Annotated in this window: 46 protein-coding genes and 2 tRNA genes (1 of these 48 only partly in view); 34 read left to right on the forward strand and 14 right to left on the reverse strand. The window is 71.3% G+C overall.

Going from position 1 to position 57,671, the window contains the following annotated elements; all coding sequences use genetic code 11:
- Window positions 1-35 precede the first annotated feature (35 nt).
- The gene (locus tag ACFWJO_RS03580; RefSeq protein ID WP_386863318.1) at window positions 36-1,154 is read left to right on the forward strand and encodes a serine hydrolase domain-containing protein; all 1,119 of its coding nucleotides are present in this window, start codon (window positions 36-38) and stop codon (window positions 1,152-1,154) included.
- A gap of 16 nt (window positions 1,155-1,170) precedes the next feature.
- On the opposite strand, the gene ACFWJO_RS03585 is transcribed toward ACFWJO_RS03580, so the two are convergent.
- The gene (locus tag ACFWJO_RS03585) at window positions 1,171-2,004 is read right to left on the reverse strand and encodes a hypothetical protein (protein WP_386863189.1); all 834 of its coding nucleotides are present in this window, start codon (window positions 2,002-2,004) and stop codon (window positions 1,171-1,173) included.
- Window positions 2,005-2,242: 238 nt separating this feature from the next.
- Window positions 2,243-4,804, reverse strand: coding sequence for an aminopeptidase N (pepN, locus tag ACFWJO_RS03590; protein WP_386863190.1), 2,562 nt, complete (start codon window positions 4,802-4,804; stop codon window positions 2,243-2,245).
- Window positions 4,805-4,970: 166 nt separating this feature from the next.
- Between pepN and ACFWJO_RS03595 the strand changes: the two genes are divergently transcribed.
- The gene (locus ACFWJO_RS03595; protein ID WP_384421490.1) at window positions 4,971-5,606 is read left to right on the forward strand and encodes a DsbA family protein; all 636 of its coding nucleotides are present in this window, start codon (window positions 4,971-4,973) and stop codon (window positions 5,604-5,606) included.
- Between the two features lie 121 nt (window positions 5,607-5,727).
- On the opposite strand, the gene ACFWJO_RS03600 is transcribed toward ACFWJO_RS03595, so the two are convergent.
- Window positions 5,728-6,372, reverse strand: a complete 645-nt coding sequence (locus ACFWJO_RS03600) for a superoxide dismutase (protein WP_386863191.1) — start codon at window positions 6,370-6,372, stop codon at window positions 5,728-5,730.
- Window positions 6,373-6,635: 263 nt separating this feature from the next.
- Between ACFWJO_RS03600 and ACFWJO_RS03605 the strand changes: the two genes are divergently transcribed.
- On the forward strand, window positions 6,636-8,072 hold the full coding sequence (locus tag ACFWJO_RS03605) for a CAP domain-containing protein (protein ID WP_386863192.1): 1,437 nt from the start codon (window positions 6,636-6,638) through the stop codon (window positions 8,070-8,072).
- 6 nt (window positions 8,073-8,078) lie between these two features.
- On the opposite strand, the gene ACFWJO_RS03610 is transcribed toward ACFWJO_RS03605, so the two are convergent.
- Entirely contained in the window at window positions 8,079-9,521 is a 1,443-nt protein-coding gene (locus ACFWJO_RS03610; RefSeq protein WP_386863193.1) for an amino acid permease, read from the reverse strand.
- Between the two features lie 115 nt (window positions 9,522-9,636).
- A complete protein-coding gene (locus ACFWJO_RS03615) occupies window positions 9,637-11,040 on the reverse strand; it encodes an amino acid permease (RefSeq protein ID WP_386863194.1) in 1,404 nt (467 codons plus the stop codon).
- 252 nt (window positions 11,041-11,292) lie between these two features.
- Here ACFWJO_RS03615 and ACFWJO_RS03620 point away from each other — a divergent pair, with 252 nt between their 5' ends.
- Complete coding sequence (locus ACFWJO_RS03620; protein WP_384421682.1) at window positions 11,293-11,886, forward strand: biotin transporter BioY; 594 nt, start codon at window positions 11,293-11,295, stop codon at window positions 11,884-11,886.
- 84 nt (window positions 11,887-11,970) lie between these two features.
- Here ACFWJO_RS03620 and ACFWJO_RS03625 read toward each other — a convergent pair whose 3' ends face one another.
- Window positions 11,971-13,254 carry an FAD-dependent oxidoreductase gene (locus tag ACFWJO_RS03625; RefSeq protein WP_386863195.1) on the reverse strand — a complete coding sequence of 428 codons (1,284 nt, stop codon included), beginning with the start codon at window positions 13,252-13,254 and terminating at the stop codon, window positions 11,971-11,973.
- Window positions 13,255-13,334: 80 nt separating this feature from the next.
- Window positions 13,335-14,795, reverse strand: coding sequence for an amino acid permease (locus tag ACFWJO_RS03630; RefSeq protein WP_386863196.1), 1,461 nt, complete (start codon window positions 14,793-14,795; stop codon window positions 13,335-13,337).
- Between the two features lie 205 nt (window positions 14,796-15,000).
- Here ACFWJO_RS03630 and ACFWJO_RS03635 point away from each other — a divergent pair, with 205 nt between their 5' ends.
- Both ACFWJO_RS03635 and ACFWJO_RS03640 read left to right on the forward strand, forming a co-directional pair.
- Complete coding sequence (locus ACFWJO_RS03635; RefSeq protein ID WP_386863197.1) at window positions 15,001-15,495, forward strand: ribose-5-phosphate isomerase; 495 nt, start codon at window positions 15,001-15,003, stop codon at window positions 15,493-15,495.
- Window positions 15,495-16,304 carry an Fpg/Nei family DNA glycosylase gene (locus ACFWJO_RS03640; protein ID WP_386863198.1) on the forward strand — a complete coding sequence of 270 codons (810 nt, stop codon included), beginning with the start codon at window positions 15,495-15,497 and terminating at the stop codon, window positions 16,302-16,304. The genes ACFWJO_RS03635 and ACFWJO_RS03640 overlap by 1 nt, the downstream gene beginning before the upstream one ends.
- Window positions 16,305-16,356: 52 nt before the next feature.
- Here ACFWJO_RS03640 and ACFWJO_RS03645 read toward each other — a convergent pair whose 3' ends face one another.
- On the reverse strand, window positions 16,357-17,586 hold the full coding sequence (locus ACFWJO_RS03645) for a GNAT family N-acetyltransferase (RefSeq protein WP_386863199.1): 1,230 nt from the start codon (window positions 17,584-17,586) through the stop codon (window positions 16,357-16,359).
- 107 nt (window positions 17,587-17,693) lie between these two features.
- On the opposite strand from ACFWJO_RS03645, the gene ACFWJO_RS03650 reads away from it, so the two are divergent.
- From ACFWJO_RS03650 to ACFWJO_RS03660, 3 genes are all read left to right on the forward strand, one after another.
- Entirely contained in the window at window positions 17,694-18,839 is a 1,146-nt protein-coding gene (locus tag ACFWJO_RS03650; protein WP_386863200.1) for a PP2C family protein-serine/threonine phosphatase, read from the forward strand.
- 5 nt (window positions 18,840-18,844) lie between these two features.
- Window positions 18,845-19,342, forward strand: coding sequence for an HD domain-containing protein (locus ACFWJO_RS03655; protein WP_386863201.1), 498 nt, complete (start codon window positions 18,845-18,847; stop codon window positions 19,340-19,342).
- 160 nt (window positions 19,343-19,502) lie between these two features.
- The gene (locus tag ACFWJO_RS03660) at window positions 19,503-19,697 is read left to right on the forward strand and encodes a hypothetical protein (RefSeq protein ID WP_386863202.1); all 195 of its coding nucleotides are present in this window, start codon (window positions 19,503-19,505) and stop codon (window positions 19,695-19,697) included.
- Between the two features lie 15 nt (window positions 19,698-19,712).
- On the opposite strand, the gene ACFWJO_RS03665 is transcribed toward ACFWJO_RS03660, so the two are convergent.
- Window positions 19,713-20,093, reverse strand: coding sequence for an amphi-Trp domain-containing protein (locus tag ACFWJO_RS03665; protein ID WP_386863203.1), 381 nt, complete (start codon window positions 20,091-20,093; stop codon window positions 19,713-19,715).
- A 158-nt stretch (window positions 20,094-20,251) separates the two neighbouring features.
- Window positions 20,252-20,322: transfer RNA gene (locus ACFWJO_RS03670), tRNA-Gly, on the reverse strand.
- A 131-nt stretch (window positions 20,323-20,453) separates the two neighbouring features.
- On the opposite strand from ACFWJO_RS03670, the gene ACFWJO_RS03675 reads away from it, so the two are divergent.
- The 5 genes from ACFWJO_RS03675 (at window position 20,454) to clpX (ending at window position 25,119) form a co-directional block, all read left to right on the forward strand.
- A tRNA-Pro gene (locus ACFWJO_RS03675) sits at window positions 20,454-20,530 on the forward strand.
- Between the two features lie 145 nt (window positions 20,531-20,675).
- Window positions 20,676-22,055: a trigger factor gene (tig, locus tag ACFWJO_RS03680; RefSeq protein WP_386863204.1), complete on the forward strand. Its 1,380-nt coding sequence runs from the start codon at window positions 20,676-20,678 to the stop codon at window positions 22,053-22,055.
- Window positions 22,056-22,337: 282 nt separating this feature from the next.
- Window positions 22,338-22,955: an ATP-dependent Clp protease proteolytic subunit gene (locus ACFWJO_RS03685; protein WP_384421660.1), complete on the forward strand. Its 618-nt coding sequence runs from the start codon at window positions 22,338-22,340 to the stop codon at window positions 22,953-22,955.
- Window positions 22,956-23,016: 61 nt separating this feature from the next.
- On the forward strand, window positions 23,017-23,679 hold the full coding sequence (locus ACFWJO_RS03690) for an ATP-dependent Clp protease proteolytic subunit (protein ID WP_181019059.1): 663 nt from the start codon (window positions 23,017-23,019) through the stop codon (window positions 23,677-23,679).
- Window positions 23,680-23,835: 156 nt separating this feature from the next.
- Window positions 23,836-25,119: an ATP-dependent Clp protease ATP-binding subunit ClpX gene (clpX, locus tag ACFWJO_RS03695; protein WP_030494070.1), complete on the forward strand. Its 1,284-nt coding sequence runs from the start codon at window positions 23,836-23,838 to the stop codon at window positions 25,117-25,119.
- Between the two features lie 75 nt (window positions 25,120-25,194).
- Here clpX and ACFWJO_RS03700 read toward each other — a convergent pair whose 3' ends face one another.
- On the reverse strand, window positions 25,195-26,169 hold the full coding sequence (locus ACFWJO_RS03700) for a hypothetical protein (RefSeq protein ID WP_386863205.1): 975 nt from the start codon (window positions 26,167-26,169) through the stop codon (window positions 25,195-25,197).
- 138 nt (window positions 26,170-26,307) lie between these two features.
- Between ACFWJO_RS03700 and ACFWJO_RS03705 the strand changes: the two genes are divergently transcribed.
- From ACFWJO_RS03705 to ACFWJO_RS03715, 3 genes are all read left to right on the forward strand, one after another.
- Window positions 26,308-28,929, forward strand: coding sequence for a valine--tRNA ligase (locus ACFWJO_RS03705; protein WP_386863206.1), 2,622 nt, complete (start codon window positions 26,308-26,310; stop codon window positions 28,927-28,929).
- Window positions 28,930-29,135: 206 nt separating this feature from the next.
- On the forward strand, window positions 29,136-30,275 hold the full coding sequence (locus ACFWJO_RS03710) for a sensor histidine kinase (protein WP_386863207.1): 1,140 nt from the start codon (window positions 29,136-29,138) through the stop codon (window positions 30,273-30,275).
- A gap of 85 nt (window positions 30,276-30,360) precedes the next feature.
- On the forward strand, window positions 30,361-30,537 hold the full coding sequence (locus ACFWJO_RS03715; RefSeq protein WP_386863208.1) for a hypothetical protein: 177 nt from the start codon (window positions 30,361-30,363) through the stop codon (window positions 30,535-30,537).
- Between the two features lie 130 nt (window positions 30,538-30,667).
- Here ACFWJO_RS03715 and ACFWJO_RS03720 read toward each other — a convergent pair whose 3' ends face one another.
- A complete protein-coding gene (locus ACFWJO_RS03720; RefSeq protein WP_386863209.1) occupies window positions 30,668-31,690 on the reverse strand; it encodes a rod shape-determining protein in 1,023 nt (340 codons plus the stop codon).
- Between the two features lie 175 nt (window positions 31,691-31,865).
- Between ACFWJO_RS03720 and ACFWJO_RS03725 the strand changes: the two genes are divergently transcribed.
- The 17 genes from ACFWJO_RS03725 (at window position 31,866) to obgE (ending at window position 54,200) form a co-directional block, all read left to right on the forward strand.
- A complete protein-coding gene (locus ACFWJO_RS03725) occupies window positions 31,866-33,338 on the forward strand; it encodes a bifunctional folylpolyglutamate synthase/dihydrofolate synthase (RefSeq protein WP_386863319.1) in 1,473 nt (490 codons plus the stop codon).
- A 3-nt stretch (window positions 33,339-33,341) separates the two neighbouring features.
- Window positions 33,342-33,713: a DUF4233 domain-containing protein gene (locus tag ACFWJO_RS03730; RefSeq protein WP_386863210.1), complete on the forward strand. Its 372-nt coding sequence runs from the start codon at window positions 33,342-33,344 to the stop codon at window positions 33,711-33,713.
- A gap of 229 nt (window positions 33,714-33,942) precedes the next feature.
- Entirely contained in the window at window positions 33,943-34,356 is a 414-nt protein-coding gene (ndk, locus tag ACFWJO_RS03735) for a nucleoside-diphosphate kinase (protein ID WP_384421642.1), read from the forward strand.
- Window positions 34,357-34,649: 293 nt separating this feature from the next.
- Window positions 34,650-35,669 carry a rod shape-determining protein gene (locus ACFWJO_RS03740; protein WP_017239313.1) on the forward strand — a complete coding sequence of 340 codons (1,020 nt, stop codon included), beginning with the start codon at window positions 34,650-34,652 and terminating at the stop codon, window positions 35,667-35,669.
- A gap of 78 nt (window positions 35,670-35,747) precedes the next feature.
- On the forward strand, window positions 35,748-36,797 hold the full coding sequence (gene mreC, locus ACFWJO_RS03745) for a rod shape-determining protein MreC (RefSeq protein ID WP_386863211.1): 1,050 nt from the start codon (window positions 35,748-35,750) through the stop codon (window positions 36,795-36,797).
- Window positions 36,794-37,462, forward strand: coding sequence for a rod shape-determining protein MreD (gene mreD / locus ACFWJO_RS03750; protein ID WP_386863212.1), 669 nt, complete (start codon window positions 36,794-36,796; stop codon window positions 37,460-37,462). Before mreC ends, mreD begins: the two co-directional genes overlap by 4 nt.
- A 19-nt stretch (window positions 37,463-37,481) precedes the next feature.
- A complete protein-coding gene (gene mrdA, locus ACFWJO_RS03755; protein WP_386863213.1) occupies window positions 37,482-39,677 on the forward strand; it encodes a penicillin-binding protein 2 in 2,196 nt (731 codons plus the stop codon).
- A gap of 3 nt (window positions 39,678-39,680) precedes the next feature.
- Window positions 39,681-40,880 (forward strand): rod shape-determining protein RodA, encoded by a 1,200-nt coding sequence (gene rodA / locus ACFWJO_RS03760; RefSeq protein WP_386863214.1) that lies wholly within the window; start codon window positions 39,681-39,683, stop codon window positions 40,878-40,880.
- Between the two features lie 44 nt (window positions 40,881-40,924).
- Complete coding sequence (locus tag ACFWJO_RS03765) at window positions 40,925-42,508, forward strand: CHAD domain-containing protein (protein ID WP_386863215.1); 1,584 nt, start codon at window positions 40,925-40,927, stop codon at window positions 42,506-42,508.
- A gap of 52 nt (window positions 42,509-42,560) precedes the next feature.
- Window positions 42,561-44,492, forward strand: a complete 1,932-nt coding sequence (locus ACFWJO_RS03770) for a TIGR03960 family B12-binding radical SAM protein (RefSeq protein WP_386863216.1) — start codon at window positions 42,561-42,563, stop codon at window positions 44,490-44,492.
- A 72-nt stretch (window positions 44,493-44,564) separates the two neighbouring features.
- Complete coding sequence (locus ACFWJO_RS03775) at window positions 44,565-46,103, forward strand: hypothetical protein (protein ID WP_386863217.1); 1,539 nt, start codon at window positions 44,565-44,567, stop codon at window positions 46,101-46,103.
- 125 nt (window positions 46,104-46,228) lie between these two features.
- Window positions 46,229-47,020, forward strand: a complete 792-nt coding sequence (locus ACFWJO_RS03780; protein WP_384416643.1) for a TIGR03936 family radical SAM-associated protein — start codon at window positions 46,229-46,231, stop codon at window positions 47,018-47,020.
- Window positions 47,021-47,255: 235 nt separating this feature from the next.
- Window positions 47,256-50,852 (forward strand): Rne/Rng family ribonuclease, encoded by a 3,597-nt coding sequence (locus ACFWJO_RS03785; protein ID WP_386863218.1) that lies wholly within the window; start codon window positions 47,256-47,258, stop codon window positions 50,850-50,852.
- A gap of 91 nt (window positions 50,853-50,943) precedes the next feature.
- Entirely contained in the window at window positions 50,944-51,873 is a 930-nt protein-coding gene (galU, locus tag ACFWJO_RS03790; protein ID WP_384416648.1) for a UTP--glucose-1-phosphate uridylyltransferase GalU, read from the forward strand.
- A 185-nt stretch (window positions 51,874-52,058) separates the two neighbouring features.
- Window positions 52,059-52,379, forward strand: coding sequence for a 50S ribosomal protein L21 (gene rplU / locus ACFWJO_RS03795; protein WP_265862363.1), 321 nt, complete (start codon window positions 52,059-52,061; stop codon window positions 52,377-52,379).
- Between the two features lie 14 nt (window positions 52,380-52,393).
- Window positions 52,394-52,648, forward strand: a complete 255-nt coding sequence (gene rpmA / locus ACFWJO_RS03800) for a 50S ribosomal protein L27 (protein WP_010476314.1) — start codon at window positions 52,394-52,396, stop codon at window positions 52,646-52,648.
- Between the two features lie 112 nt (window positions 52,649-52,760).
- Complete coding sequence (obgE, locus tag ACFWJO_RS03805; RefSeq protein ID WP_386863219.1) at window positions 52,761-54,200, forward strand: GTPase ObgE; 1,440 nt, start codon at window positions 52,761-52,763, stop codon at window positions 54,198-54,200.
- 142 nt (window positions 54,201-54,342) lie between these two features.
- Here obgE and ACFWJO_RS03810 read toward each other — a convergent pair whose 3' ends face one another.
- Window positions 54,343-55,905, reverse strand: coding sequence for a hypothetical protein (locus ACFWJO_RS03810; RefSeq protein ID WP_386863220.1), 1,563 nt, complete (start codon window positions 55,903-55,905; stop codon window positions 54,343-54,345).
- A 40-nt stretch (window positions 55,906-55,945) separates the two neighbouring features.
- A protein-coding gene (locus ACFWJO_RS03815) for a CDP-glycerol glycerophosphotransferase family protein (RefSeq protein WP_386863221.1) crosses the window boundary here: on the reverse strand, window positions 55,946-57,671 show its 3' portion. 545 nt of this gene lie beyond the right edge of the window; only the last 1,726 of its 2,271 coding nucleotides appear in the window; its start codon lies off the right edge, out of view; its stop codon occupies window positions 55,946-55,948.

Raw genomic sequence — 57,671 nt, forward strand, 5'->3', positions numbered from 1 at the left:
GAGCTCAAACTTCAGCGTCGCGCACTGTTCGTACCATCTTTGCCACTGGCCTGGTGGCCGGCCTCGCCGCGACCGCGCTCGCCGCACCCGCCGTCGCCGCCGCGCCCCCGGCCGCGCCCTCCCACGCCGCCACCCAGCAGGCCCTGGACGCGGCCGTGGCCGCGGGCGTGCCCGGCGCCGTCGCGGCGGCCCGCGACGGAAAGGACCGCTGGACCGGCACCGCGGGCGAGCGCGAGGGCGACGACCGCTACCGGGTCGGCTCCATCACCAAGACCTTCACCGCCACCGTCCTCCTCCAGCTCCAGGCCGAGGGCCGGCTCGACCTCGACGACCCGGTCGAGAAGTGGCTGCCCGGCGTGGTCCGCGGCAACGGCCACGACGGCCGGAAGATCACCGTCCGCCAGCTCCTCAACCACTCCAGCGGCATCTACAGCTACACCGAGGACCCCGCCTTCCAGCAGAAGGTCTTCGGCTCCGGCTTCCTCGAGCACCGCTACGACACCTGGACACAGCGGCAGCTCGTCGACGTCGCCATGGGGCATGCACCCGACTTCGCGCCCGGCACCTCCTGGCGCTACTCCAACACCAACTTCGTCCTCGCCGGCATGGTCATCGAGAAGGTCACCGGACGTCCCTACGGCAAGGCGGTCGAGAACCGGATCATCAAGCCGCTCAAGCTGCGCGCCACCACCGTTCCCGGAACGGACTCCCGCATGCCGGAGCCGAATTCGGGCGCCTACTCGAAGCTCGCCCCCGAGACCGGCGGTCCGACGTACGACGTCACCGACCTCAACCCGAGCATCGCGTCCGCGGCCGGCGAGATGATCTCCGACTCCCGCGACCTCCAGACCTTCTACCGGGCCCTGCTCAAGGGCCGGCTGCTGCCCAGGGCCGAGATGCGCGAGCTGACGACCACGCTTCCGGTCTCCGCCGAGTACCCGGAGTTCCGCTACGGTCTCGGGATCTCCTGGCAGAAGCTGAGCTGCGGCAAGGAGATCTGGGGGCACGGCGGCGGCATCCACGGCTCCGTCTCGGAGGCGTACGCCACCCGCGACGGCGAGCACTCCCTCGCCGGGAACTTCAACGCCGACTGGACGGGTGACACCCAGACCGTGATCGAGGCGGAGTTCTGCGGCACGGCTCCGGAGAAGTAGCCCACGGGGGCGGCGTTCAGCGGGGCAGGACGACGACGTAGGCGGGCGGCTGCCGGTCCGGCGCGGCCATCAGGGCCGTACGGACCACGGTCGCCTGCTGGTCCATCGCCTCGCGCAGCTTGCGCGGGGTCAGGTGGACGACGGTGATGCCGAGCCGCTCCAGGTGCTCGCGCTTGCGCGTGTACTCCGACCAGAGCGCGTCGTCGTCCTGCCGCGGCGCCCGGGTGTCCAGCTCCACCGCGACCGCCTGGTCCGGCCAGTAGGCGTCCACGCCGCCGAGGTGGGGGCCGCCGGGCAGCCGCAGGTCTACGTTCCACAGCGGGTCCGGCAGAGCGAACTCCCGCACCATCGTGTACAGCCGGTCCTCGGCGATCGACCGGCCCTCGGCGAGCAGCGAGTCCACCGCGTCCACCACATGGGGCCGGGTCAGCAGCCGGGCCCGATTCAACTCCCTGACGACGGACCCCGGTTCGCAGTGGCCGGCGCTCACGGCCTCGGTGAGCAGCCGGCGCACCACGCCCGCGTCGGACAGCGCCGAGACGGCGTCGGCGAGCGCCCGGGGCACCGGGGCGACCGGCAGCCCGTCGATCTCCAGCGACTGCGGCGGCTCGGCCGTGCGCACCACCCGGACGAGGCCGGTCGAGCGCAGCCGCCGGGTGCGCGGCACGAGGACGTCGACCCGGTCGATCATGCCGGGCGGGGGAGCGGAGGCGAAGCGGTGCAGGGAGAGGGCGGCGAGCCCGGTGAGCATCGACCCGCCGCCCGCGTGGCGGACGGCCTCGCGGAACCGGTCGGCTCCGGTGTGGGGGAGGGGGGAGAGGGGGGCCTTGGGGGAGGTGTCGTGGTTCATGTCGACGGTCTTCCGTCGTCCGGACCTCAACTAACCGCTGTTACACGCCCGTCGACATTTAGGGACAACCCCGCACTAAAGTACGCGCGTTCGAGTGCCGAGTAGGCGCGGCCCGCCCACCAGGCACGCGGCACGCCACCGGGCCCGCCCGCCCTCCGGGCCCGCCCGTACGCACGGCGGCCCCCGGCGGAGGGTCTCCGCCGGGGGCCGAAGGCGCCCTACGAGGCAGGGCCGGGGATCAGAGCGCGCGCCCGTCGCACTCCTGCGCCCGCAGCGCCCGCGCCAGGTCGTCCCGCGCCTCCAGGACGAGACGGCGCAGCGCCGGGGCGGCGTCGGCGTGCTCGTCCAGCCAGGCGTCGGTCGCGGCCAGCGTCTCCGGCCGGTCCTGGAGCCCCGGGAACAGACCGCGCACCACGTCCATGCCGATCTGGATGGACCGCTCCGCCCAGATCCGCTCGATCACCGCGAAGTACTTCTCCGCGTACGGGGCGATCAGCTCGCGCTGCGAGGGCCGTACGAAGCCCGCGATCGTCGCCTCCACGAGGGCGTTCGACAGCGCGTCCGACTCGACGACCTGCGCCCAGGCCTGTGCCTTGACCGCGGCCGAGGGCCGGGCCGCCAGGCAGCGCACCTGGTGCCGCTTGCCGGTCGCGGTGTCGTCGCGGGACAGCTCCGCGCCGATCCGGGCCTCGTCGGCGCGGCCGTGCGTGGCCAGCGGCTCCAGGAACGCCCAGCGCAGCTCCTGGTCCACGTCGAGCCCGTCGACCGCGGCCGAGCCGTCGAGCAGACCCTCCAGGAGCTGGAGGTCGGCCTCGGAGGACGCGACGGCGGCGAAGAAGCGCGCCCAGGTCAGCTGGTGCTCGCTGCCCGGCTCGGCGAGCCGCAGCTCGCGCAGCCCGCCCTCGGCGAGCAGCCGCCCGCCCTCAGGACGCCAGTCCGGCGCCGCGTAGTGGGTGACGGCCGACTGCGCCCAGGCGTGCACCATCTGCAGGACGCCGATGTCGGTCTCGCGGCCCGCGAAGTCCAGCGCGATCCGTACGAAGTCGCGGGCCGGCATCAGCCCGTCGCGGGTCAGGTTCCACAGCGCCGACCAGCACAGGGCGCGGGCCAGCGGGTCGGTGATGTCGCCGAGGTGGGCGCGCAGGGTGGCGAGCGAGCCCTCGTCGAAGCGGACCTTGCAGTACGTGAGGTCGTCGTCGTTGACCAGGACCAGGTCCGGCTTCTCGGCGCCCGCGAGCTCGGCCACGACCGTGCTCGCACCCGTGATGTCCGCCTCCACGCGCGCGTACCGCACGAGCTCGCCGTCCGTGAGGCGGTAGAGGCCGACGGCGGCGCGGTGCGGGCGCAGCTCGTCGCCGTCCTGGAGGACGGCGAGCTCGGTGATCCGGCCCTCGGCGTCGTACGTGACGACCGGCGTGAGGCTGTTGACGCCGGAGGTCTGCAGCCAGGACTTCGCCCAGGCCTTCATGTCCCGGCCGGAGGTCTCCTCCAGGACCGACAGCAGATCGCCCAGGCGCGTGTTGCCGTACGCGTGGCGCTTGAAGTAGCGGCGCGCGCCCTCGAGGAACGCGTCCCGGCCCGCGTACGCCACGAGCTGCTTCAGGACCGACGCGCCCTTGGCGTAGGTGATGCCGTCGAAGTTGAGCTTGGCGTCCTCCAGGTCACGGATGTCGGCCGTGATCGGGTGGGTGGACGGCAGCTGGTCGGCGCGGTACGCCCAGGCCTTGCGGTTGTTGGCGAAGGTCACCCAGCTGTTGGTGAAGCGGGTCGCCTCGGCGAGCGAGAAGGAGCCCATGAAGTCGGCGAAGGACTCCTTCAGCCACAGGTCGTCCCACCACACCATGGTGACCAGGTCGCCGAACCACATGTGGGCCATCTCGTGCAGGATCACGTTGGCCCGGCGCTCGTACGCCGCCTGCGTCACCTTGCCGCGGTAGATGTACTCCTCGCGGAAGGTGACCATGCCCGGGTTCTCCATGGCGCCGAGGTTGTACTCGGGCACGAAGGCCTGGTCGTACTTCCCGAAGGGGTACGGGAAGTCGAAGTTGTCGTGGAAGAAGTCGAAGCCCTGCTTCGTGATCAGGAAGACGTCGTCCGCGTCGAAGTGCTTCGCGAGGCCCTTGCGGCACATCGCGCCCAGCGGGATCACGAGCTCGGTGCCGTCGTCGGAGACGCGCTTGTAGGTGTCCGTCACGTAGTGGTACGGCCCGGCGACGACGCACGTGATGTACGTGGAGATCGGCGCCGTCTCGGCGAACCGCCAGCGCCCCTCGGCGTCCTGCTCGCCGGCGCCGTTCGACCAGACCGTCCAGCCCTCGGGGGCGTCCACCTCGAAGCGGTACGGGGCCTTGAGGTCGGGCTGCTCGAAGTTGGCGAAGACGCGGCGGGCGTCGGCCGGCTCGTACTGCGTGTAGAGGTAGACCTCGCCGTCCTCCGGGTCGACGAAGCGGTGCATGCCCTCGCCGGTGCGGCTGTAGGCGCACTGGGCGTCGACGACCAGCACGTTCTCGTCGGCGAGGCCGTCGACGGCGATCCGCGAGCCGTCGAAGACGACCGCCGGGTCGAGCGCGCGGCCGTTGAGCGTGACCGCGTTCACCGAGGGGGCGACCAGGTCGACGAAGGTGGCGTCGCCGGTGCCCGTGCGGCGGAAGCGCAGCGTGGTCACCGAGCGGAAGGTGCGCACGCCCTCCCCCGACTCGCCGACCGCCGACCGCAGGTCGAGGTAGACCTCGTACCCGTCGACGGACAGCAGCTCGGCCCGCTCGCGGGCCTCGTCGCGGGACAGATTCTCACCGGGCACGGGGCACTCCTTCGTGACGCCATCGAAACAGCACCGATCCTGCCATGTGCCACTGACGCGGGGTACACGGGAATGCCGCCGCGTTCCCCGGCGTTGCGCCTTTTCGGCGCAACACCTTGCCCAGCACGTTTCCCCGCCCGTACCGAGGCCCTTTCCGAGGAGTCACATGTCCGAGAGCAGGACCACCGCCGAGTTCTTCTTCGACCCGCTGTGCCCGTGGGCCTGGATGACGTCCCGCTGGATGCTGGAGGTCGAGAAGGTGCGCCCGGTCGACGTGCGCTGGAAGGTCATGAGCCTGGCGGTGCTCAACGAGAACCGTCTGGACGAGGTGCCGCCGGAGTACCGGGAGATGCTCGAGACCAAGGCCTGGGGCCCGGTGCGCGTGGTCGTCGCCGCCCAGCAGCTGCACGGTGACGAGGTCGTCGGCAAGCTCTACACGGCGCTCGGCACCCGCTTCCACAACGACGGCGAGGGCCCGACCCGCGAGGCCATCGCCGCCGCGCTCGCCGACGTCGGCCTGCCGGCCGAGCTCGTCGACTACGCGGACAAGGACACGTACGACGCCGAGCTGCGCGCCTCCCACAAGGAGGGCATCGACAAGGTCGGCCAGGACGTCGGCACCCCGGTGATCTCCGTCCCCGGCGCGGACGGCGCCGAGGTCGCCTTCTTCGGCCCGGTCGTCACCCCGACCCCGCGTGGCGAGGCCGCCGCCCGGCTGTGGGACGGCACCCTGCTCGTCGCGTCGACGCCGGGCTTCTACGAGATCAAGCGCACCCGGACGGCGGCGCCGAGCTTCGAGTAGGCCCGGGTCCGCACACGCGGACGGCCCCCGCGGTTCGCCCCCGGAAGGGGGGTGCCGCGGGGGCCGTCCTCTTTTCGCCTGCCCGGTGAAGGTTGAGAAGACGATCACGAGCAGGAGTCCGTCAGATGCCGATCAGCGGGGTGCGTCCCTTCGCGTCGGCGTAGCGCTTCTGCACGTCCTGCCAGTTGACGACCTGCCACATGGCCTCGATGAAGTCGACCTTCTGGTTCTTGTACTGCAGGTAGAAGGCGTGCTCCCAGGCGTCGAAGACGAGGACCGGGACCGAGCCCTGGCCGACGTTGCCCTGGTGGTCGTAGACCTGCTCGACGATCAGCCGGCCGCTGATCGGCTCGTACGCGAGGACACCCCAGCCGGAGCCCTGGGTGGTCGCGGCGGCCTTGGTCAGCTGGGCCTTGAACCGGGCGAAGGAGCCGAAGGACTCGGTGATCGCGTCGGCGAGCTCGCCGACCCCGTCGGCGGCCAGCGGCTCACCGCCGCCTCCGTCCTTCGGGCTGTTCATGTTGTTCCAGTAGATGCTGTGCAGGATGTGCCCGGAGAGGTGGAAGGCCAGGCTCTTCTCCAGCCCGTTGATGCTTCCCCACTCCTCCTTCTCGCGCGCCTCCTCCAGCTGCTCCAGCGTGTCGTTCGCACCCTTCACGTAGGCCGCGTGGTGCTTGTCGTGGTGCAGCTCGATGATCTGCGGGTTGATCACCGGCTCCAGCGCCGCGTAGTCGTACGGCAGCTCCGGAAGTGTGTAGATCGCCATGTGCCGAGCCCTAGCCCTTCGACCGACTGCTTATTGCAACCTATATGCAAGTGCAGGCTATCAGCATGTGCATAGTTGAGTGGTTGATCTTTGGACGGGAAGATCTGCGCTGAATGGGTGACGATGGGCTCATCGTCCGGCGCGCGACGGATCGCGTTCGGGAAGCGGAGTCTCCGCGCCGGTCCGCCTCAGTCCCGTCGGGGTGCCCGATGAAGCCGAATTCCTTCGCCGTAGCGACCGCGGCTGTCTGCGGTCTCGTCCTGATGGGCCCGGTGCCGGCGGCATCGGCCGACACCCGCGCCGGGGCCGGAAGTGCTCCTGCTCTCGCTTCTCTCCCGCGGTCCGCCCTGTGTCCCACACCCGAGGCGCCGCCCGGCACCGGCTCACGGATCAGCCCCGCCGACGCCGACGGCCTCGTCCGCGCGCACAACGAAGCACGCCGGGAGGCCGTGGAGAAGTACCACCCCGGACTTGCCGTCGTCTCGGTCCGCTGGGACCCCAAGCTCGCCTGCGACGCCCAGGCCTGGGCCGACGACCCCGCGTCCAGCGCGGGCGGGACACTGCACCACAGCGGCTTCGAGGCCAGGGGCCGACAGGGGGAGAACCTGCTCAACTCCTACCCGGGCCCGGCGCGACCGCTGATCGCGGTGGATCCGGGCGTGCGCTACAGCTGGATGGCCGAGAAGCCCGCGTTCGACGCCGACGGCAACGCTCCGGTGAACGACACCAACTACCACGTGTGGGGCCACTACTCCCAGATGGTGTGGATGTCCTCCGCCTCACCCACCACTGCCATCGGCTGCGGTGTGAGGGAGGGCGTTCCGGTGTCGGGCAACACCGGCTGGATCCTGGTCTGCCGGTACGCCCCCGCGGGCAACCGGATCGGGGAGCGTGCCATACCGCCCGGAGGCGCGGTCGCACCTCCCGCGAACAGCTGGAACGCACGGGCGCAGGTCGCCACCGACGCGGTCGGGGACCCGGCGACCATGGTGACGCCGAACCAGCAGCACGTCTTCTACCGGAGCGAGGGCGGCACCCTCAAGCACCTGTTCTGGGATGCGGGTCAGAACAGGGTGTTCGCCGACGACTGGAATCAGAAGGCCGGTGCTGCTGCCGATGTTGCCGGGAACCCGGCGACGATGGTGTGGCCGGGGCAGCAGCATGTCTTCTATCGGAGTACGGCTGGGACTGTTCGGCATCTGTTCTGGGATGCGGGTCAGAACAGGGTGTTCGCCGAGGACTGGAGCCGGATGGCGGGTGTGGCGGCGGATGTCGCCGGGGATCCGGCGACGATGGTGACGCCGGGGCAGCAGCATGTCTTTTACCGGAGTACGGCTGGGACTGTTCGGCATCTGTTCTGGGATGCGGGTCAGAACAGGGTGTTCGCCGACGACTGGAATCAGAAGGCCGGTGCTGCTGCCGATGTTGCCGGGAACCCGGCGACGATGGTGTGGCCGGGGCAGCAGCATGTCTTCTATCGGAGTACGGCCGGGACCGTTCGGCATCTGTTCTGGGATGCGGGTCAGAACCGGGTGTACGCCGAGGACTGGAGCCGGATGGGCCGTGTCGCCGCCGACGCCACCGATGATCCGGCCACCTTGGTGTGGCCGAATCAGCAGCACGTCTTCTATCGCAGCGAGGACGGCGCCATCAAGCACCTCTTCTGGGACGCCCCGGCGAACCGGGTGTTCTCCCAGTGAGCGAGGTCAGGCCTCCTCGGGGGCCGGGTCGTTCGTCGGGGTGGACGCCGTCCCGCGGGACTTCTGGAGGGCGAGGCCGACCAGCGCGAGCACCAGCGTCAGGGCGCCCGTCGAGTAGAGCTGGATCCGGGTGCCCTCCTCACGGGCCATCAGGAAGAAGACCGCCGCCATGCCGGCCAGCGCCACCCAGGTCAGGGCCGGGAACAGCCACATCTTCACGACCAGCTTCTCCGGCGCCTCGCGCTCGGTGCGGCGGCGCAGCACCAGCTGGGAGGCCGCGATGAAGAACCAGACGACCAGGATGATCGCGCCGATGGTGTTGAGCAGCCAGATGAAGGCCTTGTCCGGCGACCAGTAGCTCAGCAGCACGCAGCCGAAGCCGACGACCGAGGAGACGAGGACCGCCGTGCGCGGCACGCCGCCGAAGGTGCGGCCGAGCGCCTGCGGGCCCTGGCCGCGGGCGACCAGCGAGCCGGCCATGCGGGAGGCGCCGTAGATGTTGGCGTTCATCGCCGAGAGCAGGGCGACCAGGACCACCACGTTCATGATCTGGCCGGCGGCCGGGATGCCCAGGTGGTCGAGCGTCGCGACGTACGGGCCCTTCTCGACGACCGCCTTGTCGTCCCACGGCACCAGGGTGACGATGACCGCCATCGAGCCGATGTAGAAGAGGGCGATGCGCCACATCGCCGTGCGGACGGCCTTGGCGACGCCCTGCACCGGGTGCTCGGACTCGGCCGCGGCGATGGTGACGGTCTCCAGACCGCCGTACGCGAAGACCGAGGCGAGCAGACCGACGATCAGGCCTTCCGAACCGTGCGGGAAGAAGCCGCCGTCCCCGGAGAGGTTCGCCGCGCCGGGGGCGTCGGTGCCCGGCAGCACGCCGACGATGGCGAGCACGCCGATGCCGAGGAAGAGGACGATCGCGCCGACCTTCAGCGCGGCGAACCAGAACTCGAACTCGCCGAAGTTCTTCACCGCCGCCAGGTTCGTGCCGCAGAACACCACCATGAACAGGGCCACCCAGGCCCACTCCGCGGTCCCGGGGAACCAGCCCGTCATGATCTTCGCGGCGCCGATGCCCTCCAGGCCGACGGCCACGCACAGCAGGAACCAGAAGGCCCAGCCGGCGGTGAAACCGGCCCACGGGCCGAAGGCGCGCTCGGCGTGGACGGAGAAGGAGCCCGAGGCCGGGTTCGCCGCCGACATCTCGCCCAGCATCCGCATCACCAGCATGACGAGCACACCGGAGATCGCGTACGCGAGGACGATCGACGGGCCGGCCGCGGCGATGCCGGCACCGGAGCCGACGAAGAGGCCGGCGCCGATGACGCCGCCGAGGGCGATCATCGAGAGGTGGCGCTGCTTGAGGCCGTGGGACAGGCCCCCGGCAGGAGCGCTCGCGTCGTCCTTGCGGTCGGCCGGCGCGGGCGCGGTGGTCCGGGACATGGGCGAACCTGTTCATGAGGTGAGACGGGGAGGTGGCCCACAGTCTGTGGGCCCGCACCGCTCACAGGGAACAGATGTCCGCTATACGGGCACGAGCTTCACACAAGGTGAAGGTTCAGCTCCGCTTCGTGGAGGAACCGCGCAGCTCCCGCCCCCACGCCACCACCAGCACCGCCGCCGTCGCCCCGGCCGACCACAGCACCTGCGGCCGCGCCGCCTCGTCCCGCAGCATCAGCACGAGCACCGCCGCCATCGCCGCGAGCGCCACCCAGGTCAGCCACGGGAAGCCCCACATCCGCAGCGACAGCGTCTCCGGCGCCTCCCGCTCGATCCGGCGCCGCAGCCGCAGCTGGGACACCGCGATCAGCGCCCACACGAACAACAGCACCGCGCCGACCGCGTTCAGCATGTAGAGGAAGACCGAATCCGGCCACTTCAGATTCAGCAGTACGGAGACGAAGCCGAAGGCCACCGACGCCAGCACCGCCCGCCGCGGCACCCCGCCGCCCGACACCCTGAGCAGTCCCTTCGGCGCCTCACCGCGCTCGGCCAGCGAGAACACCATCCGCGAGGAGCCGTACAGATTGGCGTTCAGCGCCGAGAGCAGCGCCACGAACACCACCACGTTCATGATCTGGCCGGCCGCCGGCACCCCGATCGCGTCCAGCACCGCCACGTACGGCGACTCGCCCGGCCGCATCGCGGTCCACGGCAGCAGGGTCACGATCACCAGCATCGAGCCCACGTAGAAGAAGAGGATGCGCCACACGGCGCTCCGCACCGCCCGCGCGACGTTGCGCGCCGGGTCGTCCGACTCCGCCGCCGCGATCGTCACGACCTCGAGCCCGCCGAAGGCGAAGACCACGGCGAGCACGCCGGAGACGACCCCTGCCCAGCCGTTGGGCAGGAAGCCGCCCTCGCCCGTCAGACGCGCCAGGCCCACCGGGTCGGTGTCGGGCAGCCAGCCGGCGATCGCCAGCACGCCCAGCACCAGGAAGAGCACGATCGCGCCGACCTTCAGCGCCGCGAACCAGAACTCGAACTCGCCGAAGTTCCTCACCGCCGCCAGGTTGGCCGCCGTGAACACCAGCATGAAGACGAGCACCCAGGCCCACTGCGGCACGCCCGGCACCCAGCCGTGCGCGATCCGCGCCGCGCCCGTCGCCTCCACCGCGAGCACCACCACCAGCAGGAACCAGTACAGCCAGCCCACCGAGAAGCCCGCCCAGCGGCCGAGCGCCCGCTCCGCGTGCACCGAGAAGGCGCCGGACGCCGGCATCGCCGCCGACATCTCGCCCAGCATCCGCATCACCAGCATCGCGAGCGCGCCGGCGAGCAGATACGAGACGACGATCCCGGGCCCCGCCACCGCGATGCCCGCGCCCGAGCCGACGAAGAGCCCGGCGCCGATCACCCCGCCGAGCCCCAGCATCGTCAGGTGACGCCGCTTCAGCCCGTGGGAGAGCGGCTCCCGTTCCGGGGCGAGGGAGGACGGAGGGGCGGGCGGGGCGTCGTGCATGGGGGCTCGCGCTTCGGACGGTTTATGGGGACCCCACAGTCTCTCCGGTGGCCGTCTCCTGGCGCAAAAGGGACCACTGGACAAGAGTGCCCAGTGACAAGCGTCACGTGGCGGAAGGCGTGAACGACGGGCTTTGTCCGATCTCCACGAAGGGCTCAACCTCCGCTTTGTGGGCGGCTGATGGTGATCGGCCGTTCACTCCTGGCATACGGTCGAGCCGTCCCCCTGTCCCCTTCCTTCCGCGGAGTACCGATGAGCACCGCCGCCGCCCCCGTCCGTTCCCTCCGCTCCGGGACGGTCCTCGCCGACCTGATCCCGTCGAGCCGCGTCCGCGACCTCGCGCTGGTCGTCGGCGGCGCCGCGCTCACCGGCCTCGCCGCCCAGCTGTCCGTGCCCGTCCCGGGCTCCCCGGTCCCGGTCTCCGGCCAGACCTTCGCCGCCCTGCTCGTCGGCACCTCGCTCGGCGCCCGCCGCGGCTTCCTCGCCCTCGCCCTGTACGCCGTCGCCGGCATGGCGGGCGTGCCGTGGTTCGCCCAGGCCACCTCCGGCTGGTCCATGCCGTCCTTCGGCTACATCCTCGGCATGCTGCTCGCCGCGACCGTCGTCGGCGCCCTGGCCCGCCGCGGCGCCGACCGCTCGGTGCTCCGCACGGCCGGCACGATGGTCCTCGGCTCGGCGGTCATCTACGCGGTCGGCGTGCCGTACCTGGCCCTCGCCACCGGCATGTCCTTCGGCCAGGCCGTCGCCGCGGGCCTGACCCCGTTCCTCATCGGCGACGCCCTCAAGGCCGCGCTGGCGATGGGCGCCCTGCCGACCGCCTGGAAGCTGCTCGGCCACAAGGGCTGAGCCGCCAAGGGGCCGCCCCGGGCCGCGCCGCCCGCGGTCCGCACCGCCCCCGGTCCGCGCCGCCCAAGGCCCGCGCTCGCGCGCTCACCGCTTCCCGAAGGCCCCGAAGAGGCTCGCCGGGTCGAGTTCCGACTTGACCGCGGCGAGCCTCTTCGCCGTCGCGGAGTCGTACAGGCCGTCCGTCCGCTCCCCGTCGCCGAAGACGAAATTGGCCGCGCGCCCCAGCGTGCGCGGTGCGAGCGCCCGCTCCACGCGCGCGTGGAGCTCCCGTACCGGCGCCGGACCGGCCTCGTCGAGCGGGTACAGGGCCCGCACGAGCCAGCCCGCCTCGCGGTACGGCACGGAGTTCGGCGCCGCCGGCTCCGCGGCGAGCGCCCCGCCCAGGTGGTTGAGCTGCACGACCGCCATCCGGTCGGCCTTCGGCCCGGTCAGGTCGAGGACCTCGGCCAGCGCGTCCCCGTCCGTCGCGTCGAGCAGGATCCCGTCGCCCCAGTAGGCGTGCGGGAAGTCCGGGTCCGCGTGGATGGTGTGGCTCTCGGTGTACGGGAGCTCCCGCAGCGAGTCGGAGAGCGCGGGCCCGAGCTCCCGCAGCGGCGCCACCAGCCGCTCGCCGTCCGCCGCGTCGCCCGTGAAGGCGATCCGCACCGACAGCACGTACCGGCCGCGCAGGTGCGGCGGCAGGGCCGGGACGTCCGGGTAGACGAGCGCGGCGAGCGAGGAGGTCAGCGCCTCGGGCACGCCCGAGGCCCACTCCGCGTAGGCCCGCAGCACCCGGCCCGGCTCGACCACGGCCCCGTCGAAGGCGAGCGAGCCGCCGTAGAGGCGGGCGACCGGCACCAGGCCGGTCTCGACGGCGGTGACCACGCCGAGCCCGTGACCGCCGCCGAGCACCGCCTCGAACGCCGCGTCGCCCGGCGTCAGGTGCCGCAGGGCGCCGTCCGCCGTCACCAGGTCGAGCGAGCGGACGTGGTCGGCGGCCCAGCCGTACGTACGGCCGAGGATGCCCAGACCGCCGCCGAGGAGGTAGCCGACCACGCCGACGCCGGGCGAGGAGCCGTTGAGCGGGGCGAGCCCGTGCGGCGCGGCGGCCGCCACGACCCGGCCCCAGCGGGCCCCGGCGCCGATCCGCGCGGTGCGCGCCACCGGGTCCACCGTCACGTCGTCCATCCGCCGGGTGTCGATGAGCAGCCCACCCTCGACGGGCCCGCCGCGCCCGTGCCCGGTGGACTGCACGGCGACGGTGAGGCCGTGCCCGGCCGCGTACCGGACGGCGGCGCGGACGTCGTCGGGGCCGGTGGCCTCGACGAGCCGCTCGGGGCGCACGGGGAAGGCGGTCTGGAAGCCGGTGAACTGGTCGTACGCGGACATGGAAAGGCTCTCCGTTCCCGAGGTGGTCGGTGTACGGAGAGCCTTTCGCGGATACCTGACAGCTTCCGTCAGGTATGGGTTCAGATCCTGTCGGAGGGCTCCGTGAGCTCCGCGGGCTTCCGGAACCGGTCCTTCACGATGCCGATGGCGAGGACCAGCGCCGCGACGAGCAGCGAGAGGACGACCTGCTCACGGTTGCTGCCGCCGTCGTAGACCATGTAGCCGAGGACGAAGACGATCATGGCGGCGGTGGCCCAGGTCAGGTACGGGAAGAGCCACATCTTCACGACCAGCTTCTCCGGGGACTCGCGCAGGATGATCTTGCGCATCCGCAGCTGGGTCAGGCAGATGACCAGCCACACGAAGAGCGCGACCGCACCGGAGGAGTTGAGCAGGAAGGCGAAGACGTCGTCCGGCCGCCAGTAGTTGAAGAAGACCGCCACGAAGCCGAAGACGACGGAGGCGAGGATCGCCGTGACCGGCACGCCCTTGGCGTTGGTGCGGGCGAAGGACGCGGGCGCGTCACCGCGCTGGCCCAGCGAGAAGGCCATGCGGGAGGCGGTGTAGAGGCCCGAGTTCAGGCAGGACAGCACGGCGGTCAGGACGATCACGTTCATGATCTGGCCGGCGGCCGGGATGCCGATGGAGTCGAGGGCGGCGACGTACGAGCCCTTCTCGACGATCGACTTGTCGTTCCACGGCAGCAGGGTGAGGACGACGAAGATCGAGCCCAGGTAGAAGACGCCGATCCGCCAGATCACGCTGTTGGTGGCCTTGGTGACGGCGCGCTGCGGGTCCTCGGACTCGCCGGCGGCCAGGGTGACGATCTCGCTGCCCATGAAGGAGAAGACGACCATCAGCACGCCGGTGAGGATCGCGCCCGCGCCCATCGGGAAGAAGCCCCCGGCGTCGGTGAGGTGCGCGAGGCCCGCGCCCGGGTTGTCCGAGCCCGGCAGCACGCCGAAGACGGCGAGGAAGCCGATGACGACGAAGGCCGCGATGGCGACGACCTTGATGCCGGCGAACCAGAACTCGAACTCGCCGTACGAGGCGACGGAGCCGAGGTTGGTCGCGGTGAGCACCACCATCACGATGAGCGCCCAGGCCCACTGCGGCACTGCCGGGATCCAGCTCTCCAGGATCACCGCTCCCGCGGTCGCCTCGACCGCGAGGACGACCACCCAGAAGAACCAGTACAGCCAGCCGATGGTGAAGCCGGCCCAGCGGCCGAGCGCCTGGTCGGCGTAGGCGGAGAAGGAGCCGGAGGAGGGGCGGGCGGCGGCCATCTCGCCGAGCATCCGCATCACGAAGACGACCATCGCGCCGACGAGCGCGTAGGAGAGGAGGATGGCGGGGCCGGCCGCGGCGATGCCGGAGCCGGAGCCGACGAAGAGGCCGGCGCCGATGACACCGCCGATGGCGATCATCGACAGGTGGCGGTTCTTCAGCCCGGCCTTGAGGCCGTTCGCGCCGTCGGGCTGGACTTCACCGGGGTTTCCGGTGGTGCCGCCTTCCTTCGCCAGGGTCGGCTGCGTGTTCATGAACGCTTCCTTCGGTATGGGGGCATGCTCGGGTCGCGAGCTGGAGCAATGAAACCGGGTGACCGGGGAGTACGGAAGAGCTGATTCCGGATCGTGATTCAGGACATAAGGTCCGGACCTGCCGGGACGAAGGTCCCCGGCGCCCGGGACCGACGTCCCGACCCCGATGACCGCTACCCGGCTCCGCCCGTGCCACACTCGGACCATGCGCGTCTACCTCGGCTCCGACCATGCCGGCTACGAACTCAAGAACCACCTCGTCGAGTGGCTGAAGGCCCACGGCCACGAGCCCGTCGACTGCGGTCCCCACATCTACGACGCCCAGGACGACTACCCGCCGTTCTGCCTGCGCGCCGCCGAGAGGACGGCCGCCGACGAGGGCAGCCTCGGCATCGTGATCGGCGGCTCCGGCAACGGCGAGCAGATCGCCGCCAACAAGGTCAAGGGCGTCCGTGCCGCCCTCGCCTGGAGCGAGCAGACCGCCGCCCTCGGCCGCGAGCACAACAACGCCAACGTGGTCGCCGTCGGCGCCCGCATGCACTCCGAGGAAGAGGCGACCAAGTTCGTCGAGATCTTCCTGAGCACCCCGTACTCCGGCGACGAGCGCCACACCCGCCGCATCGACATGCTCAGCGCGTACGAGACCACCGGCGAGCTCCCCCCGATCCCGGCCCACCACCCGCAGGAGCCCACCGCCTGATGCCCGAAGGGCACACCATCCACCGGCTGGCCGCCGACTACCGGGAACGGTTCGGCGGCCGGCCTGTGCGTGTCTCCAGCCCGCAGGGCAAGTTCGCCGACTCCGCGGCGCTCCTCGACGGCACGGTGCTCGCCCGCACCGAGGCCCACGGCAAGCACCTCTTCCTCGGCTTCCCCGGCGAGGAATGGGTCCACGTCCACCTCGGCCTCTTCGGCAAGGTCACCTTCGGCGACGCCCCCGCGCCGCCGCCCACGGACACGGTCCGGCTGCGCCTCGCCAACCCGGAGTCGTACGTCGACCTGCGCGGCCCGACGGCCTGCGAGCTGATCACCGACGCCGAGAAGCGGTCCATACACGACCGGCTCGGCCCCGACCCCCTCAGGGACGGCGACGACCCGGCGCGCGCCTGGCTCCGCGTATCGAGGTCCCGCACCACGATCGCCGCGCTCCTCATGGACCAGAAGATCGTCGCGGGCGTCGGCAACGTCTACCGCGCCGAGGTCCTCTTCCGGCACGGCATCGACCCGTACCGCGCGGGCAGGGACCTGACCGAGCGGGAGTGGCGCGCGATCTGGGACGACCTCGTCGCGCTGATGCGCGAGGGCGTGCGGCTGAACCGCATCGACACCGTCCGCCCGGAGCACACGCCCGAGGCGATGGGCCGCCCGCCGCGCGTCGACGACCACGGCGGCGAGGTCTACGTCTACCGCCGGGCCCAGCTGCCCTGCCACGTCTGCGGCACCGCGATCCGCACGGCGGACCTCGCCCACCGCAACCTCTTCTGGTGCCCGGACTGCCAGCAGTCCTAGGGGGTGCCTCGCCGTTCATCCCCGGCTCGACGGGACACCCCCCGGCCTCCGGCTAGAAGCTGTGCGGCAGCCACGGCGCCACCGGGGACCCGAACGCCACCGAAGCCGCAGCCAGCGCTCCCGCGCGCACCTCGCGGACGCGCCCGGCCGCGGCGAGCGACAGCAGCGAGACGCCGCCCAGGTAGGCCGCTCCCAGCTCCCGTACGGACAGGGACAGGTCCGCCGCCTCGTCCGTACGGACACAGCTCGCGCCCGACGCGTCCCCCGTCAGCCGCCAACGCCCCTCGTTCCAGGGGCAGAACGCGTCCTCGACCTCGAACACCACGTCCACCGGCGTCTGGTACGTCCGCGCCGCGAGCGCCGCGCCCACGTCCACCAGCCGGACGAAGAGGATCTCCCGGAGCGCCGGCTCGCAGCGCCGGACGTCCGTCACCAGGTGCTGCCAGGCGTCGTCCACCGGCCTGCTGCGCACCTTCACCCGCGCGGTCAGGTCCACCGAGCACAGGAACCGCCACAGCGCCGCCTCCGCCACCGGGTCGAGGCCGGCCAGCTGCTGCACCGAGACGGAGCCGTCGGAACCCGCGAAGGACCAGTCCGGCTTGATCGCGTAGTGCGCGTAGCCGACGACCTCCCCGTCCCGCTCCGCCAGCACGCACATCCGCGGCGAAGCGCCCTCCCGTTCGGCGGGCGGGTCGAGCAGCGCCACCCGCTCCCAGCCGGGGCGGCGCTCCAGCATTCCGGGCCGGCCGGTGACCAGACGCGCGTACACGGCCTCGGTCGCGTCGAGCGCCTCCGTCGGCGTCGTCACCCGCAGCGAGACCTCGTCCGTGCCCTCCGGCAGCGTCAGCCGCACCCGGGTCGTGTCGATCGTCGCGTGCACCGCGTAGGTCGCCGCGCCGTACCCGAACCGCCCGTAGATCACCGGCTCCGAGGCCGTCAGGATCGCCAGCGGCTCGCGCCGGCTCCGTACGTCCTCCAGCTGGCGCCGCATCATCGACGTGAGGATCCCGCGCCGCCGGTGCGTCCCGGCCACGCTCACCATGGTGACGCCGGCCGCCGGCACCACGTTCCCGCCCGGGACCGAGAGGCGGAAGGAGAACGCGCCCGCCGTGCCGACACAGCGGTCGCCGTCCCACGCGCCGATGGACCGCTCGTGCTCGGTCAGCTCCTGCCAGAGCTTGCGCTCCTCGTCCGATTCCGGAACGCCACCGAACGCCAGCTCCAGCACCGCGTACCAGTTGTCCCATTCGGCGGGATCGAGCACCCGCAGTTCCGTCGTCATATGCCATCGATATCAGCGCTCCACGACCCGACGCGACCCGTTTTCACACGCCTTGTCACCTGGGTCCCCCTGCACGAGCTCCGACCGTGTGGATAGGGTCCAGGCCAATGGGACGTCGCGGAGTACTCGACTCGTACGCGGCCCGGATGCGCAGGAGCGCCCGCCGGGCCCGCGTCGCGCTGCGCCGGAGCGGGGTCGACTACTTCCGCGGAGACGGCTCCGACTGGATCGCGATGGCCGGGCTCCTGCTCACGGTCCCCGCCATCGCCGTCGGCACCGTCACCAACCCCGTCTGGTGCTCGCCGGTCGCCCTCGTCCTGCCGATCGTCGCCGGCGGGCTGCTGCTGCGCCCCGCCAGCCTCCTCGGCCTGTACGCGGCCGCCGCCGGCGCGCTCATCGTCGAGTCGCTCGTCCTCGGTCCGTACACCGAGGGCCCGGCCCGGGTCACCCCGGGCACCGTCCTGGTCGTCGCGGCCTGCGGCCTGTTCGGGCTGCTCATCGCCCAGTTCCGGGCCCGCGTCGGCGTGCCCTGGCGGCGCGGCGGCACCATGCTCTTCGACCTGCGCGAACGCATCCGCGTACAGAGCGCGCTGCCCCGCCTCCCGGCCGGCTGGCACCGCGAGATGGCCCTGCGCCCGGCCGGCGGCCAGTCCTTCTCCGGCGACTTCGTCGTCGCCGCCCGCACCAACGGCGGACGCACCCTGGAGGTCGTGCTCACCGACGTCTCCGGCAAGGGCATGGACGCGGGCTCCCGCGCGCTGCTCCTCTCCGGAGCCTTCGGCGGCCTCCTCGGCTCGCTGCCGCCGCACGGCTTCCTGCCCGCCGCCAACGGCTACCTGCTGCGCCAGGACTGGGACGAGGGCTTCGCCACCTCCGTCCACCTGGTCCTCGACCTGGAGTCCGGCGACTACGAGCTGCTCTCCGCCGGCCATCTGCCCGCGCTCCAGCTCCACGCGGGCACCGGCCGCTGGGAGGAGAAGGCCGCCGAAGGACCGCTCCTCGGCGTGTACGACGGTGCCGAGTTCCACCCGGTCAAGGGCGCCCTGCGCCCCGGCGACGTCCTGATGCTCTTCACCGACGGCCTCGTCGAGAGCGCCGACCGCGACATCGCCGAGGGCATCGACCGCCTCACCGGCGAGGCCGACCGCCACATCGCCGGCGGCTTCGAGGGCGCCGCTTGGCACCTCATCGAAGCCTGCGCCAAGGACGTCAACGACGACCGGGCCCTCCTCCTGATCAGCCGCAAGGGGTAGCCACCGTGACCGACACCCCGCACCCCGGCCCGCGCCCGTACCTCACCCTGGCCGAGGTCGAGGCCGTCGCCGTCGCCGCCCACGCCGGGCAGACCGACAAGGCGGGCCGGCCGTACGCCGAGCACCTGCGGGCCGTCGCCGAGGGCGTGCGGGCCCGGGGCGGGAGCGAGGCGCAGATCGCGGCCGGGTGGCTGCACGACGCCGTCGAGGACGACGCCCTGTCCGAGCGGTGGCTGGCGGACGCCGCGCTGCCGGACGAGGTCAAGGCGATGGTGCGCGCCCTCACCAAGCGGACCGGTGAGCCGCCGGAGGACTACGCCCGTCGCGTTCTGGCCACCCCGGGCGCCCTGCTGGTCAAGGAGTCCGACCTCGCGCACAACGCCGACCCGGCCCGCCTCGCCGCGCTCGACCCGGCGACGGGGGAGCGGCTGACGGCCAAGTACGCCCGGATGCGGTCCCTGTTGGGACTCACAGAGGGAAAAGATCAGGCCACAGGGAAATGATCAAGACGGATTTCGTCACGTTGGCTCGATCCTTGCGACGACGATTCGTCACCCGGCCGCGGTGGGCAGGAAGTTGGTGGCACGATAGATGCGGCGGGGGTGTTCTGTGACGTGCGCTCCCCGGCGGCAAGGGCGGGACCGACCGAGGGTGTGATCAGTTGTGGCCATTTCACTGTCCGTGGTGCTGCTTTTGGCGATCATCCTGGTGGTGCTGATCCGTGGCGGAAACCTGAAGGCCGGTCCGGCCGTCGTCGCGGTCCTCTTCGGCTTCTTCCTCGCCTCCACGGGCATGGCCGACGACATCCAGCGCTTCCTGGACTCGATAACGCAGACGATCGGCGCCATCAAGTTCTGAGTGCCCTGCTCGCGGTCACGCCGGCCTGGCGGCGGCGCGCTTGCGGCCCCGGGAAGCCTTCGTGGCCGTCTTCGCGCGCTCGTCCGTGGCGGCCTTCGCCGTCTCCTTCGGGGCCGAGCCCCGGGTCGCCTTCCGGGTCGAGTCTCCGGTCTCCTTCGGCGTCGAGCCCCGGGCCGTCGACCACGTGAACTCGATCTCCAGCTCGACCTCCCCGTCGTCGACCTCGAACTCCAGCTCACCGCGCAGCTCGTCCGGGATGCGCAGGCTCAGCGTTCCCGCGCCCAGTTCCAGCTCCGCGTCCCCGCCCTTCCTGAGGGCGTCGGCGAGCGCCGAGAGCTGATCGGCCGCCTCGACACGGGACATCGAGCGCTTCTGCTCGTACTTCAGGTCCGTCATGAGTGCCTCCGGCGCCCATTCTCCGGCCCCCCGAAGAACCCCGCAAAAGGTACGAAAGGCTCGACGCAAGGGCTGGTGAAAGGGTCGACGCAAGGGCCCGGGAACGCCTCGGGGCCGGGCCGGAGAACGTGTCTCCGGACCGGCCCCGGGCCGAACAGAGCGGGCGACGGGAATCGAACCCGCGTAGCTAGTTTGGAAGACTAGTGCTCTACCATTGAGCTACGCCCGCACAGCAGTGCGCCGCAGGCCAGGGCCGCGGCACGGACGCCATCGTAGCCGGTCCTGGCGGGTGCTCGCACGCCCCTCGGAAAGAGGGGGCGTCGCACCGTCCCCGTCCATGTACCCTACGTGTCGCACCGACGGGGTGTGGCGCAGCTTGGTAGCGCGTCCGCTTTGGGAGCGGAAGGCCGTGGGTTCAAATCCCGCCACCCCGACCAGCCAAGATCACGTTGTGGGGCGCAAGCCGCTTGCGGTTACTATGCAAGCTGCGTGCCCGTGTGTCTCTCTGACCGGGCCGATCGGCCGGAACCGCCACGGGCGGCGCCGCCGGAAACCAGGAATCAGCCACAAGGAGACCGAACCGTGAAGAGCGCCGTGGAGACCCTGAACCCGACCCGGGTTCGGCTCACTGTCGAGGTGCCCTTCGAGGAGCTCAAGGACAGCCTCGACGCGGCGTACAAGAAGATCAACCAGCAGGTCACGGTCAAGGGCTTCCGCAAGGGCAAGATCCCCGCGCGCGTCATCGACCAGCGCTTCGGCCGCGGTGCCGTCCTCGAGGAGGCCGTCAACGACGCGCTCCCGAAGCTGTACACCGAGGCGGTCAACGAGGCCGAGGTCAACCCGCTGGGCCAGCCCGAGGTCGACATCACCGAGCTGAAGGACGGCGAGCTGCTGGCCTTCACCGCCGAGGTCGACATCCGCCCGGCCATCGAGATCCCGGACTACTCCGGCATCGAGGTCGAGGTCGACGCGGTCGAGGTCACCGACGAGGACGTCGAGAAGTCCGTGGAGCAGCTGCGCGAGCGCTTCGCCTCCACCAACCCGGTCGAGCGCGCCGCCGCCGAGGGTGACGTCGTCACCATCGACCTCGAGGCCAAGGTCGAGGGCGAGGTCCTCCCCGACGGCATCGCCAACGGCGTCTCGTACACCATCGGCTCCGGCGAGCTGCTCGACGGCATCGACGCCGCCGTCACCGGCCTGGAGGCCGGCGGCGAGGCCACCTTCACCTCCGAGCTGAAGGGCGGCTCCGCCGCGGGCAAGGAGGCCGAGGTCACCGTCAAGGTCACTGCCGTCGCCGCCCGTGAGCTCCCCGAGCTCGACGACGAGTTCGCGCAGATGGCGTCCGAGTTCGACACCCTCGACGAGCTCAAGGCCGACAGCCGCAAGCGCCTCGAGAACATGAAGCAGTTCGACCAGGCCACCCAGGCCCAGGAGCGCGTCCTGGAGAAGTTCCTGGAGCTCGCGGAGATCCCCGTTCCCGAGAAGCTGCTCGAGGACGAGATCCAGACCCGCAAGCACAACCTGGAGCACCACCAGCTCGGCCAGATGGGCCTGACCCTCGAGAAGTACCTGGAGTTCCAGGGCAAGACGGTCGAGGAGTTCGAGGCCGAGACCAAGGAGCAGGCGGTCAAGGGCATCAAGACCCAGTTCCTGCTCGACGAGCTGGTCTCCCAGGAGAAGCTGAACGTGGACCAGGAGGAGCTCACCGAGCACCTCATGCGCCGCGCCGCCTCCTCCGGCATGTCCCCCGACCAGTTCGCCCAGGCCGTCGTCCAGGGCGGCCAGGTGCCGATGCTGGTCGGCGAGGTCGCCCGCGGCAAGGCCCTCGCGGTCGTCGTCGAGGCCGCCAAGGTCGTCGACACCAACGGCAACGTGGTCGACCTGTCCGACGAGGACGAGGAGCAGGCCACCGAGACGGTCGAGGCCGTCACCGGCGAGGCCGAGGTCTCCGAGGAGAAGTAAGCCCCACCAGGCTCACCGGGAGGCCCAGGCCCCCCGCTGAACCCCGCGCCACGGGCCCGGACGCACAGCAGTGCGCCGGGCCCGTGGACGTACCGGGAACCCTCCGGGAACCCCTTCGTGACCCGTTTATGCGCGCCCAACTACCTTGCGCTCCCAGCGAACAGTTCGGGAACCGGGATGGCGTTGTCCTACCTGCGCGTTAGGGTCCATGAATACGAGGGCACTGCCCTCAGAACGAGACGCGAGACGGCCCGGGGCCGTCGGAGACGAGCAGGTGGATACGTGACGAATCTGAAGCCTTACGCCGCGGGTGAGCCGTCCATCGGTGGCGGCCTCGGCGACCATGTCTACAACCGGCTGCTCGGCGAGCGCATCATCTTCCTCGGCCAGCAGGTCGACGACGACATCGCCAACAAGATCACCGCGCAGATGCTCCTCCTGGCCGCCGACCCGGAGAAGGACATCTTCCTCTACATCAACAGCCCCGGTGGCTCCGTGACGGCCGGCATGGCCGTCTACGACACCATGCAGTACATCCCGAACGACGTCGTCACCATCGGTATGGGCATGGCGGCCTCGATGGGCCAGTTCCTGCTCACCGGCGGCACCCCCGGCAAGCGCTTCGCGCTGCCGAACACCGACATCCTGATGCACCAGGGCTCCGCCGGCATCGGTGGCACCGCCTCGGACATCAAGATCCAGGCCGAGTACCTTCTCCGTACGAAGAAGCGCATGGCCGAGATCACCGCGCACCACTCCGGCCAGACCGTCGAGACGATCATCCGCGACGGCGACCGCGACCGCTGGTTCACCGCGGACGAGGCCAAGGAGTACGGCCTCATCGACGACATCATCACCCACGCCGCGGGTGTCCCGGGCGGCGGCGGCACGGGCGCCTGAGCCCCGGCAGCCCGTTCCAGAGCCCCAGCCCACGATCGCCCTCAGGATGGTGAACAGCCCCATGACCCCGAACTTCTCCGCGAGCGGCCTCTACACCGGCCCGCAGGTGGACAACCGCTACGTCGTGCCGCGCTTCGTCGAGCGCACCTCGCAGGGCGTCCGCGAGTACGACCCGTACGCGAAGCTCTTCGAGGAGCGCGTGATCTTCCTCGGCGTGCAGATCGACGACGCCTCGGCCAACGACGTCATGGCGCAGCTGCTGTGCCTGGAGTCGATGGACCCGGACCGCGACATCTCGATCTACATCAACAGCCCGGGCGGCTCCTTCACCGCCCTCACGGCCATCTACGACACGATGCAGTTCGTGAAGCCGGACATCCAGACGGTCTGCATGGGCCAGGCGGCCTCCGCCGCGGCCGTGCTGCTCGCCGCCGGCACCCCCGGCAAGCGGATGGCCCTGCCGAACGCGCGGGTGCTGATCCACCAGCCCTCCGGCGGCACCGGCCGTGAGCAGCTCTCCGACCTGGAGATCGCGGCCAACGAGATCCTGCGCATGCGCAGCCAGCTCGAGGAGATGCTGGCCAAGCACTCCTCGACCCCGATCGAGAAGATCCGCGACGACATCGAGCGCGACAAGATCCTGACCGCCGAGGACGCCCTCGCGTACGGCCTGATCGACCAGATCATCTCGACCCGCAAGAGCACGGCCGCCGCGGCAGCCTGACGCTCGACCTTCCCTCGTCCCGGTGGGCATGGCCGAATCCCGTCCATGCCAACCGGGCCAAGGGGGGCCCGAACGGGGGGCCCGGCAAGGTACCGTCGAATATGAGGCACCAGGAGTCGCTGAACCAAGCGCTCCCAGGCGAAGGGGAAGCACCTCGTGGCACGCATCGGTGATGGCGGCGATCTGCTCAAGTGCTCGTTCTGCGGAAAGAGCCAGAAGCAGGTGAAGAAGCTCATCGCAGGCCCCGGTGTGTACATCTGCGACGAGTGCATCGACCTCTGCAACGAGATCATCGAAGAGGAGCTCGCGGAGACGAGCGAGGTGCGCTGGGAAGAGCTTCCCAAGCCCCGCGAGATCTACGAGTTCCTGGAGGGCTACGTGGTCGGCCAGGAGCCGGCCAAGAAGGCCCTCTCGGTCGCGGTGTACAACCACTACAAGCGCGTCCAGGCCGGCGAGAACGGCGGCGCGCAGGGCCGGGACGACGCCATCGAACTGGCGAAGTCCAACATCCTGCTGCTCGGCCCCACGGGGTCCGGCAAGACCCTCCTGGCCCAGACGCTCGCCCGCATGCTGAACGTGCCGTTCGCCATCGCCGACGCGACGGCGCTGACGGAGGCGGGCTATGTCGGCGAGGACGTCGAGAACATCCTGCTCAAGCTGATCCAGGCCGCCGACTACGACGTCAAGAAGGCCGAGACCGGCATCATCTACATCGACGAGATCGACAAGGTCGCCCGTAAGAGCGAAAACCCGTCGATCACGCGGGACGTGAGCGGCGAGGGCGTGCAGCAGGCCCTCCTGAAGATCCTGGAAGGCACGACGGCCTCCGTCCCGCCGCAGGGCGGCCGGAAGCACCCGCACCAGGAGTTCATCCAGATCGACACGACGAACGTGCTCTTCATCGTGGGCGGCGCCTTCGCCGGCCTGGAGAAGATCATCGAGTCGCGGGCAGGCGCCAAGGGCATCGGCTTCGGCGCGACCATCCGCTCCAAGCGGGAGATCGAGGCGAGCGACCAGTTCCAGGAGGTCATGCCGGAGGACCTCGTGAAGTTCGGGATGATCCCGGAGTTCATCGGCCGCCTCCCCGTCATCACCTCCGTCCACAACCTGGACCGCGAAGCCCTCCTGAAGATCCTCGTCGAGCCGCGCAACGCCCTGGTGAAGCAGTACCAGCGCCTCTTCGAACTCGACGGCGTGGAGCTGGACTTCGACCGCCCGGCCCTGGAGGCCATCGCCGACCAGGCCATCCTCCGCGGCACCGGCGCGCGCGGCCTGCGCGCCATCATGGAGGAGGTCCTCCAGTCGGTGATGTACGAGGTCCCGTCCCGCAAGGACGTGGCCCGCGTGGTCATCACGGCGGACGTGGTCCGCAACAACGTGAACCCGACACTGGTCCCGCGCATCGTGAAGAACGACGGCAGGCACGAGAAGAGCGCGTAGCCGCCGCACCCGCACCACGAAGGGGCGCCCCACCGAACCCGGCGGGGCGCCCCTTCGTTCATGCGGTCAGGCGGATCAGGCCTTGCTGCGCGAGGTGTTGTAGAGCTTGGCCGCCAGGTCGGCCACCTCGGACTGCGGCAGCGGGGCGCCGCCGGTCATCATGGTCGACAGGTCGATCAGGTTGACCGAGCCGAGGGTCGAGTAGTCGGCCCAGATGCAGGTCGGGGCCTCCAGCGACTTGGGGCCGAGCGCCGCCGAGCCCGACTCCTTCTCGCTGGTCATCTTCACGTTCTGGCACTTCATCAGGGCGCCCTTGAACCCCGACGGCTCCACCGTCTCGGCGCTGCCGACGAGTTCGTACTTCATGCCCATCTTCTCGGCATCGGGGTTCTTGCCGATGCTCGCGAAGTAGGCGTCGATCGTCTTCTCCGGGTCGGCGATCTCGCCGTACAGACCGCTGAAGCTGAGCTGCTTGCCCTTGAGCGGCTCGGTGCTGTTCTTGTACTGGCCGAAGGTCTGAGCGGCGTTCTTCACGCCCAGCGCCTCGGCGCGCGCCTTCTGCTCGTCGTTCAGCGTCGGGGACTTGCCCGCGGCGCCCGGGGCCTTCTTGTACTCGCCGACGTTCTCCGGGGCGGTCAGCTTGTAACCCTTGGTGTCGTCGGCCACGGCACCGTTGCCCGCGCCGGCACCCCCGCCGAACACGAAGTACGCGCCCACGCCGAGCGCCGCGACCACCGCGATGCCGCCGATGATCCAGCCGGCCTTGCTCTTCTTGACGGGCGGCGGCGGGGGCATGTAGCCGCCGGGGCCCTGCGGGGCGCCGTACGGGGGCTGCTGGGGCGGCTGGCCGTAGGGGGCGGGCTGCTGCTGCGGGTAGCCGTACGGGGGCTGCTGCGGCGGGACGCCCTGCGGGGCCTGCTGCGGGTAGCCGTAGCCCGGCTGCGGGGCCTGAGGCTGGCCGTAGGGGTTCGGCTGGCCGCCGTAGGGGCCGGGCTGCTGGCCGTAGGGGTTCGGCTGGCCGCCGTACGGGCCCGGCTGGTTGTAGCTCATGGACAGGTTCCCCTCACAGGATGTTTATGCGTAGCGAACATCCTGTCGGAAGCCCCGCCCTGCCGGAGCGCTGGGGGGCACACCGTTACCGAACAATCGCGTTTCAGGACACGTCCGGGACACCCCTAAACTGGGCCCGTGACCGAGAACACTCAGCAGCAGACAGCAGCCACCACCGAATTGCCGACCCAGTACACGCCGGCCGAGGTAGAGGGGCCGCTGTACGAGCGCTGGGTAGAGCGCGGGTACTTCGAGGCGGACGAGAAGAGCGACAAGCCGCCGTTCACCATCGTCATCCCGCCGCCGAACGTCACCGGTTCGCTCCACCTGGGCCACGCCTTCGAGCACACGCTGATCGACGCCCTCACCCGCCGCAAGCGGATGCAGGGCTACGAGACGCTGTGGCAGCCGGGCATGGACCACGCCGGCATCGCCACCCAGAACGTCGTCGAGCGCGAGCTCGCGAAGGAGGGCAAGTCCCGCCACGACCTGGGCCGTGAGGCCTTCGTCGAGCGCGTCTGGAAGTGGAAGGCCGAGTCCGGCGGTCAGATCTCCGGCCAGATGCGCCGCCTCGGCGACGGCGTCGCCTGGTCCCGCGAGCGCTTCACCATGGACGAGGGCCTGTCGAAGGCCGTCCAGACCATCTTCAAGAAGCTCTACGACGACGAGCTGATCTACCGCGCCGAGCGCATCATCAACTGGTGCCCCCGCTGCCTCACCGCGATCTCGGACATCGAGGTCGAGTACCAGGACGACGACGGCGAGCTCGTCTCCATCCGGTACGGCTCCGGGGACGCGGAGATCGTCGTCGCCACGACCCGCGCCGAGACGATGCTGGGCGACACCGCCGTCGCCGTCCACCCGGACGACGAGCGCTACAAGCACCTGGTCGGCACAGAGATCGAGCTGCCGCTCACCGGCCGCCGGATCCCGGTCGTCGCCGACGAGCACGTCGACCCCGCGTTCGGCACCGGCGCGGTCAAGGTGACGCCCGCCCACGACCCGAACGACTTCGAGATCGGCCAGCGGCACGACCTCCCGTCGATCGCCGTCATGGACGAGCACGCGGTCATCACCGTCCACGGTCCCTTCCAGGGCCTGGACCGTCTGGAGGCCCGCTCCGCGATCGTCGCCGCGCTGCGCGCCGAGGGCCGGATCGTCGCCGAGAAGCGGCCGTACACCCACTCCGTCGGCCACTGCTCGCGCTGCAAGACCACCATCGAGCCGCGGCTCTCCATGCAGTGGTGGGTCAAGGTCGGGCCGCTCGCGAAGGCCGCCGGTGACGCGGTCCGCGACGGAAAGGTCAAGATCCACCCGCAGGAGATGGAGAAGCGGTACTTCGACTGGGTCGACAACCTGCACGACTGGTGCATCTCGCGCCAGCTGTGGTGGGGTCACCGCATCCCGGTCTGGTACGGCCCGAACGGCGAGGTCGTCTGCGTCGGCCCCGACGAGGAGCCGCCCACCGGCGAGGGCTGGCGCCAGGACAGCGACGTCCTCGACACCTGGTTCTCCTCCGGCCTGTGGCCGTTCTCCACGCTCGGCTGGCCGGAGCAGACCGACAGCCTCGCGAAGTTCTACCCGAACTCCGTCCTCGTCACCGGCTACGACATCCTCTTCTTCTGGGTCGCCCGGATGATGATGTTCGGTCTGTACGCGATGGACGGCACCCCGCCGTTCCACACCATCGCCCTGCACGGCATGGTCCGTGACCAGAACGGCAAGAAGATGTCGAAGTCCTTCGGCAACGTGGTCAACCCGCTGGACTGGATGGACCAGTACGGTTCCGACGCCGTCCGCTTCACCCTGGCCAACGGCGCCAACCCGGGCGTCGACGTCCCGATCGGCGAGGACTGGGTCAAGGCGTCCCGGAACTTCGCCAACAAGATCTGGAACGCGACCCGCTTCGCGCTGATGAACGGTGCGACGGTCGAGGGCGAACTTCCCCCGGTCGAGCAGCTGTCCGCGACCGACCGCTGGATCCTGTCCCGTCTCAACAAGACGGTCGCCCAGGTCGACGCGTACTACGAGGACTACCAGTTCGCGAAGCTCAGCGACGCGCTGTACCACTTCGCGTGGGACGAGGTCTTCGACTGGTACGTCGAGCTGTCGAAGACGACCTTCTTCGCCGGCGGCGAGCAGGCCAAGGTCTCCGGCCGGGTCCTCGGCGAGGTCCTGGACGTCATGCTGCGCCTGCTGCACCCGATCGTCCCGTTCGTCACGGAGACCCTGTGGACCACGCTCACCGGTCGTGAGTCCCTGGTCATCGCCGAGTGGCCGAACGACAGCGGCTTCCGCGACGACGCCGCCGAGGCCGAGATCGAGAACCTCCAGCAGGTGGTCACCGAGGTCCGCCGCTTCCGCGCCGACCAGGGTCTCCAGCCCGGCCAGAAGGTTCCGGCCCGCCTCGAGCTCGACGGCACCCCCCTTGCCGCGCACGAGGCTGCCATCCGCCAGCTGCTCCGCCTCCAGCCGGAAGGCGAGGGCTTCTCCGCCACCGCCTCCCTGCCGGTCGCCGGCGCGACGGTCTCGCTCGACCTGTCGGGCACGATCGACGTCGCCGCCGAGCGCAAGCGGCTCGCGAAGGACCTCGCCGCCGCCGAGAAGGAGAAGGCGCAGGCCGAGGGCAAGCTCGGCAACGAGGCCTTCCTGGCGAAGGCGCCGGACAACGTGGTGGACAAGATCCGCACCCGCCTCGCCAAGGCGGACGAGGACATCGCCCGCATCCAGGCGCAGCTGGCGAACCTGCCGGAGGCGTAGCACGCACGGCTGACGAAGGGGCCCGGGACCACGCGTGGTGGTTCCGGGCCCCTTCGTCGTGCCCGTTCGCCGTGTCCCTCCGCCGGACGCGGTGTTTCGTGCCCATTTCGGAGTGAAACGGCGATCCGGGCAAAGTGCCCGATGTCACACGGGACGGGACTTCGGGTCCCCGGCGGCGGGACGAAGGACCCGGGATGATGGAACGCATGGTTCCTCTTTCCGCCCCGTCCGCGCTGCGCCGCCGCGTGGACCGGTGGGCGGTGTCGCCCAGGGCGGCGGACGTCGTCGCCGCGCTCAGCGCCTTCGGCCTGATGCTCCTGGACGTGCCGGGACTCGCCCGCGCGGACAACTCGCTCACCGGGGCCACCGCCACCCTCGTCCTCGGGGCCGGCGCGGCCACCCTGGTGCTGCGGCGGAAGGCGCCCTGGGTGCCCTTCCTGGTGGCGATCGGCCTGATGGGCTGGCTGCACGAGCTCACCATGATCCAGTTCGCGCTGTACTCGCTCGGCCGCTTCCGGGGCCGCCGGGTCGCCGTCCTGGCCACCCTGCTGTACGTCGGAGCGGCCTACGCGTACTACGAGACCCCCGGCTGGCCCGGCCCGCACGGCGAGAACCTCAGCGACTTCCTGAGCCTCGTCGTCCCGATCGGCGTCCTCGCCACGGGCGTCGGCATCGCCGCGTACCGTCACGACCTCGTGCGCGCCCTGGAGGCCCAGCGGCGGGAGGCCGCCGCCCGGCAGGCCGTCCAGGAGGAGCGGATCTCGGTCGGGCGGGACGTCCACGACCTGGTGGGCCGCGAGCTCACCGTGCTGGCGGTGCGGGCCGAGGTGCTGGCCGTACGGGCGAGGGGAGAGGCGCACCAGAAGGACTTCGAGGAGCTCGCCGACACCGCGCGGCGCGCCCACCACATGCTCAACGAGACGGTCGTACGGCGCGGCGACGGCGCCGCCGCCACGCCCGGCCTCGAAGGGCTGACCGCGCTCGCCGAGGAGAGCGAACGGATGGGCAGCCCCGTCGACGTCCGGGTGTCCGAGGAGGCGAAGGCGCTGTCGCCGCTGCGCCAGACGGCCGTCCACCGGGTGGTCCAGGAGTGCCTCACGAACGCCGTCAAGCACGCGCCCGGCCTCCCCGTCAGCGTCACCATCGACGTCGACGGCCCGTCCCTGCGCGTCGAGGTCCGCAACCCCCTCGCCCAGACCCCGCCGGACCGCGCCCCCGTCTCGACCGGGACCGGCCTCTTCTCCATGGACGAACGCGTCACCAGCATGGGCGGCACCCTGAAGGCCCGCCGCGAACACGGCGCCTACGTGGTGACGGCGACCCTGCCGTCGGGGCTGAGCCGTTAGGGCCCGCGCCGACGGGTCGGCCGCAGCAGGTTTCCTGCCCCGGCGGAGGCGGGTACCCGCAGGGTTCACGAAGGAGTGATGCCCTATGGCCGACGACCGGGACTTCTACTCGCGCGACCGGCCGGACAACCCCCGCCTCGCAGAGGACCGCCCGCGCGGCGGCGGCCCGGAGGAACCGGGGCGCCGCGGCAACTGGCCCGTCTGGGCCATCGTCCTCGGCATCGTGGCCGTGGTGGTCATCGTCACGGTCCTGCTGGGGTGAATTCCCGCCCTATCCCCGCCGTACGCCGGCCCGGCCTCCCACGGCCGGACCGGCGGGGCCGGTGAAGGGCCGGAAGCCACGGGACCCCGCCGCCACCCGGCGCCCCGGCAAGTCCGGCCGAGGCGCCCTTCTAGCGGACCACCTCCGCCTTGCCGAGCACCCGCTCCAGAGCGTCGAAGTCCTCCACGCACCGGCCCGAGCCGAGCGCCACGCAGTCCAGGGGATCGTCGGCCACGAAGACCGGGATGCCCGTCGCCGAGGCCATCCGCAGGTCGAGGCCCGGCAGCAGCGCACCACCGCCGGTCAGCACGATGCCGTGCTCCATCACGTCGCCGGACAGCTCGGGCGGGCACTCCTCCAGGGTGGCCTTGACGGCCGCGATGACGGCCTCGACCGGCTCGTCGAGCGCGGCCCGCACCTCCGGCACCGTCAGCTCCACCGTCCGCGGCAGGCCGCTGATCTTCTCCCGGCCCCGCACGGTGAACGTGCGCGCCTCGAACTCCTCGTCACCGGGCACCGGCCACGCCGAGCCGATCGCCACCTTCACGTCCTCCGAGGTCCGCTCGCCGATCAGCAGCGCGTGCTCCTTGCGCACGTAGTCGCAGATCGCCGCGTCCAGCCGGTCGCCGCCGACCCGCAGCGACTGCGCGGTGACGATCCCTCCGAGCGAGATGACGGCCACCTCCGTCGTGCCGCCGCCGATGTCGACGACCATCGACCCGCGGGGGTCCGAGACCGGAAGGCCCGCGCCGATCGCGGCCGCCATCGGCTCCTCCACGAGGTGCACCGCCCGGGCGCCCGCCGAGCGCGAGGCGTGCACGATGGCGCGCCGCTCGACCGGGGTCACCCCGCTGGGCACGCAGACGACCATGCGGGTCCGGGGGAGCCGGCGGCCCGGCACCGCCTTGCGCACGAAGTGCCGGATCATCTCCTCGGCCGCCTCGTAGTCGCTGATCACGCCGTCCTTCAGCGGACGGATCGCGGTGATCGAACCCGGGGTCCGGCCGATCGTCTCCTTCGCCTCCGCACCGACCGCGAGGGCCGACCGCGAGCCCTCCTGGACCGCCACGACGGACGGCTCGTTGAGGACGATGCCCCGTCCGCGGGCGTAGAGGAGGGTGTTGGCGGTGCCGAGATCGATGCCTATGTCCATGATCGCCAATTTTGCCGGGCGGCTCCTCCGGGCGGTGGACCGAAAGTCCCGAAAGGGGTGGGTCCATGGTCCTGTCGGTGCCCCTCCGTAGACTGGGCACGTGAGTGAGCCGAGCGACCAGAGCGACCGCGACCAGTTCGACGACGACCGGTCCGACGACAGCGACCAGGGCGACCTGTTCGACGACATCGTCGACGCCGAGACGACCCGCGACCCCGACCTGGCGGTGATCGAGGCCGGCAGCCGCACCCTGCGCGCCATGTCCGGCCCGCCGCAGGGCGACCCGGTGCCCTCCCGGCCCGCCGACCCGGAGGTCGACAAGGCACTGCGCGAGGTCGAGACCGAGCTGTCGACGCGCTGGGGCGAGACCAAGCTGGAGCCGTCGGTCACCCGGATCGCGGCCCTGATGGACGTCCTCGGCGAGCCGCAGCGCGCGTACCCGTCGATCCACATCACGGGCACCAACGGCAAGACCTCCACCGCCCGCATGATCGAGGCGCTGCTCGGCGCCTTCGACCTGCGCACCGGCCGCTACACCTCGCCGCACGTGCAGACCATCACCGAGCGGATCAGCCTCGACGGCGCCCCGATCGACCCGGAGCGCTTCGTCGAGACGTACCGGGACATCGCGCCGTACGTGGAGCTGGTCGACGCCCGCGAGGAGTACCGGCTGTCCTTCTTCGAGGTGCTGACCGGCATGGCGTACGCGGCCTTCGCCGACGCCCCGGTCGACGTGGCCGTCGTCGAGGTCGGCATGGGCGGCACCTGGGACGCCACGAACGTCATCGACGCCTCCGTCGCCGTCGTCACCCCGATCGACCTGGACCACACCGACCGGCTCGGCGGGACGCCCGGCGAGATCGCCGGCGAGAAGTCCGGGATCATCAAGCAGGGCGCGACCGTGATCCTCGCCCAGCAGCCGGTCGACGCCGCCCAGGTGCTCCTGAAGAAGGCCGTCGACGTGGACGCGACCGTGGCCCGCGAGGGCATGGAGTTCGGCGTCGTCTCCCGCGAGGTGGCGGTCGGCGGCCAGCTCCTCACCCTGCGCGGCCTCGGCGGCGAGTACGACGAGGTGTTCCTGCCGCTGCACGGCGCGTACCAGGCGCACAACGCGGCCGTGGCGCTGGCCGCCGTCGAGGCCTTCTTCGGCATCGGCGCGCAGCACGCCCGCACCCTGGACATCGACACGGTCCGCCGCGCCTTCGCCCAGGTGGCCTCTCCGGGCCGCCTGGAGGTGGTCCGCAAGTCGCCGACCGTCATCCTCGACGCGGCGCACAACCCGCACGGCGCACGGGCCACCGCCGAGGGCGTCAGCGAGGCCTTCGGCTTCTCCCGGCTCATCGGCGTCGTGTCCACCAGCGGCGACAAGGACGCGAAGGGCCTCCTCGAGGCCTTCGAGCCGATCTTCGCGGAGGTCGTGGTCACCGCCAACTCCAACCCGCGGGCCACCGACGTCGACGCGCTCGCCGCGATCGCGGTCGAGGTCTTCGGCGAGGACCGGGTGGTCGTCGAGCCGCGGCTCGACGACGCGCTGGAGACGGCGATCACGCTCGCCGAGGAAGAGGGCGAGTACGCGGGCGCGGGCGTCCTCGTGACGGGTTCGATCTTCACGGTCGGCGACGCCCGGCTGCTGCTCAAGAAGGGCTGACCCATGCGGGTGCTGTGTTCCTCGACGCTGATCGGCGAGTTCTTCGTCATCGGGTTCGCCGGCCTGGTCGCGATGAAGGACGACTCGCTGGCGATGTCGACGGTGTGGTGGGTCTGCGGGATCGCCATGGTCCTGTCGGTGCTGCTGTGCGGGATGATCACCCGTCCGGGCGGCGTCCAGCTGGGCTGGGCCCTGCAGATCGCGCTGGTCGCGAGCGGTTTCGTGGTGCCGGTCATGTTCTTCCTCGGCGCCGTCTTCGCCGTCCTGTGGTGGGCCTCGGTGCACTACGGCCGGAAGATCGACGCCGTCAAGGCCGACTGGGCCGCCCGCCAGGAGGCGGCGTCGGCCGGCTCCGCAAGGCCTGACGCTGCGTGATGACGGCTGATGCGGGCCCTGTAGATTCTTAGGGCCTGTCCGGCGGACCATGGCCGGGTTCGCGGCGTCTGGCACGGCACCTCGCCGCGTTGCCGAAACGCCCCGATAGCTCCGCTATCGCGACGCTCCGGCGCCTTGCGATGCACCGCACCAGACGCCGCGACCTGTCCGGCCCTGGTCCGCCGGACAGGCCCTAGCCCCGCACACCGTTGTCTGAAGGAGTTCCCCCGTGAGCCAGCGATCGCTCGTCCTGCTCAAGCCCGACGCCGTCCGCCGTGGTCTGATCGGCGAGATCATCGGCCGTATCGAGCGCAAGGCGGGCTGGACCATCACGGCCCTGGAGATGCGCGAGCTGGACCAGGAGACGCTGGAGCAGCACTACGGCGAGCACAAGGGCAAGCCCTTCTACGAGCCGCTGATGGGCTTCATGCAGTCCGGTCCGGTCGTCGCGCTCGTCGTCGAGGGCGAGCGGGTCATCGAGGGTCTGCGCACCCTGGCCGGTCCGACCGACCCGATCGCCGCCGCCCCGGGCTCCATCCGCGGCGACTACGGCACCATCGTCCGCGAGAACCTGATCCACGCCTCGGACTCCGAGGAGTCCGCCATTCGGGAACTGAAGATCTTCTTCCCTGGCCTCGTCTGACACCGGCCCTGACCTGGCGTCAGCCGATCAGCGCCAACCCTGGGGGCGACCGAAGGAATTCGGTCGCCCCCAGGCATATGAACGTCGATCCCGGGAACGGATCGCCGCGTCATACCGTCACCTATACAGAGGTGGACTGGGGCGGTCCGCCGCGCGGTATCCGTGCGGGCGGCACTACGATGGGAAAACTCCACGCCGCACCACCTTCAGTCACCACCTCGCCGACCTGAGAAGCCGTCAACGCTCCGCTAGGGAAGGCCCGACGCATCCTCATGGGAAACAAGGGGAACTCAATGTCGTTCATCGGCCGTGACATGGCTGTCGACCTCGGGACCGCCAACACGCTGGTGTACGTCAGGGGTCGAGGCATCGTTCTGAACGAGCCGTCCGTCGTCGCGATCAACACCAACACCGGCGGGATCCTCGCGGTCGGTGCCGAGGCGAAGAAGATGATCGGCCGCACGCCCGGCAACATCGTCGCCGTCCGTCCGCTCAAGGACGGGGTGATCGCCGACTTCGAGATCACCGAGCGCATGCTGCGCTACTTCATCCTCAAGATCCACAAGCGTCGCTACCTGGCCCGCCCCCGGGTCGTGGTCTGCGTGCCCTCCGGCATCACCGGAGTCGAGCGCCGCGCCGTCATCGAGGCCTCCACCCAGGCCGGTGCCCGCCAGGTGCACATCATCGAGGAGCCCATGGCCGCGGCCATCGGCTCGGGCCTTCCGGTCCACGAGGCCACCGGCAACATGGTCGTCGACATCGGCGGCGGCACCACCGAGGTGGCCGTCATCTCCCTCGGCGGAATCGTCACGGCACAGTCCATCCGGGTGGCCGGCGACGAGCTCGACAACGCGATCATCCAGCACATCAAGAAGGAGTACTCGCTCCTCCTCGGTGAGCGGACCGCCGAACAGATCAAGATCACCATCGGTTCGGCCTACGACCTCGACAAGGACGAGCACACCGAGATCCGGGGCCGCGACCTCGTCTCGGGACTCCCCAAGACCGTCGTCATCTCGGCCGCCGAGGTCCGCAAGGCCATCGAGGAGCCGGTCAACGCCATCGTCGACGCGGTGAAGACCACGCTCGACAAGTGCCCGCCGGAGCTGTCCGGTGACGTCATGGACCGCGGCATCGTTCTCACCGGTGGCGGCGCGCTGCTCCGCGGTCTGGACGAGCGGCTGCGCCGTGAGACCGGCATGCCGATCCACATCGCCGAGGACCCGCTGGACTCGGTGGCGCTGGGCTCCGGCAAGTGCGTCGAGGAGTTCGAGGCGCTCCAGCAGGTCCTCGACGCCCAGCCGCGCCGCTGACCGTACGGGCCGGGCTCCGGCCCGTACGGTACGCACATCTCCACAACGAACCACGAGGGAAGGGCACGGCCGCCGCACGTGAGGGACACACGAGAGAGCCGGCTGCTTCTGGTACTGCTGATCGCCATCGCGTTCGCACTGATCACGGTGGACATCCGAGGAGGCCAGGAGTCGCCGGTCGACGGTGCCCGACAGGCCGCGGCCGCGGTCTTCGGCCCCGTCGAGAACGGAGTCGCCTCGGCGGTCGACCCCATCGGCAACGCGATAGGAGCGGTCCGCGACTCCGGTGAGCGGCACAACCGGATCGCCGCCCTGGAGCAGGAGAACGCCGCGCTCAAGGCGAAGCTCGGCAGCGACGACCGCAACCGCAACCGGCTGCGCGAACTCGACGCCATGCTGAAGACCGCCGGCGCCGGCCAGTACGGCATCAAGGGCGCCCAGGTCATCGCCATAGGAGCGGCCCAGGGCTTCTCCTGGACCGTCACCATCGACATCGGCGCCCGCGACGGCGTCCGGCGCGACATGACGGTGCTCAACGGCTCCGGACTGGTCGGCCGCGTCACCACCGTCGGCCCCTCCACCTCCACCGTGCTCCTCGCCAACGACCCCGACTTCACCGTCGGCACCCGCATGGAGAAGAGCGACGAACTCGGCTTCGCCACCGGGCAGGGCGACGGCCCGCTGCTGGTCCAGCTCCTCAACGGCAAGGCCAGCGTCAAGGCCGGCGACCGCCTCGTCACCTTCGGCTCCGCGGGCAGCAAGCCCTTCGTGCCCGGGGTGCCGGTCGGCGAGGTCGTCCGCGTCGACCCCCTGGGCGGCGGTCTGACCCGCAACGTCTACGTCCGCCCGTACGTCGGCTTCACCAAGCTCGACATCGTCGGCGTCGTCATCCAGGCCCCGCGCACCGACCCGCGCGACATGGTCCTGCCGCCCAAGCCCAAGCCCGCCCCGACCGTCACCGTCACGGTCACGCCGCCGCCACCGGACGGACAGCAGGCCGGGCAGAACCAGAACCAGCAGCAGGGCGTGAAGCCGGAGGACCAGAACCAGCAGGGCGTGAAGCCGGAGGACCAGGACCAGCAGCCGAACGCCGCGAACCAGCCGCAGGACCAGGGGGAGACACCGTGAAGTTCAACCGCATCCTCCTCTCCGCCACCCTGGTCGTCGTCGCGCTCGTCGTCCAGGTCTCCGTCCTCGCCCGGCTCCAGCTCCCGGGCGCCGTCCCCGACCTCGTCCTGCTCACGGTCGTCGCCCTCGCCCTGGTGTACGGACACGTGACCGGCGCCCTCGTCGGCTTCACCGCCGGGCTGCTCGCCGACCTCGCCCCGCCCGCCGACCACGCGGCCGGGCGCTACGCCCTCGTGCTGTGCGTCGTCGGCTACCTCTGCGGACTCGCCCGCCCCGAGAACGGCCGGCTCAAGTCCGCCAGCGGGCCCATGGCCGTGGTCGTCGCCGCCGCCATCGGCTCGACCCTCCTCTACGCGGGTGTCGGCGCCCTCGTCGGCGACACGGCGGCCCGTCATGTCGGCCTCGGCTTCCTGCTGTTCACCGCGGCCCTCTACGACCTGCTCCTCGCGCCCTTCACCGTGCCGCTCATCATGGCCGTCGCCCGGCGCGCGGACAACGACCCGCTGGCCGAGGCCGGCGGCGCCAACGGAGCCGACGTCGCCTCCGGCTGGCTCTCCTCCGGCACCGGCCTGAGGATCGGCACCCAGCGCAGCGGTCTGCGCGTCAAGGCCGCCCGGACCCGCGCCGCACGCGCCGGACGCATCAAGGGAGTCAAGCGACTGTGACCCAGGGGGCAGCGGCAGCATGAGCAACATCCCCGAGACCGGGCGGACACCCCGCGTCCAGATCCGGCTCGTCGTCATCCAGGTACTCGTCTTCTCCCTGCTCTTCACCCTCGGCGGACGCCTCTGGTACCTCCAGATCCGCAACGGCAAGGAGTACGCCGACGAGGCCAAGAGCAACAACATCCAGCAGGTCGTCCAGCCCGCCGTGCGCGGCTCCATCCTCGACGCCCGCGGCGTCCCGCTCGCCGACAACGAGACCCGGCTCGTCGTCTCCGCCTCGCGCACCGAGCTGATGAAGATGAAGGACGACGGCAAGGCCGTCCTCACCCGGCTCGCCGGCGTCCTCGGCATGAAGCCCCAGGACGTCATGAACAAGATCCGGCTCTGCGACTCCCAGACGCCCAAGCCCTGCTGGAACGGCTCGCCCTACCAGCCGATCCCGGTCACCGACGAGGCGACCACCCAGCAGGCGCTGACGATCCGTGAGGCCTCCGAGGACTTCCCCGGCATCACCGCCGAACTCGCCGCCGTGCGCCGCTACCCGGCGCCCGGCAAGGCCCGTACCGCCCAGGTCCTCGGCTACCTCTCGCCCGTCACGGACGAGGAGATCGCGAAGGCCAAGGACACGGACTCGCCGTTCCTCCGCTCCGACCAGGTGGGCCGCTCCGGCATCGAGCGCACGTACGACAAGGAGCTGCGCGGCCAGGCCGGCGTCACCCGCTACGAGGTGGACAACCTCGGCCGGGTCATGGGCCAGACGAAGTCCGACCCCGGCGTGGCCGGCTCCACCCTCGTCACCAGCATCGACGCCCGGGTGCAGGCCGTCGCCGAGTACGAGCTCGCCCAGGCGATGAAGACGGTCCGCGGCGAGACCGACAAGATCACCGGCCGCAAGTACGAGGCCGACGCCGGCGCCGTCGTCGTCATGGAGTCGAAGACCGGCCGCGTCGTCGCGATGGCCTCCCAGCCCGACTACGACCCCAACGCCTGGGTCGGCGGCATCTCCGCCAAGGACTACGCCGCCCTCACCAGCAAGGACTCCAACTACCCGCTGCTCAACCGGGCCATCCAGGGCCAGGCACCGGCCGGCTCCGTCTTCAAGGTGGTGTCGGCGAGCGCGGCCGTGCGCGCCGGCAACGACTTCAACGACAAGTACCTCTGCAGCAGCTCGTACAGCATGGGCAACCGCAGCTTCGCCAACTTCGAGTCCAAGGGCCACGGCCCCATCACCCTCGGCGACGCCCTCAAGTTCTCCTGCAACACCGTCTTCTACCGCCTCGGCCACCAGGAGTGGTCCCGCGACGGCGGCCTCAAGCCGAAGAAGGACGCCAAGGACTGGTTCTACCGGACCGCCCACGAGTTCGGGTTCGGCGCCGAGACCGGCATCGACGTCCCGAACGAGGTCAAGGGCCGCATCCCGGACCGCCAGTGGAAGCAGAGCTTCTGGGAGGCCAACAAGGACGCCTGGTGCAAGCAGGGCAAGAAGGGCGGCAGCTACGTCGAGCAGATCGCCTACGAGAGCTGCCTCGAAGGCAACCAGCTGAAGGCCTACGACAGCATCAACTTCGCCATCGGCCAGGGTGACGTCCTCATCACCCCCATCCAGCTGGCCACCGCCTACGCGGCCATCAGCAACGGCGGCACCCTCTACAACCCCACCATCGGCAAGGCCGTCATCAGCCCCGACGGCAAGCAGATCCGCGAGATCGAGCCCAAGGCCCACGGCCGGCTGCCGGTCGACGCCCAGACCATCCGCGACCTCGACAAGGGCCTGCGCTCCGTCGTCGAGCCGGGCGGCACCGCCGCCTGGCGGTTCGGCGGCTGGCCCCAGGACAAGATCCCGATGCACGCCAAGACCGGCACCGCCCAGGTCTACGGCAAGCAGACCACCTCCTGGTTCGCGACCTACACCGACGACTTCACCATCGTCATGACGATCTCCCAGGGCGGCACCGGCTCCGGCGCCTCCGGCCCCGCCGTGCGCAACATCTACGACGCCCTCTACGGCCTCGACGACGCCGGCAACCAGGACCTCAAGCGGGCCCTGCTGCCCCGGCCGCAGAAGACCCTGCCGAAGATCCTGCCCGACGGCACCATCGAGGCGCCCACCGTCAAGCCGTACGACCCCACGTCGCAGCTGGTCGACCCGAACGCCGAACAGAACCGCGGCGGACAGGAGCCGCTCCACGGCCCGCCCCCCTTCCTGAGGGACTGACCGATGACGACACGCACGAGTTTCTCCGTCTCCCGCTACGCGCCCGAGCGCGGCGCCCTCGCCCGGCTCACCGCCCGCGACTCGGTGCTGCGCCGGCTCGACTGGCCGATCCTGCTGTCCTCGCTCGCGCTCTCGCTCCTGGGGGCCCTGCTCGTCTGGTCCGCCACGCGCGGCCGGACCGAGCTGAACCAGGGCGACCCGTACTACTTCCTGTTCCGGCACGTCCTGAACACCGGCATCGGGCTCGCGCTGATGATCGGCACGGTCTGGCTCGGCCACCGCACGCTGCGCGGCGCCGTGCCGGTCCTCTACGGCATCTCGATCCTGCTGATCCTCGCCGTCCTCACCCCGCTCGGCGCGACCATCAACGGCGCGCACGCGTGGATCGTGATCGGCGGCGGCTTCTCGCTCCAGCCCAGCGAGTTCGTGAAGATCACGATCATCCTGGTGATGGCCATGCTGCTGGCCGCCAAGGTCGACGCCGGCGACCAGATCCACCCCGACCACGGCACGGTCGCGAAGTCCCTCGCCCTGGCCGCCGTGCCCATGGGCATCGTCATGCTGATGCCCGACCTCGGCTCCGTGATGGTCATGGCGGTCATCGTGCTCGGCGTGCTGCTCGCCTCCGGCGCCTCCAACCGCTGGGTCCTCGGCCTCATCGGCGCGGGCGTCCTCGGCGCGGTCCTGGTGACCACGCTCGGCATGCTCGACGAGTACCAGATCAACCGCTTCGCGGCCTTCGCCAACCCCGAGCTCGACCCGGCCGGTGTCGGCTACAACACCAACCAGGCCCGCATCGCGATCGGCTCCGGCGGCCTGTACGGCGCGGGCCTCTTCAAGGGACACCAGACCACCGGCCAGTTCGTGCCCGAGCAGCAGACGGACTTCATCTACACCGTCGCGGGCGAGGAGCTCGGCTTCGTCGGCGCCGGACTGATCCTCGCGCTGCTCGGCGTGATCCTGTGGCGCGCCGGCCGGATCGCCCGGGAGACGACCGAGCTGTACGGCACGGTCGTGGCGGCCGGCATCATCGCCTGGTTCGCCTTCCAGTCCTTCGAGAACATCGGCATGACGCTCGGCATCATGCCGGTCGCGGGCCTGCCGCTGCCCTTCGTCTCGTACGGCGGCTCGTCGATGTTCGCGGTGTGGGTGGCGATCGGACTGCTCCAGTCGATCAGGGTGCAGCGACCCATGACGGCCTGAGCGGGCCCCTGCCCTTTCCTCCACCGGCCGTCTAGATTCGATGCATGACGGACAGCGCGGAGACGAAGCGCGAGATCGAGCGGAAGTACGAGGCCGGTGCGGGGACGGCGGTCCCGGACCTCACGAAGGTCCGGGGCGTGGCGGCCGTCCGCGACGAGGGCGTCACCGAACTCGACGCGGTCTACTACGACACGCCCGACCTGCGCCTCGCCGCCGGCTCCTTGACCCTGCGCCGTCGCACGGGCGGCAAGGACGCCGGCTGGCACCTGAAGTTCCCGGTCGCGACCGGAATCCGCGACGAGATCAGAGCCCCGCTCTCGGAGAGCCTCCCGCGCTCCCTGGCGGGGCTCCTGCGTTCCCGCGTCCGCGGCCGGGCGGTCGTGCCCGTCGTCCGCCTCCGCTCCTCCCGCGACGTCCGCCACCTCACGGCGGAGAACGGCACCCTCCTCGCCGAACTCTCCGTCGACACCGTCCACGCCGAACACCTCCCCACCGGCGCCGAGGCCTCCTGGACGGAGATCGAGGTCGAACTCGCGGACGACGCCGACGAGGCCGTCCTCGACGCGGTCGGCAAACGCCTGGAGAAGGCGGGCATCCACCCGTCGGACGCCCCCTCCAAGCTGGCGAGGGCCCTGGAGGAGACCGGCGCCCGCCCGGCCGGCGGCGGCGAGGACGGCGGCAACGAGGACGGCGGCGGCGAGGACGGCACGCGCCGCGCGGCACGGCAGGCGACGTGCGGCGAGGGAACCGCCGGACACGCCGTGCTCGCGTACGTGCGCGAGCAGATCGACGCGCTCGTCGCGCTCGACCCCGCCGTGCGGCGCGACCTCCCCGACGCCGTGCACCAGATGCGGGTCGCCTCGCGCCGGCTGCGCAGCGCCTTCAAGACGTACCGGAAGGTGCTCGACCGGGACGTGACCGATCCACTCGGCGAGGAGCTGAAGTGGCTCGGTGGGGAGCTCGGGCAGGCCCGTGACCTGCAGGTCCTCGACGCCCGCCTGCGCGCCTCGCTCGACGCCCTGCCGGACGAACTCGTCGTCGGCCCCGTACGGGAACGGCTGCGCACCTGGAGCACGGGCGAGGGCGGCGCCTCCCGCAGCCGCATCCTCGACGCCCTCGACTCCGCCCGCCATCTGGCCCTCCTCGACCGTCTCGACGCCCTCCTCGCCGACCCGCCGCTGCTTCCCGGCGCCGGCAGGAAGGCGAAGAAGGCCCTCCCCAAGGCCGTCCTGCGCGACTACCGCCGCCTCGCCGACCGTGTCGAACGCGCCCTGGACATGGAGCCCGGCCACGACCGTGACCTGGCCCTCCACGAGGCCCGCAAGGCCGCCAAGCGGGCCCGCTACGCCGGCGAGGCCGCCGTGCCGACCCTCGGCAAGCCGGCCAAGCGCTTCGCGAAACGCATGAAGGCCGTCCAGAGCTGCCTCGGCGACCACCAGGACAGCGTCGTCGCCCGCGCCGCCCTGCTCGACCTCGCCGCCCGGGCCCATGCGGCCGGCGAGTCCGCCTTCACCTGGGGCGTTCTGCACGGCCGCGAGGAGGCCCTGGCCGCGCGCCGCGAGCAGGAGCTCCCGGCGCTCTGGAAGCGGGCCTCGGCCCCGGAAATCCGGGCGGCGCTGAGCCACTGAGCACCGGGGTACGCTTGAGAGTCGCCCCCCTGCCAGCTCACGAAGGTTCGAGATGTCTGCTGCCGAGTCTGTCTTCCCGCAGCTCGAAGCTCTGCTCCCGCACGTGCAGAAGCCGATTCAGTACGTCGGTGGAGAGCTGAACTCCACGGTCAAGCCCTGGGAGTCCGCCGACGTCCGCTGGGCGCTGATGTACCCGGACGCGTACGAGGTCGGCCTGCCCAACCAGGGCGTCATGATCCTCTACGAGGTACTGAACGAGCGCGAGGGCGTCCTCGCCGAGCGCACCTACAGCGTCTGGCCGGACCTCGAAGAGCTGATGCGCGAGCACAACGTGCCCCAGTTCACCGTGGACAGCCACCGCCCCGTCGGCGCCTTCGACGTCTTCGGCCTCAGCTTCTCCACCGAGCTGGGCTACACGAACATGCTCACCGCCCTCGACCTGGCAGGCATCCCGCTGGAGTCGAAGGACCGCACCGTCGACCACCCGATCGTGCTCGCCGGCGGCCACGCGGCCTTCAACCCCGAGCCCATCGCCGACTTCATCGACGCGGCGGTCATCGGCGACGGCGAGCAGGCCGTGCTCGACATGACCGAGATCATCCGGCAGTGGAAGGCGGAGGGCAGGCCGGGCGGCCGCGAGGAGGTCCTGTTCCGCCTCGCCAAGACCGGCGGCGTGTACATCCCGCGCTTCTACGACGTCGAGTACCTGCCGGACGGCCGCATCGGCCGCGTCGTCCCGAACAGGTCCGGCGTGCCGTGGCGCGTCTCCAAGCACACCGTCATGGACCTCGACGAGTGGCCCTACCCCAAGCAGCCGCTCGTCCCGCTCGCCGAGACCGTCCACGAGCGGATGTCCGTCGAGATCTTCCGCGGCTGCACCCGCGGCTGCCGCTTCTGCCAGGCCGGCATGATCACGCGCCCCGTGCGGGAGCGAAGCATCACCGGCATCGGCGAGATGGTGGAGAAGGGTCTCAAGGCGACCGGCTTCGAGGAGGTCGGCCTCCTCTCCCTGTCCTCCGCGGACCACTCCGAGATCGGTGACATCGCCAAGGGCCTCGCCGACCGCTACGAGGACGACAAGGTCGGCCTGTCGCTGCCGTCGACCCGTGTCGACGCGTTCAACGTCGACCTGGCCAACGAGCTGACCCGCAACGGCCGTCGCTCCGGTCTGACCTTCGCCCCCGAGGGCGGCTCCGAGCGCATGCGCAAGGTCATCAACAAGATGGTCTCGGAGGAGGACCTGATCCGGACCGTCTCCACCGCGTACGGCAACGGCTGGCGCCAGGTGAAGCTGTACTTCATGTGCGGCCTGCCGACGGAGACCGACGAGGACGTCCTCCAGATCGCCGACATGGCGATGAACGTGATCGCCGAGGGCCGCAAGGTCTCCGGCCAGAACGACATCCGCTGCACCGTCTCCATCGGCGGCTTCGTCCCGAAGCCCCACACCCCGTTCCAGTGGGCTCCGCAGCTCTCCGCGGAGGAGACCGACGAGCGTCTGGCGAAGCTCCGGGACAAGATCCGCGGCGACAAGAAGTACGGCCGCTCGATCGGCTTCCGCTACCACGACGGCAAGCCCGGCATCGTCGAGGGCCTGCTGTCGCGCGGCGACCGCCGCGTCGGCGCGGTCATCCGCGCGGTGTACGAGGACGGCGGCCGCTTCGACGGCTGGCGCGAGCACTTCTCGTACGACCGCTGGATGGCGTGCGCCGAGAAGACGCTGCCCGAGTTCGGCGTGGACGTCGCCTGGTACACCACCCGCGAGCGCACCTACGAGGAGGTCCTGCCCTGGGACCACCTGGACTCCGGTCTCGACAAGGACTGGCTCTGGGAGGACTGGCAGGACGCCCTCGACGAGACCGAGGTCGAGGACTGCCGCTGGACCCCGTGCTTCGACTGCGGCGTCTGCCCGCAGATGGACACGCACATCCAGATCGGCCCGACCGGCAAGAAGCTGCTGCCGCTGTCGGTCGTGAACAAGTAGTCCCGCGTATCAGTCGGGTGACGGCCCGGCGGAGGGTGAACCCTCCGCCGGGCCGTCGGCGTCCTGTTGGTCATGAGCACGGAAAACCCGGCGCCGGTCCCGCCCGCCCCGCACGCCCTGATCCGCATCCCGGTGCGGATCGTCGTGCTGCTCCTCGTCCTGCCGGTCCGCATGACCTGGGACGCACTCAAGGCCGGCGGCCGCTTCCTCGACCGCGCCCTGCTCCGCCCGACGGGCCGCGGTCTCGCCTGGCTCTACGACCGCACGGTGCGCCGCCCCGCCCGCTGGCTCGCGCGCCGGGTGCTGGCCCCGGCGGGACGTGCCGTGGCCCGGGCGGTGCGGGCCGTCGGCCGCGGGCTCGGCTGGTTCCTCGGCGGCGCGTGGCGGATCGTCGCCTGGGCCGGCACGGGCGTCGGCCGCGGTCTGGCGTGGGTGTTCGGCGGCCTGTGGCGGGGTCTGGCCTGGTTCTTCGGCGGCCTGTGGCGGGTGCTGGCCTGGGGCGCCGAGCGCGCCTGGCGCGGGCTCGCCTGGGTCGGGACCGGCGTCGGCCGGGGTCTGGCCTGGTTCTTCGGCGGGCTCTGGCGGGTGCTGGCCTGGGGTGCCGAGCGCGTCTGGCGCGGGCTCGCCTGGGTGCTCACCGGCATCGGGCGCGGCCTGGCCTGGGTCCTCACCCGGCTCGGACGTGGGCTCGCCTGGGTCTTCACCCGGCTCGGCCGGGGCCTCGCCGCCGTCGGCGGGCTGCTCGGCAGGGCGCTCGCATGGCCGCTCCTCGCCCTCTGGCGGTACGTCGTCGTGCCCGCCGTCCGGTACGGCGTGGTGGCGCCCGCCGGATGGCTGTACCGCTCGGTGCTCGTCCCGGTGGGCCGCGCCGCCGGCCTGCTGCTCACCCGTTCGGGGCGCGCCCTCGCCTGGGCCTTCGCGGGCATGTGGCGCGGGCTGACCTGGGCCCTCACGGCTCTCGGACGCGGCCTCTCGGCTCTCGGCCGCGGCCTCGCGGCCGGTGCGGTGCTGCTCGTCAGGGCCCTGGTGTGGCCGTTCACCGCGCTGTGGCGGTACGTGGTCGTGCCCGTCGTCACGTACGGGATCGCCCGTCCGGCGGTCTGGCTGTGGCAGCGCCTCCTCGCGCCCCTCGGCCGTGAGATCCGCGACGCGCTCGCCATCTGCTGGCGGACCGCCGGCTACCTCTCCCGGGCCGTGGGCCGCGGCCTCGCCTGGCTGGCCCGCAACCTGGTCGCCCGGCCGCTGGTGTGGGCGGCCCGCAACCTGGTCGCCCGGCCGTTCTCCTGGCTCGCCCGCAACCTGGTCCGCCGACCCGCCGCCTGGATCTACCGCGAGGTCTGCACCCCCGTCGGCCACTGGGTGCGGGACGCCGTCTGGAACCCGGCCCGCAGGGCCGCCGCCGAGGCCCGGCAGGCGGCGCGCGCGGCCCTCGCCTCCGCCCGCGACACCGTCCGGCAGGCCCGCCGGGATGCCTGGCGCGCGCTGATCGGCGGGAGCGGGACGGACGAGGCCGGGGAACCGCAGGTGGCGGGGGCGCGTACTCTGGGTAGTACAACGAACGTCCCCGGCGCGGCGCCCGCACCCGAGATCTCCCTCCAGAAGCGGGGGTGAGCCGGGCGGGTCCCCCAGGGCACACCCGCATTTCGAGGGCGGCGCGGACGGCCGCGCCCGCCCCGCACCGAGGAGAAGAACCACTGGGCAAGCGACAGCCCGAAGGCCCGCCGCCCGCACCGGCGGTGCAGCGCATCCGACTGCGCTACACCAAGCGCGGCCGCCTCCGGTTCACCAGCCACCGTGACTTCCAGCGCGCTTTCGAGCGCGCGCTGCGCCGTGCCGAGGTGCCCATGGCGTACTCGGCCGGGTTCACCCCGCACCCCAAGGTGTCGTACGCCAACGCCGCCCCGACGGGTACGGGCTCCGAGGCCGAATACCTGGAGATCGCGCTCACCGAGTCCCGTGACCCGGAGACGCTGCGAGCCATGCTCGACGAGTCCATGCCGAACGGTCTCGACATCGTCGACGCCGTCGAGGCCCGGACCTCCGGCCTCGCCGACCGGCTCACCGCCTCCGTGTGGGAGCTGCGTCTCGACGGCGTCGACGTCGCCACGGCCCGCAAGGCCGTCGACGCGTTTCTCGCGGCCGAGACCGTGGAAGTACAGCGCAAGACCAAGAACGGTCTGCGCACCTTCGACACCCGCGGTGCCGTCGTGGAGCTGACCGCGGCCCCCGCCCAGGGCGATCCCCAGGGTGATAGGCCGCTGGACAGCGCCTGTGCGATACTGCGGCTGGTTGTTCGGCACGTGACACCTGCCGTACGACCCGACGACGTCCTGTCCGGTCTCCGAGCTGTGGCCGACCTGGCGCCGCCGGTCCCCGCTGCGGTGACCAGGCTGGCGCAGGGGCTCTTCGACGAGGAGTCCGGCACGGTGACCGACCCGCTCGCGCCCGACCGCGAGGCAGTCACGGCCGCTCCACCCACGGCCGCCGCGACCGCTTCTGCGACGGCGCCAGGTGCGGGCACCGCGTAAGGACCGGTCGTCGCAGCGCCACCCTGGACTCGGGAGCCACCTGGGTCGGGCAGCGCACTGACCAGGAGACTTTCGCCAGGCCGTCCGCACAGGGCGTACGGAACCGGCGAGCCAGACACTGAAGCTCCCGTGCGGCGCCCGCGCCCCGGGCGGCGGCACCGCGCTTCACGCGCGTCCGTGCCGCCGGACCGGAACCAGGCGCGGCGCCCGGGAGCGTGACGGGAGAACCGCCCGCATGCTCGAACAGCCCGAAGAGAACGAGAACAACGCACCCGGTGACAAGCTGCCGCCGCGCCGTCGGCGGCGTGCCGCTTCCCGGCCGGCCGGCCCGCCGGTGACGGCCGGGAGCACCGACACCGCCGAGACCGCCGCCGAGGCCGCTGAGGCCCCCGCCCCGGTCACCGAGACGCCCGCCGAGGAGCCGGCGCCCGCGCGTCCGCGCCGCCGCGCCACCCGCAAGGCCACCGCGCCCGCCCCGGAGCCGGTCCAGGCCGAGGCCGAGGTGCCCGCCGAGGAGCCGGCCGCAGAGCCCGCCCCGGCCGCCGCTGAGCCCGTGGCCGAGGAGGCCGCCCCGGCCCGTCGTACCCGTCGCCGCGCGACCCGCGCCGTGACGTCCCCGGAGCCGGTCGTCCAGGCCGAGGCCGAGACCCCCGCCGAGGAGCCCGCCGCCGAGGCCCCCGCCGCGGAGGCCCCGGCCGCCGAGACCGCCCCCGCGCCGCGTACCCGCCGCCGGGCCACCCGTAAGACCGGCGCGCCCGAGGTGACCCCTGACGTCGCCGCCGAGCTCGCCGCCGAGTCCTCCGGCGAGGCGCTGCCCGCGGACACCGTCGAGGAGATCGCCTCGCACGCCGTCGAGGTCGCCGCCGCCGAGCAGGCCGCCACCCGCGGCCGCTCCCGCCGCCGCGCCACCTCGCCGCAGTTCACCGCCGAGCCGTCCGAGGCCGAGGAGGCGCCGCGCTCCCGCCGCGCCACCCGCCCGGCCGTCGCCGTCTTCCAGGCCCCGGTCTTCACCGAGCCCATGTTCCAGACCCCGGAGACCGCCGCCGCAATGGCCGCGGCCGAGGCCACCGAGGAGGAGCCGGAGGAGGAGACCGCCGAGGCCGTCGAGACGGTCGAGGCCGTCGAGGCCGAGGAGTCCCCCCGCGCCCGCCGTCGCCGCCGTCGCCGTGCCGAGCCGGTCGCCGTCGAGCCCGTCCCGGCCACCGTCGCCGACGAGCCCGAGGTCGAGTCCACCCCCGAGGCCGAGGCGGAGGCCGAGGCCGAGGAGGGCGACGAGTACGAGGACCGTCCCTCCCGCCGTCGCCGTCGTGGCGGCCGTCGCCGCCGCCGCGGCGAGCTCGCCGAGGTCGAGGAGACCGAGGAGGAGGGCGAGGAGTACCACGCCGAGGAGGCCGAGGCCGAGGGCGAGGAGGAGCCGGAGGAGGCCGAGGAGGCCGAGGCCGCCGGCTCCAGCAGCTCCCGTCGCCGTCGCCGCCGCCGTCGCCGCAGCGGTGACGCCGCCGGCGAGCCCGAGACCACCGACGAGGACGGCGTCCGCACCGTCGTCAAGGTCCGCGAGCCGCGCCCGGCCCGCGAGAAGGCCGAGCCGTCGGACGAGGTGCAGTCCATCAAGGGCTCCACCCGTCTGGAGGCCAAGAAGCAGCGCCGCCGCGAGGGCCGCGAGCAGGGCCGCCGCCGCGTCCCGATCATCACCGAGGCCGAGTTCCTCGCCCGCCGCGAGGCCGTCGAGCGCGTGATGGTCGTCCGCCAGAACGGCGAGCGCACCCAGATCGGCGTCCTCGAGGACAACGTGCTCGTCGAGCACTACGTCAACAAGGAGCAGGCCACCTCCTACGTCGGCAACGTCTACCTGGGCAAGGTCCAGAACGTGCTGCCGTCCATGGAGGCCGCCTTCGTCGACATCGGCAAGGGCCGCAACGCCGTCCTGTACGCCGGCGAGGTCAACTTCGAGGCGCTCGGCATGGCCAACGGGCCGCGCCGCATCGAGAGCGCCCTCAAGTCCGGCCAGTCCGTCCTCGTCCAGGTGACGAAGGACCCGATCGGCCACAAGGGCGCCCGCCTGACCAGCCAGGTCTCCCTGCCGGGCCGCTACCTCGTGTACGTGCCCGAGGGCTCGATGACCGGCATCAGCCGCAAGCTCCCGGACACCGAGCGCGCCCGCCTGAAGACCATCCTCAAGAAGATCGTCCCCGAGGACGCGGGCGTCATCGTGCGCACCGCCGCCGAGGGCGCGAGCGAGGACGAGCTGCGCCGCGACGTCGAGCGGCTGCAGGCGCAGTGGGAGGACATCCAGAAGAAGGCGAAGAACGGCAACGCGCCGACCCTTCTCTACGGCGAGCCGGACATGACCGTCCGGGTCGTCCGCGACATCTTCAACGAGGACTTCTCCAAGGTCATCGTCAGCGGTGACGACGCGTGGGAGACCATCCACGGGTACGTCAGCCACGTCGCCCCGGACCTGACCGACCGCCTGTCCAAGTGGACGAGCGAGGTCGACGTCTTCGCGACGTACCGGATCGACGAGCAGCTGATGAAGGCCCTCGACCGCAAGGTCTGGCTGCCGTCCGGCGGCTCGCTGGTGATCGACAAGACCGAGGCGATGGTCGTCGTCGACGTCAACACCGGCAAGTTCACCGGTCAGGGCGGCAACCTCGAGGAGACCGTGACGAGGAACAACCTCGAAGCGGCCGAGGAGATCGTCCGTCAGCTGCGCCTGCGCGACCTCGGCGGCATCGTCGTCATCGACTTCATCGACATGGTCCTGGAGTCCAACCGCGACCTGGTGCTGCGCCGCCTCCTGGAGTGCCTGGGCCGGGACCGGACCAAGCACCAGGTGGCCGAGGTCACCTCGCTCGGCCTGGTCCAGATGACCCGCAAGCGGGTCGGCCAGGGCCTCCTGGAGTCCTTCTCGGAAACCTGCGTCCACTGCAACGGCCGCGGTGTCATCGTCCACATGGAGCAGCCCGCCACGCACGGCGGCGGTGGCGGCGGCAAGCGCGCCAAGAAGCGCGGCCGCGGCGGCGACGTCCACGAGCACGCCCACGAGGCCGTCGAGACCCCGGCCGAGACCCACGAGGCCCCGGCCGAGCAGGTCGAGACCGCGGCCGAGGTCGCGGCGGAGCTCGCGGCCCCCGTGGCCCTGCCCGAGGCGATCGCCCCGGACGAGGAGCTGTACGGCAGCGTCGCCGAGGCCGAGGCGGCCGCCGCGCGCGGCCGTGGCCGTCGCCGGGCGACCCGCCGGGTGTCGGCGCCCGCCGCCTCGCCGGCGGTGACCGAGACGGAGACCTTCGAGGTCGTCGTACCGGAGCCGAAGGCGAAGGCCGAGGAGAAGCCGCGGACCGAGGCCCCGGCCCCGGTCGCCGAGGCCCCCGCGGCCGAGCCCGCCGTCGAGGAGGCCCCGGCGCCGCGCACCCGCCGCCGCGCCACCCGCAAGGCCACGGCCCCGGTGACCGCCACCGCGGAGCCGGCCGCCGAGCCCGTCGCCGAGACGGTGGTCGAGACGGCCGTCGTCGAGGAGCCCCCGGCCGTCGCCGAGGCCCCCGTCGTGGAGCCGGCCGTCGAGGAGGCCCCCGTGGCCGCCCCGCCGCGGGCGCGCCGCCGGGTGGTCCGCAAGGCCACCGCCCCGGCCGGTTCGCCGTCCGGTTCCGAGCCCGCGGAGGAGGCCGCCGAGGCTTCCGCTCCGGCGGCCAAGAAGGCGGCCCGCAAGACCGCCAAGAAGGCCACCGCGAAGAAGGCCGCCACCAAGAAGACGGCGGCCAAGAAGACCGCGGCGAAGAAGACGACCGCCAAGAAGGCGGCCGCCAAGAAGACCGCCGCCCCCGCGCAGGACTGACCCAGTCCCCGACGCGACCCGTGTGGACCGTCCTCCCGCCGAGGGCGGTCCACACGGCATTGACCCAGGATCGGAACCAGGAACCAGCCCGATGAACAACACCCCCGCTCCCCGCGTGCGCAAGGCGGTCATCCCCGCCGCCGGCCTCGGCACGCGCTTCCTGCCGGCCACCAAGGCGACGCCGAAGGAGATGCTGCCGGTCGTCGACAAGCCGGCGATCCAGTACGTCGTGGAGGAGGCCGTCTCGGCCGGGCTGTCGGACGTCCTGATGATCACGGGCCGCAACAAGCGCCCGCTCGAGGACCACTTCGACCGGAACTACGAGCTGGAGGAGGCGCTGGTCCGCAAGGGCGACGAGGAGCGCCTGGCGCGGGTCCAGGAGTCCAGCGAGCTGGCCACCATGCACTACGTGCGCCAGGGCGACCCGCGGGGCCTGGGCCACGCGGTCCTCTGCGCGCAGCCGCACGTCGGCGACGAGCCCTTCGCCGTGCTCCTCGGCGACGACCTGATCGACCCGCGCGACCCGCTGCTCGCCCGCATGCTGGAGGTCCTCGGCGAGCACGGCGGCAGCGTCGTCGCCCTCATGGAGGTCGACCCGGCCCAGATCCACCTGTACGGCTGCGCCGCCGTCGAGCCGGCCGCCGACGCCGACGTCGTACGCATCACCGGCCTGGTCGAGAAGCCGGACCCGTCCGAGGCGCCCAGCAACTACGCGATCATCGGCCGTTACGTGCTCGACCCGGCCGTCTTCGGCGTGCTGAGCGAGACCGAGCCGGGCCGCGGCGGCGAGATCCAGCTCACCGACGCGCTGCAGAAGATGGCGGCCGACGAGCAGCTCGGCGGCCCGGTGCACGGCGTGGTCTTCAAGGGCCGCCGGTACGACACCGGCGACCGCGGCGACTACCTGCGGGCCATCGTGCGCCTCGCCTGCGAGCGCGAGGACCTCGGCCCGGACTTCCGCGCCTGGCTCAAGGCCTTCGTCGCCGAGACCGCCGAGACCGCCGAAACCTCCGGGATTTGACCCCCTACGGGACCCGCCCGTAACCTAGACCGTCGGCGTGTCGACTGATACGCCGCGCCTCTGAGCACCTCCCTCCCGGTTCTCCGGGAGAGGCCGCTCGCCCGATCCCGGACAGTCGCAGGCCCCAGGCCCGCGCGTGGGCGGCTGGCGTCAGAGGTCCCGTTACCGAGTGAGAGAGAGTCCGCGTGTACGCCATCGTGCGCAGCGGTGGTCGCCAGCACAAGGTTGCTGTCGGCGACATCGTTGAGGTTGACAAGATTTCCACCGCCAAGGCTGGCGACACGGTCGAGCTCTCGACCCTGCTCGTCGTCGACGGCGACGCCGTGACCAGCGACCCGTGGGTCCTGGCGGGCATCAAGGTCCAGGCCGAGGTCGTGGACCACACCAAGGGCGCCAAGATCGACATCCTGCGCTACAAGAACAAGACCGGCTACCGCCGTCGCCAGGGTCACCGTCAGCAGTACACGGCGATCAAGGTCACGTCCATCCCGACGGCCGCGAAGTAAAGAGGGACTGAGCAATGGCACACAAGAAGGGCGCATCGTCCACCCGGAACGGTCGCGACTCCAACGCCCAGCGGCTCGGCGTGAAGCGCTTCGGCGGTCAGGTCGTCAACGCGGGTGAGATCCTGGTCCGCCAGCGCGGCACCCACTTCCACCCGGGCGCGGGCGTCGGCCGTGGCGGCGACGACACGCTGTTCGCCCTGCAGGCCGGTTCGGTGCAGTTCGGCACCTTCCGTGGCCGCAAGGTCGTGAACATCGTTCCGGTCGCCTGATCGGACACCTAGCGGAGGCGGACCTCACTTCCCGGAAGGGAAGCGGGTCCGCCTTTCGCGTGTTACTAGATAGACATTCCACCCATAGCTTTAGCTCTCTGGAGGCACAACCATGACCACCTTCGTGGACCGCGTCGAGCTGCACGTCGCCGCGGGTAACGGAGGCCACGGCTGCGCCTCCGTCCACCGGGAGAAGTTCAAGCCGCTCGGCGGCCCGGACGGCGGCAACGGCGGCCGCGGCGGTGACGTGATCCTGGTCGTCGACCAGTCCGTCACCACCCTCCTCGAGTACCACCACTCGCCGCACCGCAAGGCGACCAACGGCAAGCCCGGCGAGGGCGGCAACCGCTCCGGCAAGGACGGACAGGACCTGGTCCTGACCGTGCCCGACGGCACCGTCGTCCTCGACAAGAAGGGGAACGTGCTCGCCGACCTGGTCGGCGAGGGCACCACCTACGTCGCCGCCCAGGGCGGCCGCGGCGGCCTCGGCAACGCGGCGCTGGCCTCCGCCCGGCGCAAGGCGCCCGGCTTCGCGCTGCTCGGCGAGCCCGGCGACCTCCAGGACATCGTCCTGGAGCTCAAGACGGTCGCCGACGTGGCGCTCGTCGGCTACCCGAGCGCCGGCAAGTCCTCGCTGATCTCGGTCCTCTCGGCCGCGAAGCCGAAGATCGCGGACTACCCCTTCACGACGCTCGTCCCGAACCTCGGCGTGGTCACGGCCGGCTCGACCGTCTACACCATCGCCGACGTCCCCGGCCTGATCCCCGGCGCCAGCCAGGGCCGCGGCCTGGGCCTGGAGTTCCTGCGCCACGTCGAGCGCTGCTCGGTCCTGGTGCACGTCCTGGACACGGCGACGCTGGAGTCCGACCGCGACCCGGTCACCGACCTCGACGTCATCGAGGAGGAGCTCAAGCAGTACGGCGGCCTCGACGACCGCCCGCGCATCGTCGTCCTCAACAAGATCGACATCCCGGACGGCCAGGACCTCGCGGACATGATCCGCCCGGACCTGGAGCAGCGCGGCTATCGCGTCTTCGAGGTCTCCGCGGTCGCCCGTACGGGCCTCAAGGAGCTCTCCTTCGCGCTCGCCGAGATCGTCGCGAAGGCCCGCGCGGCCAAGCCGAAGGAGGAGGCGACCCGTATCGTCATCCGCCCGAAGGCGGTCGACGACGCCGGCTTCACCGTCACCTACGACGAGCACGAGGACGTGTACCGCGTGCGCGGCGAGAAGCCCGAGCGCTGGGTCCGGCAGACCGACTTCAACAACGACGAGGCCGTCGGCTACCTCGCCGACCGTCTCAACCGCCTCGGCGTCGAGGACGAGCTGATGAAGGCCGGCGCCCGCGCCGGAGACGGCGTCGCGATCGGCTCCGAGGAGAACGCGGTCGTCTTCGACTGGGAGCCCTCGATGGTGGCCGGCGCCGAGATGCTCGGCCGCCGGGGCGAGGACCACCGCATGGAGGCCCCCCGCCCGGCCGCCCAGCGCCGCCGCGACCGCCAGGCGGAGCGGGACGAGGCCCAGCGGGAGTTCGACGAGTTCAACCCCTTCTAGGCAACCCGCCCACGCGCCCACGGGCCCCTGCCGGACTGCTTCCGGCGGGGGTCCGCTGCGTTGGGCGGGCGGTCTTCGGTGGACATACGAAAGGGGCCCGGCCTCCTCTTGCGAGGGAGGCCGGGCCCCTTTCACATGTCCGTCAGGCCACCGGAGCCGGTTCCGGTTCCGGGTCGGAGTCCTGCTTCCTGGACTCGGCCGGCCCGGTCGGTTCCTGGTCCGGGCGCGGGCCGAAGCCGGGCTTCGCGCGGAGCAGCGGGAGGATCAGGATGCCGATGAAGATCGGGCCGATCATGTAGCGCCACAGCGGCGCCGGGTTCGCCGCGAGGACCGTCAGCTGGAGGCCCAGCGTGACCGACAGCAGCGCCATCGTGCCCTTCAGCTTGGTGCGGCGGCGGAACAGCAGCACGATCGCGTACGTCGCGTAGCACCAGATCGCCCCGCGGAACAGCAGCCACTGCAGCTGCGGCACCTTGAACGCGCGCCAGGAGAAGTCCGCGACCTTGTGCAGCGGCTCCGACAGCGGGCGGATCTTGAGCTTCGGGCGGTACTCGCTGTGCTTGATGTCCTCGTTCCACTTGAGGTAGCTGAACAGCGTCTTCGAGGTCTGCGGGTCGCTCAGCAGCGTGTTCGCCCGCAGCTCCTTCGGACCGGGGAAGACCGCCCACGCGATGTGCGCCCGGCACACCCGCGCGCCGATGACCAGGTCGGGAGTGCGCTTCATGACCCGCTTCCACAGGGCCATCAGTTCGTCGTTGCGCTCGGCCGCGAGCGGCCGGTTCATCGGCGGGGACTCCATCGCCCAGTCGGCGTTGTAGCAGTTGGCCGCGCGGCCCTTCCAGTGGGACAGGGGCGCGATGCTGGACATCAGCGCCTTGTCCTCCTTGGTGAAGAAGCCCGGGCGCTGCCCGTACGCGACGGCGATGTCCGCGTAGAAGAAGGCGTAGACGGCGTCCTTCGGCGGGGACTTCACCCCGGCCGCCGGGTAGACCACGCTGGTCAGCAGGCCGAAGATCAGCACCGGCACGGCGGTCGCCGCGAGCACCCACCGCCGCATCGACGGCAGCGCGATCAGCAGGATCGGCGCCGCGATGACGGCGACCAGCATGCCGTTGTTGCGGAACAGCGCCATCGCGAGGAAGCCCGTGAAGAGCAGCGCGACCGTGCGGTAGAAGTCCCGGTCCCGGACGGTCTGACGGCCGCGGGCCCGCCGCGCCGCCAGCCGGCCCGCCGCGCCGAAGGCGAGGATCGAGCCGATGACGAACGGCACGTCCTTCCACACGAAGATGACGAAGACGGCGGTCGGCGGCAGCACCGCCGGCACGCACGCGGCGACGGCCGCCCACCGCTGCCGTACACCCCACTTCCGCAGGGTGACGGCGCAGTAGGCGAGCGTCGCCGACATGGCGACCGTCTGGGCCAGCGTCAGGATCCACAGGTCACCGGTGGTGTTGAGCGCCAGCCACACCAGGGAGTCGTAGACCACGGAGTGGTTCGACATCCAGTTGTCGGTGGTGACGTGCCACACGTAGGTGATCGAGTCGTAGCTCAGGGCGCCGGGGAAGAACGCCGCCCACCACAGCAGGAAGAGAATCTGCGTCGTGGCGTAGACCGCGAAGGGCAGTCGGCGCTTCTCCGGGATTCTCTCCCACTGCTTGCTGAGAAAGGCGTTGCGCGGGAGTTTCAACTCGGCTCCGCTGGGCATCGTGGATGGACGGTCGGGACAGTCGAACAGGTTAGCCGGTTCAGACGGTCTCTCGGTCACGCGGCCGGGCCACCTCGGCCAGCGGCTGCTGCCCCGGACGCGGCGGTACCGGACGCTCGCCGATCGGCAGCACCGGCGGGACCTCGTCCTGGCCGAGGAACACCTTGCGGACCACGCGCTCGGCGGCCCGGCCGTCGTCGAACTCGCAGAAGGTCCTGCGGAACTCGGCGCGGGCCGCGTCCGACTCGGGACCGTTCCAGCGGCCCGAGGTGAAGACCTCCAGCAGCTCGGCCTCGGTCTGCACGGTCAGACCGGGGGAGTCGACGGTGATGTCGAAGTAGGTGCCGCGGGTGGTGCGGTACACCTCCCAGTCGTTGGCGTAGATGACGATCGGCCGGTCGAGGTTCGCGTAGTCGAACATCACCGACGAGTAGTCCGTGAGCAGGCAGTCCGCGGCGAGGTAGAGCTCCTCGACCGACGGGTGGGCGCTCACGTCGACGAGACGCGCGCTGCCGGTCGACCCGGAGGCCAGCAGGCTCTGGTCGTAGAAGTAGTGCGCGCGCACGAGGAGGGTGAAGTCGGAGCCGACCGTCTCGGCGAACTTCTCCAGGTCCAGCATCTGCTTCGGGGCGTCGTGGTAGTCGCGGTGCGTCGGCGTGTAGAGGATCACCTTGGTGCCCTCGGCGATGCCGAGCTTCTTGCGGGCCGCGGCCACGTCCGCCGCCGACGCGTTCACGAGCCGGTCGTTGCGCGGGTAGCCGTACTCCAGCGCCTCGTAGTACGAGGGGTAGGCGCGGTCCCACGCGGCGGTGGAGAAGCTGTTGGACGTGAGGCTGTAGTCCCAGCGGTCCACCCGGTCCATCAGCCGGACCAGGTTCATCCCGCGACGGCCGACCGGGTACTCCGCCAGGTCGACGCCCATGCGCTTGAGCGGGGTGCCGTGGTGGGTCTGGAGGTGGACCTGACCGGGGCGCTTGACCACGGACGGCGGGAAGTTGACGTTGTTGACGAAGTACTTGCCGCGCGCCATGGCCTTCCAGAAGCCGAGCGAGCCCGGGTGGACGGTCGGCACGCCCTTCGGCGGACGGCTGGTGGCGTCGTTCTTGAGGACCCACACCGCCTTCATGCCGGGGGCGAGTTCCTTCATCTTCTCGTGGATCGCCGCCGGGTTGCAGGAGTACGAGCCGTTCCAGTACGCCGCGAAGACGGCGACGTCCTTCTGGACCGGGAGCATCCGCTGGGCGCGGTAGTAGGCCTGGAGGACGCGCTTACGCAGCTTCTTCTTGAGCTTCGCCGGCACGGACTTCTTGTTCCTGAGCGAGCGGACCGTCTTGCGGGCCTTGTCGCGGTGCTTCGCCGGGATCATCTGGCCCTTGCCGCGCGGGGCGGCCGGGTGGCCCTTCGGACGCAGGCGTCCCTCGACCTCGGCCCAGCGCTCGCGGAACTCGGCGCGCGCGTCGTCGGGCAGCCGGCCGGGGGAGACGTCGACCACGCGGAAGTGGTTGACCATCCGCTCGTACAGCGCGCCCCGGTACTCGTCGAACTGCGGGTTCTCGTCGAGGAACTTGAAGACCAGCTCGTACTGGTCGAACACGTCGAAGTGCTTGCGGCTGGTGCTGTGCAGGATGCTGCCCTGGCGCCGCTGGCGGTAGTAGACGCAGACGCGGTCGAGCACGGCGATGGTCTCCGCCGCGATCATGACCGGGTAGGTCCAGGGGGTGTCCTCGTAGTAGCCCGACGGGTACTCGAAGCCCCACTGCTCGATG

The sequence above is a fragment of the Streptomyces sp. NPDC127092 genome (assembly GCF_042722475.1).
Classification (GTDB): Bacteria; Actinomycetota; Actinomycetes; order Streptomycetales; family Streptomycetaceae; genus Streptomyces.

What these genes read in the sequence shown, in the direction of transcription:
- ACFWJO_RS03585 (WP_386863189.1), bottom strand. Translation starts at nt 2,004, where the DNA reads ATGAACCACGACACCTCCCCCAAGGCCCCCCTCTCCCCCCTCCCCCAC.
- ACFWJO_RS03595 (WP_384421490.1), top strand. Translation starts at nt 4,971, where the DNA reads ATGTCCGAGAGCAGGACCACCGCCGAGTTCTTCTTCGACCCGCTGTGC.
- ACFWJO_RS03600 (WP_386863191.1), bottom strand. Translation starts at nt 6,372, where the DNA reads ATGGCGATCTACACACTTCCGGAGCTGCCGTACGACTACGCGGCGCTG.
- ACFWJO_RS03605 (WP_386863192.1), top strand. Translation starts at nt 6,636, where the DNA reads ATGGGCCCGGTGCCGGCGGCATCGGCCGACACCCGCGCCGGGGCCGGA.
- ACFWJO_RS03610 (WP_386863193.1), bottom strand. Translation starts at nt 9,521, where the DNA reads ATGTCCCGGACCACCGCGCCCGCGCCGGCCGACCGCAAGGACGACGCG.
- ACFWJO_RS03615 (WP_386863194.1), bottom strand. Translation starts at nt 11,040, where the DNA reads ATGCACGACGCCCCGCCCGCCCCTCCGTCCTCCCTCGCCCCGGAACGG.
- ACFWJO_RS03620 (WP_384421682.1), top strand. Translation starts at nt 11,293, where the DNA reads ATGAGCACCGCCGCCGCCCCCGTCCGTTCCCTCCGCTCCGGGACGGTC.
- ACFWJO_RS03625 (WP_386863195.1), bottom strand. Translation starts at nt 13,254, where the DNA reads ATGTCCGCGTACGACCAGTTCACCGGCTTCCAGACCGCCTTCCCCGTG.
- ACFWJO_RS03630 (WP_386863196.1), bottom strand. Translation starts at nt 14,795, where the DNA reads ATGAACACGCAGCCGACCCTGGCGAAGGAAGGCGGCACCACCGGAAAC.
- ACFWJO_RS03635 (WP_386863197.1), top strand. Translation starts at nt 15,001, where the DNA reads ATGCGCGTCTACCTCGGCTCCGACCATGCCGGCTACGAACTCAAGAAC.
- ACFWJO_RS03640 (WP_386863198.1), top strand. Translation starts at nt 15,495, where the DNA reads ATGCCCGAAGGGCACACCATCCACCGGCTGGCCGCCGACTACCGGGAA.
- ACFWJO_RS03645 (WP_386863199.1), bottom strand. Translation starts at nt 17,586, where the DNA reads ATGACGACGGAACTGCGGGTGCTCGATCCCGCCGAATGGGACAACTGG.
- ACFWJO_RS03650 (WP_386863200.1), top strand. Translation starts at nt 17,694, where the DNA reads ATGGGACGTCGCGGAGTACTCGACTCGTACGCGGCCCGGATGCGCAGG.
- ACFWJO_RS03665 (WP_386863203.1), bottom strand. Translation starts at nt 20,093, where the DNA reads ATGACGGACCTGAAGTACGAGCAGAAGCGCTCGATGTCCCGTGTCGAG.
- ACFWJO_RS03690 (WP_181019059.1), top strand. Translation starts at nt 23,017, where the DNA reads ATGACCCCGAACTTCTCCGCGAGCGGCCTCTACACCGGCCCGCAGGTG.
- ACFWJO_RS03700 (WP_386863205.1), bottom strand. Translation starts at nt 26,169, where the DNA reads ATGAGCTACAACCAGCCGGGCCCGTACGGCGGCCAGCCGAACCCCTAC.
- ACFWJO_RS03710 (WP_386863207.1), top strand. Translation starts at nt 29,136, where the DNA reads ATGGTTCCTCTTTCCGCCCCGTCCGCGCTGCGCCGCCGCGTGGACCGG.
- ACFWJO_RS03715 (WP_386863208.1), top strand. Translation starts at nt 30,361, where the DNA reads ATGGCCGACGACCGGGACTTCTACTCGCGCGACCGGCCGGACAACCCC.
- ACFWJO_RS03720 (WP_386863209.1), bottom strand. Translation starts at nt 31,690, where the DNA reads ATGGACATAGGCATCGATCTCGGCACCGCCAACACCCTCCTCTACGCC.
- ACFWJO_RS03730 (WP_386863210.1), top strand. Translation starts at nt 33,342, where the DNA reads ATGCGGGTGCTGTGTTCCTCGACGCTGATCGGCGAGTTCTTCGTCATC.
- ACFWJO_RS03740 (WP_017239313.1), top strand. Translation starts at nt 34,650, where the DNA reads ATGTCGTTCATCGGCCGTGACATGGCTGTCGACCTCGGGACCGCCAAC.
- mrdA (WP_386863213.1), top strand. Translation starts at nt 37,482, where the DNA reads ATGAGCAACATCCCCGAGACCGGGCGGACACCCCGCGTCCAGATCCGG.
- rodA (WP_386863214.1), top strand. Translation starts at nt 39,681, where the DNA reads ATGACGACACGCACGAGTTTCTCCGTCTCCCGCTACGCGCCCGAGCGC.
- ACFWJO_RS03765 (WP_386863215.1), top strand. Translation starts at nt 40,925, where the DNA reads ATGACGGACAGCGCGGAGACGAAGCGCGAGATCGAGCGGAAGTACGAG.
- ACFWJO_RS03770 (WP_386863216.1), top strand. Translation starts at nt 42,561, where the DNA reads ATGTCTGCTGCCGAGTCTGTCTTCCCGCAGCTCGAAGCTCTGCTCCCG.
- ACFWJO_RS03775 (WP_386863217.1), top strand. Translation starts at nt 44,565, where the DNA reads ATGAGCACGGAAAACCCGGCGCCGGTCCCGCCCGCCCCGCACGCCCTG.
- ACFWJO_RS03785 (WP_386863218.1), top strand. Translation starts at nt 47,256, where the DNA reads ATGCTCGAACAGCCCGAAGAGAACGAGAACAACGCACCCGGTGACAAG.
- galU (WP_384416648.1), top strand. Translation starts at nt 50,944, where the DNA reads ATGAACAACACCCCCGCTCCCCGCGTGCGCAAGGCGGTCATCCCCGCC.
- rpmA (WP_010476314.1), top strand. Translation starts at nt 52,394, where the DNA reads ATGGCACACAAGAAGGGCGCATCGTCCACCCGGAACGGTCGCGACTCC.
- obgE (WP_386863219.1), top strand. Translation starts at nt 52,761, where the DNA reads ATGACCACCTTCGTGGACCGCGTCGAGCTGCACGTCGCCGCGGGTAAC.
- ACFWJO_RS03810 (WP_386863220.1), bottom strand. Translation starts at nt 55,905, where the DNA reads ATGCCCAGCGGAGCCGAGTTGAAACTCCCGCGCAACGCCTTTCTCAGC.